This window comes from Citrobacter sp. Igbk 14, assembly GCF_028069825.1.
Lineage (GTDB): Bacteria > Pseudomonadota > Gammaproteobacteria > Enterobacterales > Enterobacteriaceae > Citrobacter.
Window position 1 is genome coordinate 1 of the sequence record NZ_JANEWM010000023.1, and the last position, 56,810, is coordinate 56,810.

At 53.1% G+C, this 56,810-nt stretch carries 57 protein-coding genes and 1 other annotated feature (1 of these 58 running past the window's edge); of the genes, 19 read left to right on the forward strand and 38 right to left on the reverse strand.

All coding sequences use genetic code 11. The features are described from left to right. The first annotated feature begins 317 nt into the window (after positions 1-317). The gene (locus NNN64_RS10975) at positions 318-998 is read left to right on the forward strand and encodes a hydrolase (RefSeq protein ID WP_202037376.1); all 681 of its coding nucleotides are present in this window, start codon (positions 318-320) and stop codon (positions 996-998) included. Positions 999-1,068: 70 nt separating this feature from the next. On the opposite strand, the gene NNN64_RS10980 is transcribed toward NNN64_RS10975, so the two are convergent. Then, complete coding sequence (locus NNN64_RS10980; protein ID WP_271441407.1) at positions 1,069-1,845, reverse strand: SDR family NAD(P)-dependent oxidoreductase; 777 nt, start codon at positions 1,843-1,845, stop codon at positions 1,069-1,071. A gap of 147 nt (positions 1,846-1,992) precedes the next feature. Here NNN64_RS10980 and NNN64_RS10985 point away from each other — a divergent pair, with 147 nt between their 5' ends. Next, positions 1,993-2,937: a LysR substrate-binding domain-containing protein gene (locus NNN64_RS10985; RefSeq protein WP_271441408.1), complete on the forward strand. Its 945-nt coding sequence runs from the start codon at positions 1,993-1,995 to the stop codon at positions 2,935-2,937. 25 nt (positions 2,938-2,962) lie between these two features. Further along, the gene (locus NNN64_RS10990; RefSeq protein ID WP_271441409.1) at positions 2,963-3,865 is read left to right on the forward strand and encodes a carboxylate/amino acid/amine transporter; all 903 of its coding nucleotides are present in this window, start codon (positions 2,963-2,965) and stop codon (positions 3,863-3,865) included. Positions 3,866-3,893: 28 nt separating this feature from the next. Here the strand turns inward: NNN64_RS10990 and nlpA are convergent, their stop codons facing one another. The 10 genes from nlpA to NNN64_RS11040 form a co-directional block, all read right to left on the reverse strand. Beyond that, complete coding sequence (gene nlpA, locus NNN64_RS10995) at positions 3,894-4,712, reverse strand: lipoprotein NlpA (RefSeq protein ID WP_271441410.1); 819 nt, start codon at positions 4,710-4,712, stop codon at positions 3,894-3,896. A 124-nt stretch (positions 4,713-4,836) separates the two neighbouring features. Further along, positions 4,837-5,763, reverse strand: coding sequence for an Rpn family recombination-promoting nuclease/putative transposase (locus NNN64_RS11000; protein ID WP_271441411.1), 927 nt, complete (start codon positions 5,761-5,763; stop codon positions 4,837-4,839). Positions 5,764-5,973: 210 nt separating this feature from the next. Continuing rightward, positions 5,974-6,717 (reverse strand): 2-dehydro-3-deoxy-phosphogluconate aldolase, encoded by a 744-nt coding sequence (gene dagF, locus NNN64_RS11005; RefSeq protein ID WP_271441412.1) that lies wholly within the window; start codon positions 6,715-6,717, stop codon positions 5,974-5,976. After that, on the reverse strand, positions 6,704-7,813 hold the full coding sequence (gene dgaE / locus NNN64_RS11010; protein WP_271441413.1) for a D-glucosaminate-6-phosphate ammonia lyase: 1,110 nt from the start codon (positions 7,811-7,813) through the stop codon (positions 6,704-6,706). The genes dagF and dgaE overlap by 14 nt, the downstream gene beginning before the upstream one ends. A gap of 3 nt (positions 7,814-7,816) precedes the next feature. Continuing rightward, positions 7,817-8,677, reverse strand: coding sequence for a PTS system mannose/fructose/sorbose family transporter subunit IID (locus NNN64_RS11015; protein ID WP_005121522.1), 861 nt, complete (start codon positions 8,675-8,677; stop codon positions 7,817-7,819). Further along, positions 8,674-9,423, reverse strand: coding sequence for a PTS mannose/fructose/sorbose/N-acetylgalactosamine transporter subunit IIC (locus NNN64_RS11020; protein ID WP_003023960.1), 750 nt, complete (start codon positions 9,421-9,423; stop codon positions 8,674-8,676). Before NNN64_RS11020 ends, NNN64_RS11015 begins: the two co-directional genes overlap by 4 nt. A gap of 25 nt (positions 9,424-9,448) precedes the next feature. After that, complete coding sequence (locus NNN64_RS11025; RefSeq protein WP_003023959.1) at positions 9,449-9,934, reverse strand: PTS system mannose/fructose/N-acetylgalactosamine-transporter subunit IIB; 486 nt, start codon at positions 9,932-9,934, stop codon at positions 9,449-9,451. Positions 9,935-9,946: 12 nt separating this feature from the next. Continuing rightward, the gene (locus NNN64_RS11030; RefSeq protein ID WP_271441414.1) at positions 9,947-10,372 is read right to left on the reverse strand and encodes a PTS sugar transporter subunit IIA; all 426 of its coding nucleotides are present in this window, start codon (positions 10,370-10,372) and stop codon (positions 9,947-9,949) included. Positions 10,373-10,492: 120 nt separating this feature from the next. Then, positions 10,493-13,291, reverse strand: a complete 2,799-nt coding sequence (dagR, locus tag NNN64_RS11035) for a transcriptional regulator DagR (protein ID WP_271441415.1) — start codon at positions 13,289-13,291, stop codon at positions 10,493-10,495. 90 nt (positions 13,292-13,381) lie between these two features. Beyond that, a complete protein-coding gene (locus NNN64_RS11040; protein ID WP_271441416.1) occupies positions 13,382-13,798 on the reverse strand; it encodes a GNAT family N-acetyltransferase in 417 nt (138 codons plus the stop codon). Positions 13,799-13,927: 129 nt separating this feature from the next. On the opposite strand from NNN64_RS11040, the gene NNN64_RS11045 reads away from it, so the two are divergent. Both NNN64_RS11045 and NNN64_RS11050 read left to right on the forward strand, forming a co-directional pair. Continuing rightward, the gene (locus tag NNN64_RS11045) at positions 13,928-14,221 is read left to right on the forward strand and encodes a YicS family protein (protein WP_202037365.1); all 294 of its coding nucleotides are present in this window, start codon (positions 13,928-13,930) and stop codon (positions 14,219-14,221) included. Positions 14,222-14,315: 94 nt separating this feature from the next. Next, entirely contained in the window at positions 14,316-15,698 is a 1,383-nt protein-coding gene (locus NNN64_RS11050; protein ID WP_271441417.1) for a glycoside hydrolase family 1 protein, read from the forward strand. Positions 15,699-15,744: 46 nt separating this feature from the next. On the opposite strand, the gene nepI is transcribed toward NNN64_RS11050, so the two are convergent. The 3 genes from nepI to NNN64_RS11065 all read right to left on the reverse strand — a co-directional run bounded on the left by nepI (position 15,745) and on the right by NNN64_RS11065 (position 18,159). Continuing rightward, positions 15,745-16,938 (reverse strand): purine ribonucleoside efflux pump NepI, encoded by a 1,194-nt coding sequence (gene nepI, locus NNN64_RS11055; RefSeq protein ID WP_271441418.1) that lies wholly within the window; start codon positions 16,936-16,938, stop codon positions 15,745-15,747. 144 nt (positions 16,939-17,082) lie between these two features. Continuing rightward, complete coding sequence (locus tag NNN64_RS11060) at positions 17,083-17,607, reverse strand: SRPBCC domain-containing protein (RefSeq protein WP_271441419.1); 525 nt, start codon at positions 17,605-17,607, stop codon at positions 17,083-17,085. Positions 17,608-17,706: 99 nt separating this feature from the next. Next, the gene (locus tag NNN64_RS11065; protein WP_271441420.1) at positions 17,707-18,159 is read right to left on the reverse strand and encodes a DUF1198 family protein; all 453 of its coding nucleotides are present in this window, start codon (positions 18,157-18,159) and stop codon (positions 17,707-17,709) included. A gap of 105 nt (positions 18,160-18,264) precedes the next feature. Between NNN64_RS11065 and NNN64_RS11070 the strand changes: the two genes are divergently transcribed. Then, on the forward strand, positions 18,265-19,170 hold the full coding sequence (locus NNN64_RS11070; RefSeq protein ID WP_271441421.1) for a LysR family transcriptional regulator: 906 nt from the start codon (positions 18,265-18,267) through the stop codon (positions 19,168-19,170). A gap of 42 nt (positions 19,171-19,212) precedes the next feature. On the opposite strand, the gene uhpT is transcribed toward NNN64_RS11070, so the two are convergent. From uhpT to ivbL, 7 genes are all read right to left on the reverse strand, one after another. After that, positions 19,213-20,604: a hexose-6-phosphate:phosphate antiporter gene (gene uhpT / locus NNN64_RS11075; RefSeq protein WP_271441422.1), complete on the reverse strand. Its 1,392-nt coding sequence runs from the start codon at positions 20,602-20,604 to the stop codon at positions 19,213-19,215. Between the two features lie 141 nt (positions 20,605-20,745). Continuing rightward, positions 20,746-22,074: an MFS transporter gene (locus NNN64_RS11080; protein ID WP_271441423.1), complete on the reverse strand. Its 1,329-nt coding sequence runs from the start codon at positions 22,072-22,074 to the stop codon at positions 20,746-20,748. A gap of 9 nt (positions 22,075-22,083) precedes the next feature. Beyond that, positions 22,084-23,586: a signal transduction histidine-protein kinase/phosphatase UhpB gene (uhpB, locus tag NNN64_RS11085; RefSeq protein WP_271441424.1), complete on the reverse strand. Its 1,503-nt coding sequence runs from the start codon at positions 23,584-23,586 to the stop codon at positions 22,084-22,086. Continuing rightward, on the reverse strand, positions 23,583-24,176 hold the full coding sequence (gene uhpA, locus NNN64_RS11090) for a transcriptional regulator UhpA (RefSeq protein ID WP_005121502.1): 594 nt from the start codon (positions 24,174-24,176) through the stop codon (positions 23,583-23,585). The genes uhpB and uhpA overlap by 4 nt, the downstream gene beginning before the upstream one ends. A gap of 156 nt (positions 24,177-24,332) precedes the next feature. Beyond that, the gene (gene ilvN, locus NNN64_RS11095) at positions 24,333-24,623 is read right to left on the reverse strand and encodes an acetolactate synthase small subunit (protein WP_003023914.1); all 291 of its coding nucleotides are present in this window, start codon (positions 24,621-24,623) and stop codon (positions 24,333-24,335) included. Positions 24,624-24,626: 3 nt separating this feature from the next. Further along, entirely contained in the window at positions 24,627-26,315 is a 1,689-nt protein-coding gene (gene ilvB / locus NNN64_RS11100; RefSeq protein WP_271441425.1) for an acetolactate synthase large subunit, read from the reverse strand. A 107-nt stretch (positions 26,316-26,422) separates the two neighbouring features. Continuing rightward, entirely contained in the window at positions 26,423-26,521 is a 99-nt protein-coding gene (gene ivbL, locus NNN64_RS11105) for an ilvB operon leader peptide IvbL (RefSeq protein ID WP_003827118.1), read from the reverse strand. A 520-nt stretch (positions 26,522-27,041) separates the two neighbouring features. Between ivbL and tisB the strand changes: the two genes are divergently transcribed. The 3 genes from tisB (at position 27,042) to emrD (ending at position 29,466) form a co-directional block, all read left to right on the forward strand. Next, the gene (gene tisB / locus NNN64_RS11110) at positions 27,042-27,131 is read left to right on the forward strand and encodes a type I toxin-antitoxin system toxin TisB (RefSeq protein ID WP_003840643.1); all 90 of its coding nucleotides are present in this window, start codon (positions 27,042-27,044) and stop codon (positions 27,129-27,131) included. A 123-nt stretch (positions 27,132-27,254) separates the two neighbouring features. After that, entirely contained in the window at positions 27,255-28,088 is an 834-nt protein-coding gene (locus NNN64_RS11115; RefSeq protein ID WP_271441426.1) for a DMT family transporter, read from the forward strand. 193 nt (positions 28,089-28,281) lie between these two features. Then, entirely contained in the window at positions 28,282-29,466 is a 1,185-nt protein-coding gene (emrD, locus tag NNN64_RS11120; RefSeq protein ID WP_271441427.1) for a multidrug efflux MFS transporter EmrD, read from the forward strand. Here emrD and NNN64_RS11125 read toward each other — a convergent pair. Together NNN64_RS11125 and dsdC are read right to left on the reverse strand one after the other, a co-directional pair. Continuing rightward, entirely contained in the window at positions 29,393-30,475 is a 1,083-nt protein-coding gene (locus tag NNN64_RS11125) for a cellulase family glycosylhydrolase (protein ID WP_271441428.1), read from the reverse strand. The two genes, emrD and NNN64_RS11125, sit on opposite strands and share 74 nt — an antisense overlap. 78 nt (positions 30,476-30,553) lie before the next feature. Beyond that, positions 30,554-31,480: a DNA-binding transcriptional regulator DsdC gene (gene dsdC / locus NNN64_RS11130; protein ID WP_271441450.1), complete on the reverse strand. Its 927-nt coding sequence runs from the start codon at positions 31,478-31,480 to the stop codon at positions 30,554-30,556. 228 nt (positions 31,481-31,708) lie between these two features. Between dsdC and dsdX the strand changes: the two genes are divergently transcribed. Both dsdX and dsdA read left to right on the forward strand, forming a co-directional pair. After that, positions 31,709-33,046, forward strand: coding sequence for a D-serine transporter DsdX (gene dsdX, locus NNN64_RS11135; protein ID WP_271441429.1), 1,338 nt, complete (start codon positions 31,709-31,711; stop codon positions 33,044-33,046). Between the two features lie 17 nt (positions 33,047-33,063). Beyond that, a complete protein-coding gene (gene dsdA / locus NNN64_RS11140) occupies positions 33,064-34,386 on the forward strand; it encodes a D-serine ammonia-lyase (RefSeq protein WP_271441430.1) in 1,323 nt (440 codons plus the stop codon). Positions 34,387-34,398: 12 nt separating this feature from the next. Here the strand turns inward: dsdA and NNN64_RS11145 are convergent, their stop codons facing one another. From NNN64_RS11145 to ibpA, 6 genes are all read right to left on the reverse strand, one after another. Beyond that, on the reverse strand, positions 34,399-34,929 hold the full coding sequence (locus NNN64_RS11145; RefSeq protein WP_271441431.1) for a radical SAM protein: 531 nt from the start codon (positions 34,927-34,929) through the stop codon (positions 34,399-34,401). Further along, a complete protein-coding gene (locus NNN64_RS11150; RefSeq protein ID WP_137382181.1) occupies positions 34,926-35,288 on the reverse strand; it encodes a DUF202 domain-containing protein in 363 nt (120 codons plus the stop codon). The genes NNN64_RS11145 and NNN64_RS11150 overlap by 4 nt, the downstream gene beginning before the upstream one ends. Then, positions 35,278-35,625: a YidH family protein gene (locus tag NNN64_RS11155; protein ID WP_005121491.1), complete on the reverse strand. Its 348-nt coding sequence runs from the start codon at positions 35,623-35,625 to the stop codon at positions 35,278-35,280. The genes NNN64_RS11150 and NNN64_RS11155 overlap by 11 nt, the downstream gene beginning before the upstream one ends. A gap of 235 nt (positions 35,626-35,860) precedes the next feature. Beyond that, complete coding sequence (locus tag NNN64_RS11160) at positions 35,861-37,522, reverse strand: putative transporter (protein ID WP_271441432.1); 1,662 nt, start codon at positions 37,520-37,522, stop codon at positions 35,861-35,863. 124 nt (positions 37,523-37,646) lie between these two features. Next, positions 37,647-38,075, reverse strand: coding sequence for a small heat shock chaperone IbpB (gene ibpB, locus NNN64_RS11165; RefSeq protein ID WP_005121488.1), 429 nt, complete (start codon positions 38,073-38,075; stop codon positions 37,647-37,649). A gap of 94 nt (positions 38,076-38,169) precedes the next feature. Next, on the reverse strand, positions 38,170-38,583 hold the full coding sequence (ibpA, locus tag NNN64_RS11170; protein WP_040231504.1) for a small heat shock chaperone IbpA: 414 nt from the start codon (positions 38,581-38,583) through the stop codon (positions 38,170-38,172). After that, positions 38,577-38,649: a sequence feature (ROSE (Repression Of Heat Shock gene Expression) occurs in the 5'-region of heat shock genes and acts as an RNA thermometer to modulate expression.), on the reverse strand. Its footprint overlaps the gene before it by 7 nt. Before the next feature lie 239 nt (positions 38,650-38,888). On the opposite strand from ibpA, the gene NNN64_RS11175 reads away from it, so the two are divergent. After that, the gene (locus tag NNN64_RS11175; RefSeq protein WP_170974358.1) at positions 38,889-39,221 is read left to right on the forward strand and encodes a YceK/YidQ family lipoprotein; all 333 of its coding nucleotides are present in this window, start codon (positions 38,889-38,891) and stop codon (positions 39,219-39,221) included. 1 nt (position 39,222) lies between these two features. Here NNN64_RS11175 and NNN64_RS11180 read toward each other — a convergent pair whose 3' ends face one another. The 9 genes from NNN64_RS11180 to dnaA form a co-directional block, all read right to left on the reverse strand. Next, positions 39,223-40,449, reverse strand: coding sequence for a DUF3748 domain-containing protein (locus NNN64_RS11180; RefSeq protein ID WP_271441433.1), 1,227 nt, complete (start codon positions 40,447-40,449; stop codon positions 39,223-39,225). Between the two features lie 64 nt (positions 40,450-40,513). Beyond that, positions 40,514-41,638, reverse strand: a complete 1,125-nt coding sequence (locus tag NNN64_RS11185; protein WP_271441434.1) for a DUF4056 domain-containing protein — start codon at positions 41,636-41,638, stop codon at positions 40,514-40,516. Continuing rightward, a complete protein-coding gene (locus NNN64_RS11190) occupies positions 41,635-42,756 on the reverse strand; it encodes a BamA/TamA family outer membrane protein (RefSeq protein ID WP_271441451.1) in 1,122 nt (373 codons plus the stop codon). Before NNN64_RS11190 ends, NNN64_RS11185 begins: the two co-directional genes overlap by 4 nt. 5 nt (positions 42,757-42,761) lie before the next feature. Beyond that, complete coding sequence (locus NNN64_RS11195) at positions 42,762-43,772, reverse strand: hypothetical protein (protein ID WP_271441435.1); 1,011 nt, start codon at positions 43,770-43,772, stop codon at positions 42,762-42,764. Positions 43,773-43,945: 173 nt separating this feature from the next. Next, positions 43,946-44,758: a sugar-phosphatase gene (yidA, locus tag NNN64_RS11200; RefSeq protein ID WP_271441436.1), complete on the reverse strand. Its 813-nt coding sequence runs from the start codon at positions 44,756-44,758 to the stop codon at positions 43,946-43,948. Positions 44,759-44,968: 210 nt separating this feature from the next. Next, the gene (gene gyrB / locus NNN64_RS11205) at positions 44,969-47,383 is read right to left on the reverse strand and encodes a DNA topoisomerase (ATP-hydrolyzing) subunit B (protein ID WP_271441437.1); all 2,415 of its coding nucleotides are present in this window, start codon (positions 47,381-47,383) and stop codon (positions 44,969-44,971) included. A gap of 28 nt (positions 47,384-47,411) precedes the next feature. Next, positions 47,412-48,485, reverse strand: a complete 1,074-nt coding sequence (gene recF / locus NNN64_RS11210) for a DNA replication/repair protein RecF (RefSeq protein ID WP_271441438.1) — start codon at positions 48,483-48,485, stop codon at positions 47,412-47,414. 138 nt (positions 48,486-48,623) lie between these two features. Next, positions 48,624-49,724: a DNA polymerase III subunit beta gene (gene dnaN / locus NNN64_RS11215; protein ID WP_137382192.1), complete on the reverse strand. Its 1,101-nt coding sequence runs from the start codon at positions 49,722-49,724 to the stop codon at positions 48,624-48,626. A 4-nt stretch (positions 49,725-49,728) separates the two neighbouring features. Further along, positions 49,729-51,132, reverse strand: coding sequence for a chromosomal replication initiator protein DnaA (gene dnaA, locus NNN64_RS11220; protein ID WP_005121475.1), 1,404 nt, complete (start codon positions 51,130-51,132; stop codon positions 49,729-49,731). Between the two features lie 297 nt (positions 51,133-51,429). On the opposite strand from dnaA, the gene NNN64_RS23340 reads away from it, so the two are divergent. From NNN64_RS23340 to NNN64_RS11250, 7 genes are all read left to right on the forward strand, one after another. After that, the gene (locus NNN64_RS23340; RefSeq protein WP_418222139.1) at positions 51,430-51,510 is read left to right on the forward strand and encodes a hypothetical protein; all 81 of its coding nucleotides are present in this window, start codon (positions 51,430-51,432) and stop codon (positions 51,508-51,510) included. Positions 51,511-51,738: 228 nt separating this feature from the next. Beyond that, positions 51,739-51,879 (forward strand): 50S ribosomal protein L34, encoded by a 141-nt coding sequence (gene rpmH / locus NNN64_RS11225; protein ID WP_003023858.1) that lies wholly within the window; start codon positions 51,739-51,741, stop codon positions 51,877-51,879. Between the two features lie 17 nt (positions 51,880-51,896). Beyond that, a complete protein-coding gene (rnpA, locus tag NNN64_RS11230; protein WP_003844432.1) occupies positions 51,897-52,256 on the forward strand; it encodes a ribonuclease P protein component in 360 nt (119 codons plus the stop codon). Further along, positions 52,220-52,477: a membrane protein insertion efficiency factor YidD gene (gene yidD / locus NNN64_RS11235; RefSeq protein ID WP_003023846.1), complete on the forward strand. Its 258-nt coding sequence runs from the start codon at positions 52,220-52,222 to the stop codon at positions 52,475-52,477. The genes rnpA and yidD overlap by 37 nt, the downstream gene beginning before the upstream one ends. Positions 52,478-52,479: 2 nt before the next feature. Then, complete coding sequence (gene yidC, locus NNN64_RS11240) at positions 52,480-54,126, forward strand: membrane protein insertase YidC (RefSeq protein WP_048213774.1); 1,647 nt, start codon at positions 52,480-52,482, stop codon at positions 54,124-54,126. A gap of 105 nt (positions 54,127-54,231) precedes the next feature. Continuing rightward, a complete protein-coding gene (gene mnmE, locus NNN64_RS11245) occupies positions 54,232-55,596 on the forward strand; it encodes a tRNA uridine-5-carboxymethylaminomethyl(34) synthesis GTPase MnmE (RefSeq protein ID WP_271441439.1) in 1,365 nt (454 codons plus the stop codon). A gap of 163 nt (positions 55,597-55,759) precedes the next feature. Beyond that, positions 55,760-56,810, forward strand: partial view of an MFS transporter gene (locus tag NNN64_RS11250; RefSeq protein ID WP_271441440.1) — the 5' portion only. Its footprint extends 131 nt past the window's final position; the window shows 1,051 of its 1,182 coding nt (coding positions 1-1,051); it begins with the start codon at positions 55,760-55,762; its stop codon lies off the right edge, out of view.

The window sequence follows — 56,810 nt, forward strand, 5'->3', positions numbered from 1 at the left end:
ATAATAATGATCATATAAAGATATATCAATCAGAAACATCCGCCAAATTCTCGCCCTTTACTTCCGGTGCATACCATAAAAAAAGATGAATACAGAAATATTATTTCATAATAACAAGCATTGTTATTTTAATGGGGTGGGAGGAAATTAAGTTCACTAAGGAAATTCTGATAAAGATAACTTTAGCCCCCTGAAATTAACCATGATGATGTCAATAATGGTTAATTAGCTGTAGAGCAAAATGGATATCGCCCAGGCGATTATAGACTTTACTGCGGGTTAGATAACCCGCAAAAAGCAACAACAAGGAATGGATCATGTCTACACCCGCGAATTTTAATGGCCAACGCCCAGTGATTGATGTCAATGACGCAGTTATGTTGCTTATCGATCATCAAAGCGGCCTGTTCCAGACCGTTGGCGATATGCCAATGACTGAACTGCGTGCAAGAGCAACGGCTCTGGCAAAAATCGCCACCTTATGCAAAATGCCGGTGATCACCACCGCGTCTGTGCCGCAGGGGCCAAATGGTCCGCTTATCCCGGAAATTCATGAAAACGCACCTCATGCTCATTATGTCGCGCGCAAAGGTGAAATTAACGCCTGGGATAACAAAGAGTTTGTTGCGGCGGTAAAAGCGACAGGTCGTAAAACACTGATTATTGCCGGTACCATCACCAGTGTATGCATGGCATTCCCGGCCATTAGTGCGGTAGCTGAAGGTTTTAAAGTCTTTGCAGTCATCGATGCTTCCGGCACTTACAGCAAAATGGCGCAGGAGATCACCATGGCCCGCGTCGTACAGGCTGGCGTTGTGCCGATGGATACTGCCGCAGTTGCGTCCGAACTGCAGAAAACCTGGAATCGGGAAGATGCAGCGGAATGGGCTGAAGTCTATACCAAAATCTTCCCGGCTTATCAGTTGCTGATTGAAAGCTATACCAAAGCCCAGGATGTCGTGAAAAATAACGAACTGCTGGACTCTCAGCGCGCTTAACTTTTTCCTTCTTTCACAAACGCCTGTTTAGTATAAGCAGGCGTTTTGTCATACGCGGCATCAGCCCCTGTCAGCCATTACGTCCAGCCATAACACCCCCATCGACATCCCAGATGGCGCCAGTCACCCATTGCGTTTTGTCTGACAACAGGAACGCGACGGATTCAGCCACATCACGCGGCGTACCGACCCGACCAATCGGATGGAAGCTGTCAAAGCTACTCATCACACCTTGTACGTCTTCTTTCGGGATAAATCCTTCGTAGATAGGTGTATGCACGACGGCTGGCGAAACGGCGTTGACGCGAATACCGTGAGAGCCCAGTTCGATAGCCAGATTTTTGGTCAGAGTATGCAGGCCCGCTTTTGCCATTGAGTACGCTGAAGAAGGCGTTGCGCCAATCGCCAGTTGTGCCCACATCGAACCAATATTCACGATGGCCCCCTGGATGTTAGCCGCCACCATATTTCGCACGACATCGCGGGTGATAAAAAATGTCGCACGGTTGAGGCTCATGTACAGTTCATAATCTTCAATGTCATGCTCAGTAAACGGTTTGGGGAAGAAGACCCCGGCCGCATTCACCAGCAGGTTAATGTCTTTGTGCTCGGCGTTCACCGTTGCCATTACCTGCTTCATTCCGGCGTCTGACATCAGATCCGCCACAATGACCGCCACATCACCCAGCGCCGCCAGTGCCTGACGGGCCCGCTCCGCTTTCTCGGCACGATTGCCAACCAGTACCACGCGGCCACCCCCCTGAAGGATCAGCTTCGCGGTTTCAAATCCGATACCACTGGTGCCACCCACCACTAACAGTTTTTTTCCGGCAAATAATGCGTTCATCGCTAACCTCATTTAAAGAGTGTGTTGATGCACTAAAGATGCCAGCTGGCGGCGGTACTGACGAATGAGAAGAAATAGCGTATCAAGAAAGAAAATCTATCTTGCTGGCGTATACTCAGAACACTCAACGAGAAGGGAAAATGGCAAATGCGTTCACTCAACCGGCTAAAATGGTTACATGCTTTTGAAGCCACCGCCCGTCATGGCAGCTTTACCGGCGCAGCGCAGGAATTGGGTGTGACGCCTGCGGCCGTTGGTCAATTGGTTCGCGCGCTGGAAGATTGGGTAGGCCATCCGCTGCTGCATCGTACCCGTTCAGGCAAAGAACGTCTTACGTTGGTCAGCGAAGCACAGGAGGCGTTGCGCGAGATAACACAGGGACTGGATAACCTGGAATCCGGATTAAATAAACTTCGCGGTCGGCGGTCGCGTTCTGTGGTGATCATCACAGCCTCTCAGGTACTGGTGATGAACTGGCTGATGAGCCGTCTCAACCGTTTTTCACAGGCACATGAAAATATTGAGCTACGCCTGAACGTGACGGAAAAGCTGATGGATGTCGCCCACGGCGAAGCCGATCTGGGGGTACGCTGCGGAAAGGGTGACTGGCCGGGGGTGAACAAAACCTGGCTCATGGATGAAGAAGCCGTTCTGGTCTGCAGTCCACGAATGGTTCCGGCAGATAAAATATCCTGTGGTGAATGGCTGGCGGCACAGAAGCTGATCCATGATGATACTCCCCATCCCGGTGCCAATTTCCCCGCCTGGAGCGATGTCCTGTCTGCCACCCATGCACCAGCCGTTCGCGATAACGGGCTGTATATCAACTCTACCTCAGCAGTTATTCTGGCAGCGCTCAGCGGCCAGGGTGTGGCTATCGTGCGCCGTGCTCTGGTGCAACAACTGCTCACTGACGGGCAACTGGTTCAGCTTCATCCCAACACCCGCTGGCCCCTGGCGTGGTCTTACTACATCGTCACTCCACAGCACACAACCATGCGCCCGGAGGTGAAAGTATTTAATGACTGGCTGATTGCGGATGTGCTGGCGGAGATCAATCCCTTCTCTGCTATGATACCTGCACACAAATAAGACAAAACAACATGCAGAGGAAAAGATGAGCTCCACCAGAAGAGGGATGATGAACGTCCTGATTGCCGCCGTATTGTGGGGAAGTTCAGGCGTTTGTGCACAGTACATCATGGAGCAAAGCCAGATGTCGTCACAGTTTCTGACCATGACGCGCCTGATTTTTGCCGGACTCATTCTACTGATGCTCTCTTTTGTGCACGGCGACAAAGTCTTCTCCATTATCAAAAACCGCAAAGATGCCATCAGCCTGCTGATTTTTTCCGTGGTTGGCGCACTCACTGTACAGCTAACCTTCCTGCTGACCATTGAAAAATCCAACGCCGCGACCGCGACAGTGCTGCAGTTTTTGTCACCAACCATTATCGTGGCGTGGTTTTCTGTGGTGCGAAAAGCGCGACCGGGGATCTTAGTGCTCACAGCAATATTCACCTCGCTGGTTGGCACATTCCTGCTGGTCACCCACGGTAACCCGACGTCGCTGTCCATTTCACCTGCCGCACTGTTCTGGGGTATCGCTTCTGCATTCGCCGCGGCTTTTTATACCACCTATCCTTCAACGCTTATCGCACGCTACGGAACGTTGCCGGTCGTCGGCTGGAGTATGTTGATCGGCGGCATGATCCTGCTGCCGTTCTATGCCGGGCAGGGAACAAACTTTGTGGTAAATGGCAGTTTGATTCTGGCGTTTTTCTATCTGGTGGTTATCGGCACGTCGCTGACGTTTAGCCTGTACCTGAAAGGTGCGCAGATGATTGGCGGCCCGAAAGCAAGCATTTTGAGCTGTGCAGAACCGCTGAGTAGCGCGTTGCTGTCTCTGTTGCTGCTGGGCATTACATTCACCCTACCTGACTGGCTGGGCACACTGCTGATCCTCTCTTCCGTGGTGCTGATCTCAATGGACTCCCGCCGCCGCGCCAAAGCGGTTTAATACCCACCGGCGCGGCAACGGGCTACGATTACCAGCCTGGAACCGCGCCGCCGTTAAAGATGGTTTCCGCCGCCCTGGCCACTTCCGGTGACTGATAAGATTGCAGGAATTCTTTTACATTCTCTGCATCTTTATTGTCTTCTCGCGCCACCAGGATATTCACGTACGGTGAATTTTTGTCTTCTATAAACACGCAGTCATGCACCGGAGAAAGCCCGGTTTGCTGAATATAAGTGGTACTGATAATCGCCACATCCACTTTCTGATCGTCCAGCACACGCGGTAACTGCGCACCTTCCAGCTCCATAATTTTCAGATGCCGTGGATTATCGGTGATATCCAGCGCCGTTGGCAGCAGGCCAGTATCCGCTTTCAGAGTGATTAATTTCTCTTTTTGCAGCAGTAACAGCGCCCGCCCGAGGTTAGTCGGATCATTAGGAATGGCAATCGTCGCACCGTCTTTCAGCTCAGCAATGGTTTTGATTTTTTTCGAATAGCCGGCCATTGGGAAAACGAAGGTATTGCCTACCGCCACCAGCTTATAGCCATGCGCTTTATTATCTTGTTCAAGGAACGGACGGTGCTGGAAGACGTTGGCATCCAGTTCGCCATGATTGGTTGCATCGTTGGGGAGCAGTGAACCACTAAATCCAACCAGTTCGACATCCAGGCCGTACTTCTCTTTAGCCACTTTCTTCGCAACTTCCGCGACATCCTGCTCTGCCCCGTTAATTACGCCGACTTTGATATGCTTTGCATCACTGCTCTGCTGATCGCAACCAGCCAGCAGTAATCCCGCCAGCAATATTGCCGCCCCGGCCCCGAAATGAGGTATCTTCAGCTTCACGTTTTTATCCTTTTGAAATAACCGCCTGATGGGTAATGAAATGACTATAACGGGAAGGCCGCTGCGGTTTAAAAAACGAAAAAGCATCAGCAAGAAGAAAAAAGCATAACGGGAAAAAGATAAGTTAGTCGGAAGATGCCGTTAGTTCATCACTTGAAAGCCCGGTGATAATTAGCACCAGTTCACGATCGATTCCCTTCTCAATCATGGCATGGGCTATCCGCAACGCTTCGTCCTTTTTACCTTCGCGTTTGCCTTCGAGTTTGCCTTCTAGCACCCCTGTCCTTCGCCCCGACTCACGTAAGCATTCTGCAATTGTCATTAATCTCTCCTTATGTTGGGGAACGCGCAGGGCAACTTCTCGAATAAACGCCTCAAAGCGCGGTGCACTGCCAGACTGCACCAGGTAATTAAATAGCGTTTCTACCTGACTGTCATTAGCGTGTCCCTTAATCAGCAGAGCAATCAGTTTATCGACCAGCACCATCAAATCGCGTTCGCGTATATGCTTCTGGACAAGTTCCAGTAGCGCCACCCGCCGATGCTGCATAATCTCATCATCAGACACCATCGTGATGTCAACCAGTGGGAAGGTCGCGCCATAAAGCTTCCGCGCAGTTTCTGGATCGTCAAATTCATCCAGCCAACACAGTGAAAAAGGGTACGGGCTGGCGACACCATGATAAAAAAGTATCGGAACCACCAGCGGCAGCGTTTTGTGGCCGGCATCAAGGTGGTTCTGCATCGCGGCAATGGCGTAACGCATCATCCGGAATGCCATATGAGCATCCGGTGAACTCTGGTGTTCAATCAACGCGTAGATATAGCCTTTTCCGGTCCTCGTTTTTAGCGACCACAGAACATCGGAATAACTGGCATGCAGGTCTTCCTCAATAAAACTCCCTGGCTCCAGTTTCAGTGTGTTCAGATCGCAACGTTCACGTAATGGTGCTGGGAGATAAATATCAAGAAAATCCCGTGCCGTTTCTGGATGGCTTAAGAATTTTTTAAATACGGCATCATGCGGCGTAGAAGTTGTTGGTTTTTTCATGACGGTCCGTCACCAGAAGAACAAGATGACGGAACCTTACTCGCCAGTCGCACACACAACATCTGGGAACTTTTCTATCTGCGAGGCAGCTTGGCGGATAAATACATGCTTTTGCAATGTATTCATTTTCAGGGAATAGCGTTCGCAAAAATGCCCAGTAAGCGTGATCACTTCGGGGCATTTTTTATAGGCCATCCGGCGATAGCAACATCACACCAGAACTTTCACTATTTCCATTAACCTGACGACATCTTCAGGTCGGGTATTACCGCTATGTGGATCAATAATCGAGCTGTAAACATGCGGCATCACGCGGGGTACTCCCGCCTGCAGACAGGTTTGCAGGATAACGCCGAAGTTATCAAGATCGATTCCACCGGTCGGTTCAATCAATGTCATGCCGTTTCGCGCCGCGGTCGTCGCCAGTGCGTACAGCTCAGGGAGCGACTGTTCACCGCCCATCGGGAAGAACTTCGCCGCGTGAGCCCCTGAATCGAGCATCATACGTACTGCTGCATCGCAGGAAACGCGGGCTGGCGTGCCCTGGCTGCTACTGACGCCGGTCGAGATCAACACCTCCCCCGGCGTGCCCGTCGGGCTGACCAACGCGTTGATATGGGTCTGTTCACCGCCCGTTGCCGCCAGCGCTCCGGCAGCAAAACCACAGCCGGTAAAAGTTTGGTTGACGTGTGCCGGATGGACCTGTGAGGCAATCATCGCTGCTTTGTAATACTGCGCCGGGTCGCCCGCCCCCAACCCTACAGAAATTGACGGCACATCGTTCATCCAGCGTTTTACTTCCCGAACCCCTTCCTCAACCGAAGCAAATTGTGCGGAAAGTATGCCGATCACCGCATGGCCTTCGGCAGCCTCATAGATCTCCCGGGCATTAGCGATATCCTTCGCCAGCACGTTAATCGCCACTTTATTACGATAAAAATTAATGTGCTGCATGCTCTGCAATCTCCTTTAATCGTGCCACAATCAGTGCCATTTCCCCTTCGGCAAGCGTACGCGGGTCAAGGCTAAAAACCCCCTGATGAAGGTTGTAACGGCGAGCGTAAATGGCGATATCGCCACCGCGCAACTGCGCTTCCACGGCATATGCATCAAGCCCCAGCGCTTGCGCGTTCACCCGAATACGAATCCGCCAGATAGCGCGACCGGCCTCGTCCTGCTCGATATCCGCATTCAATCCGCGAATGTCTGAAATCGCCTGTGCCACGGGTTGAAGTTCCTCGGCAGTCACCACAGTCTGTCCCTGATGGTAGTTTTCCAGCGCATAGACCAGCCCGACCATATTCTCCTTGCCGATTTTCATCGCTCTGGCAATTCCGTGATGCTGGGCTTTACAAGCCGCAATCCACTGTTTCTTCCCAGTGATAAACCCAGACGTCGGCGCGTTAAAAGCTTTTGCGCCGCTGTAGACCACCATATCCGCCCCGCTTGCCACCCAGGCGTGCAAATCTTCCTCTGCGGCGGCATCGACAATCAGCGGCAGGTTATAGACCTGCGCCACCTGCACAAAATCGGCAATACTCAACATACCTTTCTGCACGCAGTGGTGCGATTTCACGTACAGCAGCGCGGCAGTATTGTCGTTAATCGCGCTCTCCAGCTGCCAGCGGGCCACCAGATTACTTGAACCGACTTCCACCACACGTCCGCCGCCTAAGCGGATCGCGCTGGTGATGGGCGCCCCGTAGTCAACGTTATGCCCGCGTAGCATGACAACTTCATTCGCCATACCAGAGCTGTCCGGCATCAGCGTGACTCGCGCCCGGTCGCCGCGGGTAATGGCCGCAGCAACGGCGATAGCAATACCCGCCGACGCGCAGGAGGTGATATAGCTGTCCTCCGCGCCGGTAAAGCGGGAAACCAGCTCGCCGGTGCGATCCACCAGCCGATCAATTTCAACAAAGGCCGACGCTGCTCGTGCGGTGGCTTGCATCACTTCCGGCGCAACGCTGGAAACCCCCAAAATGGTCATCTTGCCGCAGGCGTTAATGACCTGTTTTAGGCCGAGTTGTTGATAGATATTCTGTGTCATGGCTTACAGCACTCCTAACAGCGAACAGACCACACTGAGCGCGACAATTGACAGCAAAATGGTGGTGTAACGCGGCCCTTTCTTTACCAAATAGAAGTAGATGGCGAACACCGCCGCCAGCGGTAACAGGCCGGGTGCAATAGAGTCGAGGATCTGCTGAACCACCACTTCAGAGCCTTTCAGGGCACTGAGTTTTAGCGGTGTGGTGATCTTAACGTAGCTTGCAGAAAGCGCCCCCATCATGATCAGACCCAGCACATTCGCACCGTAGATCAGTTCTTTAATTCGCCCCCCTTGCAGCAGGCCGATAATCGAATCACGTCCCAGCGTATAGCCTTTGTGAACCATGCCGTAGCTGATTGCCAACGTGATAGCTGGGTAGAGAATGAGCGGCACAATACCGCCCATCGCGCTGCCATTCGCGGCGAACGGGATGAAAATAGCAATTAACAGCGGCATGACGGCGGCCCAGATTATGGAGTCGCCCATCCCGGCCAGCGGTCCCATTAATCCCGTTTTAATGCCGGTAATTGAGGCATCACTAATTGGCTCGCCGCGCGTTTTCTGCTCCTCCATCGCAATGGAGATCCCCTGAATCACCGCACCAAACGTCTGCTCAGAGTTGAAGAAGTTCAGATGGCGTTTCAGCGCCTCTACCTGCTCTTCTTTTTGCGGGTAGAGTTTTTTGATGATCGGCGTCATCGAGGCGCAGAAAATCAGGCTTTGCAAACGTTCATAAGAGCTGGAAACTTCCGCGCCCAACCAGTAGATAAACCAGGCTTTGGTGATATCTGCTTTGGTCAACGTGCCACTTTCACGCGCACGTTCAACCAGTTCATGCTGCATTACGTCGCTGCTCATCATGCTGCTCCTTCATTTTTCGCCAGACCTTTAATCAGGAAGGCCACGCAGGTACCAAAGATTGCCATCGCCATGATGTCCACCTTCAGGTACAGCACTGCAAAGAAACCGCCGATAAACCACGGCAGCAGGCTCTTTTTACCGATCACCATAATGGTGATGGCGAAGCCCAGCGCAGGCAAAATGCCGCCCATTATTTCAAAGGAGTGCGTCAGCCAATGCGGCATCAGCTTAAGGAAGCTTTCCACGACATCCTGACCAAAATAGTTTGCGGCGAAGACCACCGGGAAACGCAGGACCAGGCCAAGTAATGCCGGATAAAGAAACGCACAGCGCATAATGCCCGCCATGTTTGCCGTTTCCGCATGCTTGTCGGCCATATGTACCCACGCCGCGTTTAACGTGCGGCGCAACTGGTCGAGGAATACGCCGATGACGCCAAACGGGATCGCCAGCGCGATAGCCAGGTTCGGGTCCATACCGGCCTTCACGGCGATAGGAATTGAAATGCAGGCAGCCAGCGCTGGATCAGAGGGCACGTTGCCGCCCGGTGTAGACGTCACGCCGAGGTAGACCAGTTGCATACCCGCGCCAATGATCATTGCCGTTTCCATGTTGCCCAACAGCAGGCCAACAAATACGGCAATCACTACCGGCTGTAGCAACATAGCGGAGAAGGTGTAGCCAAGGCGTAATCGGGCAAACCAGTAATACAACCCCATCAGGCTTGCGAAGACTAAAGTATCCATAGTTAAGTACCCTGTTATCAAAGAATTAGAATTTTTTCAGGATATCGTCCAGCGACTGCGGCTTATCTTCCGGGATGGTCTGGAAGAACACCTGAATCCCACGATTTTTCAGGTCGCTCAGAATGCCGACGTCTTTTTCATCCAGCGTAATGTTCTGGAATACCGCTTTGCGGTTTGGCCCACCGCCTAGTCCCCCCACCTGAATAGTGGTGACATCAAAGCCCAACTGAACCGCTTCCTGAACCGCCGCCAGGGAGGGGAACAGCACCAGAACCTTTCCGTCACCCAGTTGATTCTCTTTCCAGGCAGCGGCAAAACTTTGGTTACCGAAGCAATCCACTTTGATGTTCGGCGGCGCGGCCATCAGGTAGATGTTTTTCATAAACGGATCGGCATCAAGCTCATCGCTGACCACCGCAATCCGATTTGCCTGAGATTGCCCGACCCACTTGGTGACGACCTGCCCATGAATCAGACGGCTATCAATACGACATAAGACGATGTTTGCCATGGTGTTTCTTCCTTATTGTGATTGTTGTAATTGACGTACGTGAGCCACAACGTCCAGGCAACTGCTACGCCCGGCCTCAACCAGATCCGCCACACAAGCAGTCAGTTGGCCATGCTCACGCTTGTCCAGCGCCTCCAATAGCAAAGAGGCATTTAGCCCGGAAATCACTGCCACCGGGTAATCAGCGCTTAGCCGCGCCGCGACATTAGAGGTAGTACCGCCAATAAAATCAGTGAGGATCAGTGAGCCTTCTGGCATGATTTTCACTACGGCTTCGACGCGCTGATAAAACTCGCCAAGCGTATCAACAGGCATCAGCGCAATTTCCGTTACGCCTTTAATTTCGCCCATTACCATACGCAAGCTGTTGCAAAGCTGTTGCCCCCAGCCGCCATGGGTCAGCAGCAGGATCTGGGGCAAGGATTCAGTGGTAGTCAAAATGGCCTCCTGGCTCGATTACATAGACATAGGTAAACAGAGCAAAGGCTGTGCCAGAATTTGTGTCACGCGGGGGAGGTGTGGGTGCCGACGGGGCGCAAAGCCCCATCAGGCAAGGGATTAGCTATATAACAGTTCGTAGATATAAATATATTCCGCATCCGATAAGCGAATGGCATAGGCCTCTTCAATCGGCAGGAAAGCAGATTTAATGACACTAAACGCGCGAACATCCAGATCCGGCTTGTTCTCCAGCGCCATCTGTAACGGTTTGCGGTTAATCACGATACGCTCGACCATACAGCAGCAGTGGATCAGGAAGCGCAGTGTCACCTGGCGGCTCGGTTTCAGCGAAAGCGCGGTGGTCAGATGATTCAGCACGCCTTCCATTTCTTTCAGAATCCGCTGTGGGTTAAGCACTGAAATATGGTTAATGATACTTTCCATGGTCAACGCACTGATAAAACGCATCGCGCTGCGCTCCATCTCCAGACGACGTTCACTGCTTGAAAGATCCGGCGTCAACAGACTGAGCACCAGTTCAGGCCCCTGCTCGGAGAACAACTCTTCAAGCGAGATAAACGGGATATCCGGCAGTCCCGGCTGGAAGGTACCGACAATGCCTGCCAGACGTTCACTGGCGTTAATCGCCTGTTGAACGCGCTCCAGGCTGCGGACTTCGTTGTAATCGAGGATCACCATCCGCGTATCCTGCGACATTAACTCACCAAAACTCTCTTCCAGCACCTTTTTGATTTTTTCCGCCGTGCCCATTCCGGTGATGCAGGAGATAACCAGCACTTTGCCGTTATTTTCTTGCTGTGGCGTACAGAGCTGGCAGGGTATATTTTTACTCTGCATCAACGCCGCCAGCTGCGGTAACTCACTGGTTTCATAGCTTAAATCCAGCCCTATCTCCAGCAGGCTGGTGAGAGTAATGTTGGGCATCAGCAGAACGTCTATCTGGAATAATTTGCTGATCGTACTGCCAAAATGGACCAGCGAGCCAATATCCACCATCAGGATCAATCGGCGATATTGCCGGGTCTGGATCATCTGCGTCAGGGCTTCCAGCGTGTCATGCACCGACTGCTCAAAAGGCATATCGATAGCGCTGAACACCTCGCGTTCCAGCACACGATTCACGTACTGCGCCTGGCTTGTGGCGGTCGTCGCGCCGTGGGCAATCAAAATCACCCCGCAGTCCGGACTGGCGTCAATCCGTTGGCGGTAATGACGGCACTCTTTGAGGAACAGGCACAGCCAGACCACTTCCGTCGCCGGACACTGAATATGCAGCAGTTCATTGATTTTTCGGCATAACAGCGTGGCGTTTTCATATTCATCTTTGCAGCGATCGAGGATCAGGCTGGAAGAATAAAGTTGCGGAATAAGGCCGCGCTGCACGTAGCCAATCAGCGCCAGAAAGTGTTTACGCAGCGGGTTAACCAGATTTTCCGGCAGCGTAAAACCAAGCACCTGCTCAACGCAGCCAATCAGCAGCGTGACCCGCTCTTCAATCTGATCGCCATAGCGCGGGGGATGCGCCACGCTGTCGCGGCTGTAGAGACCATATTCAAAAATCGAGCTGAGCTTGTTTTTGAGGATTGCCAGCGTTTCGGCTGGCGGTACGTTGCTGTTACGCAGGTTGATGTATTCCCGGGTCAGGAAGCTGTAAAAGAGATCACTCTCCTCAATTTCAGCTCCGGTGGCCAGCGAATTTTTCAGTGCCGGCAACGTGCGGGCATCAATGCTCAGGTGTTCTTTGCCTTCGAACAGCGCCCCAACCAGCAGACGTTGTTCCGGCGTGGCGTTAAAGGGGATCTCGGTCAGACGTTTATCCAGCTGTAGCGTATCGCTGTGCTCCGTCATCCCCGAGGCCCAGGCCTGGGCGCAGAGAAACTGAATATCGCTCTTGAGTTGACCAATATTGCCTTCCAGCGGCTTGTTCAGCAGCCAGAGCAGCAGGGTACGGTCGATGCTTACCGTACGCTCGATTTTGCGGCTCTCACGCTGTAAGAAACCAACAATCAGTTCAACCTGCTCTTCCACCGAACGCTGGCGGATACCGGGGAGATCGATACATACCTGAATACGTCGCTGAAAGGTGCGTAGCAACGCCGAGCTTACCGGTTCGGTGGTCGCACATATCAGGCGAACTGAAATAGACCGCGCCACAGCGCTTGAACCCAGCGGCCGGTATTCACCTTTGTCGAGAATAGAAAACAGTTTTTCCTGACCTTCATACGGCAGGCGATGCACTTCATCAAGCAGCAGATAGCCGCCATCAGCCTGTTCGACCAAACCGGGTTTATTCTCGTTTGCGCCGGTAAACGCCCCCTGTCGATGACCAAACAGGTGCGAAGAGAGCAGTTCCGGGTTATGCGCGTATTCCGCGCAGTTAAAATAGACCAACGGTGGAGGCGTTCCCGCTGCACGTTCACAGGCGAAACGGTGCATCAGTTCGGCAAAAAAGGTTTTACCAACGCCGGAGGGACCGGTCAGCAGAACATGCAGTCCGTGGGGATACAGCACCGCCGCGCGGCCTTTTTCCACCGCATCACGCAGGCTGCGATCGTAACCAATCAGGCCGGAAAAGGGATCGTCTGTTGCCTGGTTTTCCTGAACAGGCAACAGGTCAGCAACGGTTTGCACTTCACGCTCGGACTCATCCAGTTTGCGCCCCAGCAGCGTTTCAATTGCCTGACGATGCAGAAAGAATACCGGACGCCCGCGGCTTTTAATCGCCAGGCCGTCGTTCCAGAGCTGATTGAGATCTTTACTGACTGAGTTGCGCGCCAGCCCGAGGTTAAAGCCGATGGCCTCCGCTGTGAACGCCGTTTCCTGCGCCAGATGGGCAAGATTCAGTCCTCGCGTCAGCCGTTCCAGCTCTCCCAGTATTATCTCAATCCGTCTCATCTCTTTACCGCTTAAGAAATAAATGATTGTTCAGAACATACACTATTCTGCTACGCAAGAAAGTGAGGCGGCATCCAGACCTTCCGGTCATCAAAACGTTTTCGACAAATAATGGCGTGCGGAACCGGTTTCCGGGAAGTTATCGAGGGTCATTTGCAGCTGATAGCCGTTTTTCTGATAAAACGGCAGCGCCTGGAAACTCATGGTATCAACCAGCGCATGCAGACATCCTCGCTCACGTGCCGTCTGTTCTGCTACCTGCATCAGCTTTGTGCCATAACCGCCTTTGCGCAGGGCGTCATCCATCCATAAGAACTCAATGCACAACCATTCGCCTTTGATTTTGCCGATCAGCCCACCCCGAATCTTATGGTGTTCATCACGCCAGTAGACCGCCAAATCGCCAAAATTGGTCGTTTTCAGGAACTGGAAATTGTAAGCACGCAGCCCGGTAAGCAGCGCGTTTTGATCATCTTCTGTAACGGTATCAGTAATTTGTATCTGCATCCTATCCTCCTGAAACACTACAACTTCTGGCTGATTTATTTTTAAACGTTAACACAGGCTGATGAGTGAGCCGTATGCCGTCTACACTTACCCTTGAGATGATGCGCATCAACAACAAGGATTATTATCATGAAATTAGCCGTTTTTCCGATTATTGCCGTCCTTTTCACGCTACCGGGCCTGGCGCAGGCTGACTCGGCTTACGGCGGGTTACAGTCGGTTCACGAAAAGAACACCGTACTCAAGGATTTGCGCAAACTTTGCACCCCACAGGGGTCGCCATCGGATGAAGTGTGGGAAAAAACAATTATGTCTGATACGCGCAATCAGCAGCATATTCGCGAAGCCATTGTGGCAATAGAAAGAAATAATCAGAACAACTACTGGGAAGCGCTTGGCAAAGTTGAGTGCCCTGATTTATAGCCATTATGTTGGAAAATGAGCACTGTAACCGGTTTCTGTATCGCAAAAACACGTATTGTTGCCACAACGAATAAAGAGTAAGGGAGCAACAATAATGCGATACCGTTTTCCTGCGAACTTCTGGTGGGGCAGTGCCTGCTCCGCGCTGCAAACGGAAGGTGATAGCCTCAACGGCGGCAAAAGCCAGACCACATGGGATGTGTGGTTCGACCGCCAACCGGGTCGGTTCCATCAGGGAATTGGTCCGGCGAACACATCCACGTTTTATCAGCATTGGAAACAGGACATCGCCCTACTCAACCAGCTGAAACATAACAGCTTTCGTACATCGCTGAGCTGGTCACGCCTGATCCCAAACGGCACGGGTGAGGTGAATCCAGAGGCTGTTGATTTTTATAACAACGTTATCGACGAGCTGCTGGCTCAAGGTATTACGCCCTTTATCACCCTGTTCCATTTTGACATGCCGATGGTGATGCAGGAGAAAGGCGGCTGGGAAAACCGTGAAGTGGTCGAGGCATTTGGCCACTATGCACAGACCTGCTTTAACTTGTTCGGCAATCGGGTGAAGCACTGGTTCACCTTTAACGAACCGATTGTCCCGGTAGAAGGCGGTTATCTGTATGATTTCCACTACCCTAACGTGGTGGATTTCAAACGCGCCGCGACGGTGGCGTACCACACCATTCTGGCACATTCAATGGCGGTTCGGGCCTGGCGCGTCGGAGGTTATGACGGCGAAATCGGTGTAGTGTTGAATTTAACGCCTTCTTATCCACGCTCGCAAAACCCGGCAGATGTAAAAGCCGCACACCATGCAGACCTGCTCTTTAACCGTAGTTTCCTCGATCCAGTGCTGAAGGGTGAATACCCGGCGGACCTGGTGGCATTGCTGAAAGAATACGATCAGCTTCCGACCTGCCAGCCCGACGACGCGCAGTTGATCGCCGACGGCAAAATCGACCTGTTGGGGATTAACTATTACCAACCGCGTCGCGTGAAATGTCGTGATAGCGCAGTCAATCCGAACGCGCCGTTTATGCCGGAATGGTTATTTGATTACTACGAAATGCCGGGACGTAAAATGAACCCTTACCGTGGCTGGGAAATATATGAGCCGGGTATTTACGATATTATTACCAACCTGCGTGATAATTACGGCAATCCACGCTGTTTTATTTCTGAAAACGGTATGGGTGTCGAAAATGAGCAGCGTTTCATCCAGCAGGATCAGATAAACGACAGCTATCGTATTGAATTTGTATCTGAACATCTGAAATGGCTACATAAAGGCATTAGCGAAGGCTGCAATTGTCTTGGCTACCATATGTGGACCTTTATTGATAACTGGTCATGGCTGAACGGATACAAAAACCGCTACGGTTTTGTCCAACTCGATCTGGAAACGCAAAAACGCACGGTGAAAAAGAGTGGCGAATGGTTTGCTCATACCGCCGAAAACAATGGTTTTGATTAAAACCAACCTGGATGCCGGATAGCGATCCGGCATACCGAGCTTTAGTTTATTGCATACCTTTTATGCGAACTTTCGCCGCCACCAGAAGCGCCGTCAGCAGCATCAGAGCACCTGAGAGCATCAAGGGAGACAGCAAACCAAGGTTATCGAGCGCATACCCGCCAATCGCAGCGCCACAGGTGTTAGCCAGCTGGATCACGGCGACCTGAACAGACCCGGCTTTCTCTGCCTGATCGGCCAAAGAACGGGTGATCCACGTCGACCAGCCGACCGGTACCAGCGCAAACGACAGCCCCCAGATAATCGCAATGGCGGCCGCCACCACTTTGTCACTCCCCCACAGAATCAGCACCAGCGCGCTGAGCGCCAGCACCAGCGGTGCACCGGCTAATGCCAGTTTGACCGAACGTTTCAGGATCAGCGACGAGAGCGACGTCCCGACAAAGCTGGCAATACCAAAGCTCAGCAGCACCAGCGTCAAACCATCCACATCAAATCCCGCCAAATTCATGTACACCGGGCGGATGTAGGTAAAGAAGGCAAACTGCCCGGCAAAGGACATGAAGATAGCCATCATGCCAGCCATTACCCCCGGTCGTTGCAGCAGGCTAAACATGTTTTGTTTCTGATGTGATGGCTCACCGGGCAGCGAAGGCAGCGATCTCACCACCCAGATGGTGCACAGCACGCCCATCACCGCCGCGGCATTAAAGACGTTGCGCCAGCCAATGATGCCGCCTAAGAAACTCCCCAGCGGGGCGGCAATGACCAGTGCGATAGAGACTGCGCCAAAGATCACTGATAACGCTTTCGGCACCGTCCGTGCAGGAACCAGACGCATGGTCAGCGATGCCGACATCGCCCAGAACCCTCCGAGCGCCAGACCGAGGCAGGCACGACCAATCAACAACAGGGTAAAAGAGTTGGCAAAGGAAACCAGCAGGCAGGAGATTGTCAGCAGTACCGAAAAGAGGATCACGACGTAGCGACGATCGGTTGCCTGAATAATTTGCGTCACGAACAGGCTGGCAAACATGGCGACAAACGCCGTTACGGTCACCGATTGCCCGGCAACACCTTCCGAAATACCGAGGTCCTGCGCCATTGGCGTCAACAAACTGACGGGCAGAAATTCAACGGTTATCAGGCAGGCAACACAGAACGCCACGGCGAAAACCGCCGACCAGTTCGGTCGGGTATTTGCCTCAGCGCGGGATTTTTGTTCAATAGCGTCACTCATTTTGTTACCTGCGTGGGGTTATTGTAGAAAAGTTACGCAGTGTAACATTAAATTTGTGACGTATTTAACGTTTCAGCAACTGTTTATCGCCGGATGGCGACGTCGTCTTATCCGGCCTACAACAGAGGGTCCTTGCTGACCCAATTAAGCGTCACGTGCAGCCCTTGCCAGCCCGACTATCCACTCCTGATGACCGTTAATCATCGGATTAGGCAGCGTGCGTGCCAGCTCCTGTGCCGGAACACCACGCTGCGACTCCTGGGTCAGAATACGTACGCGCCCGCCGGGTAAATCTTCAAACAGCCAGGCATGGACAACATCCAGACGCGAATCAGCATCCCCTTCCGCCCAACCGTGCCAGGCAATACGCGCAGCCTGACCATCGACCGGTGGCGCATATTCGATGACTTGCGCTTCAATTGGGAAGCCAAAGGTTGTGAAACGGAAACGGGCGTTCACGCTCAGTAACGGTCCGGAGCCATCGTGAAACCGGATATCCGCCACATTGCTGTAATACGTCGGCCAGCGCGTTGTGTCGTTGAGCTGAGCCCAGACAGCGCGGGTGCTCAGTCCGGCAACAATGATTTCATTGGAGGCAAAGTTATCGGTCTTCCCTGGCAAATACGCCTGCGGCCAGATAATTGCGCTTTGTTGAGTCGCTTGTTTCATGATGAACCTCGTCGTGTAAGTTAACGAGGTTCATCATGCGCGGGAGAGAGATATAAATATAATGACGATTAAAAATATCCGTCATCATATATTTTGATATCAGTGCAACCAGTGCACTCCATCTTCAGGTTGAAAAAAGGCGTTATAGCGCATCTGAAACGCATTTATCTCCTGCATATCCGGCTCCATTTCGCGCAGAAAACCCAGCGCCAGGCGTACCTGTGCGTCGGTAATCGGCGCGGCCAGCCGGGCTTTTTGCAACACCCGGTGCCACTGCAGCAGATTCTGTTCACTACCGTCTACAATGACGATTTGCCAGATTAGCAGCACCTGGGCAGCATTTTGCAGATGCGATTCGTCAGGTCGATGGAGGTACTGTAAAAACGCCTCTCCCTGCACTTTCCCCATCTGATCGATCATCGATTCTACCGGCACGACATCAATACTCAGACGTTCGCTCAGACGGCGAATCGCGCGCCGTGACCCGGACGTCAGCACCCGAAAACCCACAACAAAAACAACAACCAGCGTGGCCAGCATTATCCAAATCATGCGCACATCCATTACCCGACAGGACGCCCATCATAGCGGCAAATTCACCTGTGTCGACGACTGAACGTGTCATAATGTGACTTATCGAACCCATGAGCAGACATCATGAAATCTGATATCAGAACCCTCGATCTTAATCTGTTGAAAACGCTGGATGCCCTGCTGGATGAACGCAACGTCACCCGGGCGGCGCAGCGGCTGTCGCTCACCCAACCAGCGGTCAGCGGCATGCTAAACCGTCTGCGTGATTATTTTGACGATCCGCTGTTTGTCCGCACGCCGCACGGTATTGTCCCGACGCTCCGGGCTCGCACGATGGCAGCGCCCATCAAACAGATCCTCAGCGACATTGATATCCTGCTTAAGCCCGCACAGTTCGACCCACTCACCGCGGTACTCACCTTTACCGTCGCCGCGACCGATTACGCCCTTAAAGCGGTGATCGTGCCGTTTATCGCCGCGCTTCGCGCACGTGCGCCAGGTATTCGTGTGCGGGTCGTTCCCGTTGAGCAGGAGCTGCTAACAACACAGTTTGAGCAGGGTAAAATTGACCTGGCGCTGCTGACGCCGGATTCAACACCGGATAATCTGCACAACCGCCCGTTATATAACGAAGAGTATGTTTGTCTCATGCGTCATGATCATCCCGATGCCCATCAGGCGTTAACACTCGATCGCTTCTGCGCGCTGGAGCATGTGCTGGTTTCTTATAAGGGGGAAAGTTTCTGGGGGGTCACCGATGATGCGCTGGCAGATGTTGGACGAAAACGACAGATTGGTTTGTCAGTCAGCAGTTTTCTGGTTCTGCCGGATATCCTCGCGATTAGCGAGATGATTGCCGTCGTCCCTGCCCGGCTGGCCTATACCGATCCCCGGATGCACGTTGTGCCACCGCCGCTGCCCATTGCTGGTTTTACTAAAAGTATGGCCTGGCACGAACGCACGCACCGCGATGCGGCGCATCAGTGGCTACGCAATCTGGTGCATGAAACCAGTCAGTCTAAACCATAAAAAAACCCGCCATGAAGGCGGGTAAAAGTTACCACTACACACTTAAGCGACTTTCAATTGCTGGATCTTTTTCTCGCGACGAATTTTACGTTCTTCAAACACGGCCACGATAGCCATCAGGCAGATACAACCGATAGCGGCGGTATCCAGCGCGGCGAAGGTACCTGCCCAGCCAGTCAGACCGAAAACCGGTGTACCATCAGCAATCATCCCCAGACCCAGCTTGGCGAAGCTGTCACCGATCAGATAGGCAAATGTCCCTTTAATCCCATCGGCAGCGCCGATCGCTTTTTTCGGTACGAAACCAACGGCTGCGACACCGATTAACAGCTGCGGACCAAACACCAGGAAGCCGAGGGCAAACAGCGAAGCCAGATAGACATACTGGTTGCTGGCATGCTGGTAAACACCCAGTGTCGCAATGATTAATGCCAGTGCCACACAGGCCACCAGCGCCCGGCGACCATTTGCCAGGTCAGAGAGCCAGCCCCACAGCAACGTACCGACCAGCGCACCCACTTCAAACAGGGTAAAGCCCTGAATCGCCACTTCTTTGGAAAGCTTCAGTTCCTGGAACGCGTACACGGTAGACCACTGGTCGATACCAATACGGACCACGTACAGGAAGATGTTGGAGAAACACAGCAGCCAGATCACTTTGTTTTTCAGCACGTACTCAACAAAGATCTGCCACTTGGTCATGTCATTTTCTTCGGTCTCTTTGTCTTCTTCGCTGATCTCTTCACCGAACAGCTCTTCAGCTTTCCCCAGACCATAAGATTCCGGGGAGTCGCTGCCATAGCGCAGGCCGATAAAGCCAACAATCAGGGCGATAATCGACGGGAAGATAAACATACCAATGACGTGACCGTCGAACAGGTAGTTGGCACCAAACAACGCCACACCAGCCGCACCGGCACCACCGAGGTTGTGGGAAATGTTCCACATACCGAGGTAAGAACCACGTTTACGGCGAGGTGTCCATTTGGTGATGGTGGAATAACTACACGAACCGCCAGTACTCTGGAAGAAACCGCTCAGCGCGTAGAAGGTAATCATCAGGAACAGGCTGGTTGAACCTGCGCCCATGCTGGCACTGAAGCCGAGCATACAGATAGCAGAGAGGATCAACATAAACGGCAGGAACTGCTTGGTGTTTTTGCCATCCGCGTAATAAGAAACCAGCGTTTTACCCACGCCGTAGGTGATGGAGAAGCCCAGGCCAATCATCCCCAACTGCGTCATGCTCAGCCCGTAGGTGGAGATCATGTCGTTCTGCGCGATGTTGAAGTTTTTGCGGATCAGGTACATGGTCAGGTAGCCAATAAAGACCACCAGATAGGACTGCATGAACGGTTTGAACCACATTTTACGCCGCACATCGAGCGGCAGATCCAGGGTTGGCTTGCGCACCTGGTTTAAGAAGGCCAGCATAGGACTCTCCGAGCTAATTTTTATACCTGCGAATAGCAGGCATTGTAAAAATCAGCCCGGGATCACGCCTGAGACAGCGTCCAGGTGAAACCGGGAAAATTTCTTAGTTTTACCCCACTCGGGGCAAAAAGGTGAGGTGCATCACGCTTCGTTGAGATCACGCGGGGCCTGGGCGTTTAAAAACGGCAGCAGCAGCAGCGCGGAAATTCCCGCCGCAATAGCGATCACCACAAAGAAACCGGTCCAGTGCCAAACCTCCATCACCTTCGCCAGCGGCCAGCCGGAGAGTGAAGCGCCCAGATAGGCAAACAGCCCGACAAACCCGGTTGCTGCGCCCGCCGCCTCTTTATGCGAGCACTCTGCCGCCGCCATACCAATCAGCATTTGCGGGCCAAAGACGAAGAATCCGGTGGTGAAAAAGCACGCCGCCTGCATCACGTAGCTGGCGAACGGCATCAGCCACAGCGAACCGACTGAGAGCAAAATCCCGGCGGCAAAAATCAGGTTCATTGGCCCACGATTGCCGTTGAACAGCTTATCTGACCCCCAACCCGCCACCAGAGCCCCGATAAACCCGCCCAGTTCAAACATGGTCACCGCGGTGTTGGCGGTCACCAGATCGACCCCCAGCGTTTCTGACATGTACAGATTACCCCAGTCGTTGATCGCTGCACGTACCACGTACACCAGCACATAACACAACGACAGCAGCCAGATGTAGGGATTCAGCAATACATAGCGGGTGAGAATTTCTTTGCGGGTTAAGCCTGCGCCCTCCTGCTGCTGGGCAATTTCTAACTCATCGTGCCGCCAGTCGCCAACCGGAGGTAAGCCAATCGCCTGCGGCCTGTCGCGCAATCGCCAGCACAGGAAAAATCCCACCACAATCGCCAGTATTCCGGCAATCATCATTCCTGCACGCCAGCCATAATGCAGCGCCGTCGCCGCCATCACCATCGGGATCAGCGCCCCGCCGACGTTATGCGCGGTGTTCCATAGCGCCCACCAGCCACCGCGCTCGGTACGCGAATACCAGGCAGTCAGCAAACGGGCGCATACCGGCGATCCCCAGCCCTGGAAGAACGCATTCAATGCCCACAGTAACGCAAAGGCCCAAAGCGAGGTCGAGAAACCGAACAGGATGTTTACCACGCCGGTTGCAATCAAACCAATGCCCATAAAATAGCGGGCGTTGGAGCGATCGCTGACGATACCAGAGACAAACTTCGACAGGCCGTAGGTGATGTAAAACAACGTCGCCAACAGGCCAATATCGCTGCGGGTCAGTACACCGCTAATCAGGATATCCGGCACCGCCGCGTTGAAGCTTTTGCGCGTGAAATAAAACAGCGCGTAGCCAAGCCAGATGGTGGTCAGAATATGCCGCCGCCAGTAGCGATAACGGGCATCTACCTCACTTTTATTGGTAATGAGTGGCGCATTCGCCGGGGCTTTTAGAAACTGAAACATTGCCATTCCTTACACATAACGCTGAGGCAAAGAGACGCTGACCCGCGTACCGTGCGTACAGGATATCGAAAGCTTACCGCCGAGGGCCGTAATGCGCTCGCGCATCCCGGTGAGGCCAAATCCTTGCTGATTCGAACCCGGCGGCAGGCCGCTGCCATCGTCCTCAATCACCAGCATCAACCGCTCATCCTGTAGCCAGCCCTGCAACGTCACCGCGCTGGCATTGGCATGCTTAACAATATTGTTCAGTCCTTCCTGGCAGACGCGAAACAGCGTCACCCGCTGACTCTCGCTGAGTTCTGATTCATCAATATGCCAGTCGAGGTGGCTGACGATACCGCGACTTTCCAGCTCCATTTCCCGCATCAACGAACGGATAGCCTGCTCCAGGGTTAAATCATCTAACTGGCGCGGGCGTAAACGCCCCAACAGGCGACGTACCGAATCGTATACCCCGAGTGAAAGCTGCTCAATATGCGCCCCACTGCGCTTCACGCCCACGTTTTCCGGAGCCAGCCGCTGAACGATACCGGCCTGAGTACGAATCGCGGTAATGGTCTGCCCAATGTCATCATGCAGTTCACGTGCCACGTCGCGGCGCACGCTTTCTTCGGTTTCCAACAAACGCTCCGCCAAACGATGATTACGTGCCAGCTCGTTTTGCAGCGACTGGTTGAGTTCACGCAGGCGCTGAATACCCGCGCCGAGCAGCAGACCGGTCAGGCTCTGCGCCAGCAAGGAGAGCAGCAAGTCGACGGGATGGTCGTGCCAGGTCTGGCTGGCAATCAGCGCGATGGCATTCATTAGCGTAGCGATCAGCGCCCCCTGCCAGCCATAGTGCCAGGCAAGTGCAATGATCGGCAGCGCGAGGCAAAACGGCGTAAAGCGTGACAGTTCATTCGGCAGACCCAACTGCAACCACAGGCTGACACTGAACAACAGCAGATACCAGACCAGATGCCGTCCGCGCCAGTTTACGGGTTGAGAAACCACCGCAGGTCCCAGCGGCAGCCAGGTGGTGCTGGTCAGATAGTGCCAGAATACCAGGCAGATCGGCGCCAGCGTTAACCCGCCGGTGAGCGTCAGCAGCAGCACGGTCCAGGCCTCTTCACCTTGCCCAAGCCATGGTAGCGATTGCAGCAATGCCGCCGCGGTCAGTGCTGCCCCCTGTAATAACAATGTGCGCCAGTCACGCTGATGGCGGAAACGTGAGGTCAGTGCGACGGGAAGTAAGGTGAGAAAGCTACCGATCACCAAAAGTGGCAGATGGGACAGTGCCACTTCCAGTGCCAGCCAAAACAGAAGCAGCCATTCCGCACCCAACAGTACCGGCCAGTAGCCGCGCGGACATTGCAGCATCAACCCCAGGCGCAGGCCAAATGGAAACAGCAGCACTGCCAGCTCCGGGCGTTCAACCAGATGCAGGCTGATGCTCCACAGGCAAAACCATGCGGCAGAGAAGATAAAAAAACAGGCGACAACGGTGATACACCGCGAAAAGACGCTATTCATTGCCAGCCGTCAAACATCCGCCGCGCCAGTTCAACGTCGTTACTGACGCCCAGCTTTTCCATCAGATTGGCGCGATGGACGTGCACCGTTTTTGGTGACAAGCCCAGTTCGGCGGCAATCTCTTTGACTGCCATCCCTTGCGCCAGTTTTTCCGCCACCTGACGTTCGCGTTTGGTTAGCGGGTCCTGACGCCCGGCCGCCAGTTTGACGGCGATGTCCGGCGTTAAATAGCAGCCGCCAGTCGCCACGGTACGCACCGCGGCAATCAGCTCATCGGGGCTACAGCGTTTTGAGAGGAAGCCTCGCGCCCCTGCGTTCAACGCCTGCTCCACCAGCGCCGGGCTGTCGTGGACGGAGAGCATGATAATCGCCATGCCTTTTGGCAACTGGCTTAACAGTTCGAGGCCGGAAATGTCAGGCATGGAGATATCGCAGATACAGACCTGCACGCCGCGCCCTGGCAATCCTGCCAGCGCCTCGCTACCTGAGCCAAACTCAGCCACAACCTGCAAATCGGGTTCCAGCCCCAACAGTTGGGCAAACCCGGAACGGACGATAAGGTGGTCGTCGATAAGGGCAACGGTAATCATGGGTTATGTCCTGGTGCTGGAAAACGCCTGATGGCGCTGCGCTTATCTGGCCTACAAGAAGGTAGGCCGGACAAGGCATGAATGCCGCCATCCAGCAAAGGCGATTACCTTAACGATATACACGTCATCCTTCAAGCGGCCTCTGCCTTGAGCGGATTACTCGAAGAAGACGGTAATTTTGTTAAACATTGAGGGATCAGACTGGTTGCGCGCCACTTTCACCACATCTTCCAGTTTGTCGATCTGGCTTATCATCTGCTCCAGACGTTGGTCGTCATTCACCAATAGCCAGATACGGCTCTTATCACTGTCCTGAATCGGTAGACAGAGGATACCTTCCACGTTGAACGCACGGCGGGCAAACAGTCCACAAACGTGGGTCATTACACCCGGGTGATTGCGTACGGTGAGTTCCAGGATTACGTTGTCATGAGTCTGCTGTTGCATGGCTTATTCCCCCACCATTTCAGTGTTTGCCGCACCCGGCGGTACCATCGGGTACACTTTTTCTTCTGCATCAATACGTACGTGGATCAGCGCAGGTCCTGGACGATTGATTATCTCCTGCAGCGCCGCCTGTGGATCCGCTTCATGATTTAAATCGCAGGTTTCGAGACCAAAACCGGCGGCAATCTGCATAAAGTTAATCATCCCCGGATAGGTCGCAGCAAACACGCCTTGTTTATAGAACAGGCTCTGCTGCTGATACACCAGACCCAGCGCTTCGTTATTCATCAGGATGATTTTAATATCCAGCTGATTTTCACTGGCAGTCGCCATTTCCTGAATATTCATCATCAGGCTGCCGTCACCGGAGAAGCACAGCACTTTCTTGTCCGGGTTCGCCAGCGCCGCACCAATCGCTGCGGGCAGACCGAAGCCCATGGTCCCCAGACCACCAGACGTCAGCCACTGACGTGGGCGATTCAGCGGGTAGGCCTGCGCTGCCCACATCTGATGCTGACCCACGTCAGTAGTGATGATGGCGCTATCGTCTACGCAAGCCGCAACGGCGTTAATCAGCCCATAATGGCTGAGCGGATCGCTTTCCTGTGGAATGGTACATGGAAATTCACGCTGCAAATCCGCCACCATGTGATGCCACGCGTCGCGCGACTGCGCCTCAATCAATGGGATCAGCTGTTCCAGCACCTCATTCACATCCGCCTGAATGGCCACATGCGGCTGTTTGATTTTACCCAGCTCGGCACGATCGATATCCACGTGGATAATCTTTGCATTCGGGCAGAACTGCTCGGTTTTACCAATCGCCCGGTCATCAAAACGTGCGCCAAGAACAATTAATAAATCAGCTTCTTGCAGAATAAAGTTAGTGCTGCGTGCGCCGTGCATGCCCAGCATACCTAACGACAGCGGATGCGCTTTTGGCAACATGCCCAGCGCCATTAAGGTCATGGTGGTGGGCAGCATCGCTTTTTCCGCCAGCTCACGTACGCGCTCAGGTACGTTAATCACGCCGCCGCCGAGATACAACACCGGACGTTGTGCCGCATTGATCATGGCGGCAGCATCGCGAACGCTGTCCGCGCTAAAGGTTGGCGCAGGGGCTTTTTTTGCAGGCTCCGGCATCTCTTCAATGTCAAATACGGCTGTTTGAATGTCCTTAGGTATGTCTATCCACACCGGGCCTGGGCGTCCTGACTGCGCAATGCGGAAGGCATCGCTCATGACCTGCGGTAATTCATTGATATGGCGAACCAGATAATTGTGTTTGGTGATGGGGATAGAGATGCCGTAGGTGTCAACTTCCTGGAAGGCGTCAGTGCCGATCATAGAGGCCGGAACCTGCCCGGTGATACACACCAACGGAATAGAGTCCAGGCGCGCATCGGCGATAGCAGTAACCAGGTTAGTTGCCCCCGGCCCGCTACAGGCCATACACACCGCAGGTTTACCCTCGGTTCGTGCCATCCCCTGGGCGATAAACCCCGCACCCTGCTCGTGGCGCGCCAGGATATGACGGATTTGCGTGCTTTGGCTTAAGGCGTCGTAGACGGGGAGAATTGAGCCGCCAGGAATACCGGTGACGACTTTAATTCCCTGACGTTCCAGGAAATGAACGATGAATTCTGCGCCCGTAAAGCGCGTACGCTTGGATGTGATGCCCGAACTTGCCATGCTCCAGTCCTTTTATTCTGGGCCTTTGCTCCGGGCAGGTCTCTTATACGAAAAACCCCGCCCGGTTTGCGCCGGCGGGGTTTTGGAATCGTGTGTTGTTCCGGACCCTACGGCGCATTGCCGACGACCACCACCACACGCACGACGACCGCTGCGCGAGATGGCGCAGTTTTTAGTAGGGTCGCAGTCAGCATGGAAGGGTTCATTAGGGACCTTGTCTGTTTGTTGGTTAACAGGATTTATACAAACACAGGTTTTTCAGCGTGACAATGGAAAATTTTTCATCTGCGCAAAAATGCGTCAAAGATCACGTTTAGCTGTACGCAATGTAAAAACAAAAAACCTCGCCGGGGCGAGGTTTTTTTCAGGGTTTGCGGCTGGTAACCGCAGAACACACTGTGTTACGTCAACGCAAGAAGTATACGCGATCGGGAACGAACGCGCAATTTAAGGTACGGATTTTGACGTTTCTGAGTATGGATCGCTTTGCGGATTTTGTCCATAAAATACTGTTCATACATACAGTATTTATCTATACTGTGAATGTTCGCAGTGCGCGAGGGGGCCGCTGTTTTACCGGTGCAACAAAGTCCTGGCTGAAACGGGTGGTGCCGTCAGCGCCTTAACCCCCGAAGTGAGCACACTGTGTTACGTCAACAAAGGTGCTGGCAACAGGCAGCGGCGAGGTACGCCAGCACCGTGCTCCTTGTACCAAAAGGAGAGCGTATGAGCCTCGTGGATATCGCTATTCTTATCCTCAAACTCATCGTTGCAGCACTGCAACTGCTTGATGCTGTTCTGAAGTATATAAAATAGTTCAGATTCAAGTCGCACTTAAGGGGAGCGGGTTGTCACCTGCTCCCCTTTCACCTTCTCCCAGGTGCTTGTGTCGCGCCAATATGTTACGTTTTTATGACATTCTCAGGGAAGAATACCGCTATGACTCTTTCTGTTTTCTGCATTTTACTGTTCGCCGCGCTGCTTCATGCCAGCTGGAACGCCATTGTTAAAGCAGGAAATGACAAGCTGTACTCGGCTATCAGCGTGAGCGGCTCGGCTGCGATTATGGCTCTGATTCTCTTGCCCTTCGCCCCCCAACCCTCTGCCGCCAGCCTGCCATTTTTGGCGATTTCAACCGCATTACAGGTGGTGTACACCGTCCTGGTTGCCAAAACCTATCAGGTTTCGGACATGAGCCAGACCTATCCCATCATGCGCGGCACCGCCCCATTGTTGGTCGCTATCATCAGCGTCCTGTTTCTCGGCGATAGTCTGTCAATGCTGGCCTGGGTGGGGATTGCCACAATCTGCCTGGCGATCCTCGGCATGGCATTTAACGGACGCAGCAGTTCACAACGAGGGATCGTTCTGGCGCTCATCAATGCCTGTTTTATTGCCGGCTATACGCTGGTTGATGGCACCGGTGTTCGGCTTTCAGAGACTGCTCTGGGCTACACGCTCTGGACCTTCTTCCTGAACGGCTCCTGCTTGTTGAGCTGGGCGATGATTGCCAGACGCCGCGAAGCCTCCCGCTATCTGGCACACCAGTGGAAGAAAGGTATTCTTGGCGGTATTGGCACCATGGGCTCTTACGGGCTGGCACTGTGGGCGATGACTCAGGCCCCGCTGGCGGTGGTAGCCGCACTGCGTGAAACATCCATTCTGTTTGGCGCACTGCTCGCCTGGTTGCTGCTAAAAGAGAAAGTCGCCGGAGTACGCCTTATCGCGGCCGCAGGTATTGCCGCCGGCGCAGTATTGCTACGTTTGTCATAATCGCGCTGTCGACCTGATGCAATCCGGCAACATTTGTTGCCGCTATTTGTTTACATTTCCTGCCGTTCATCGTTGAAACATTCCAGCCCACTATCTGGCCTTCTTTTTCTGTTGTGGTAGATTCCACGCGCATTTATGGGAAAGTGCAGCACCTTATTCTTATTTTTTCTTCATTTGAAAAGTAATCAGCGAAATGAAAAGGCATAGAAGCGTCAATTTGTTGTTGATGTTGGTATTACTGGTGGCGGTGGGTCAGATGGCGCAAACCATTTATATCCCTGCGATTGCTGATATGGCGCGTGAACTGAACGTTCGCGAAGGCGCGGTGCAAAGCGTAATGGCTGCCTACCTCCTGACCTACGGCGTGTCACAACTGTTTTACGGCCCGCTTTCCGACCGCGTAGGTCGTCGCCCGGTGATCCTCGCCGGGATGTCTATTTTTATGCTGGCTACGCTGGTCGCCATTACTACCCATAGTCTGACGGTATTGATCATCGCCAGTGCCATCCAGGGGATGGGCACGGGCGTTGGCGGTGTGATGGCGCGAACCCTACCGCGAGACCTGTATGAAGGTACTCAGCTTCGTCACGCGAATAGTTTGTTAAATATGGGTATCCTGGTCAGTCCACTGCTGGCACCGCTGATTGGCGGCATGCTGGATACGCTGTGGAACTGGCGCGCTTGCTATATTTTTCTGCTGATTCTGTGTGCAGGCGTCACATTTAGCATGGCGCGCTGGATGCCGGAAACACGGCCTGCTGGCGCGCCACGTCCACGGCTGATTGCCAGCTACAAAACCCTGTTTGGCAACGGCGCATTCACTTGTTATGTGCTGATGTTGATCGGCGGACTGGCAGGCGTTGCCGTCTTCGAAGCCTGCTCTGGGGTATTGATGGGCGCGGTGCTGGGTTTAAGCAGCATGGCGGTCAGTATCCTGTTTATTCTGCCTATTCCGGCGGCGTTTTTCGGCGCATGGTTCGCCGGTCGCCCTAACAAGCGATTTTCAACGCTAATGTGGCAGTCGGTTACCTGCTGTCTGGTTGCCGGGTTGATGATGTGGATCCCAGGTTTGTTTGATGTGATGAACGTCTGGACACTGCTGGTTCCTGCCGCGTTGTTCTTCTTCGGTGCGGGGATGTTGTTCCCACTGGCAACCAGCGGCGCAATGGAACCTTTCCCGTTCCTGGCAGGTACTGCCGGCGCGCTGGTTGGAGGCTTACAGAACATTGGCTCTGGCGTGCTGGCGTGGCTCTCCGCGATGCTACCGCAGACCGGACAAGCCAGCCTCGGGCTGCTGATGACCCTTATGGGGCTGCTGATTTTTGTGTGCTGGCTGCCGCTGGCGTCACGCGTGTCGCATCAGGGACAGGCGGTTTAAGCGCATGATGGCCCGGCTTATCGCCGGGCTTTTCACATTCAGGCGCAATCATCGTATTAATCAACGGCTCCAGTGCGGGACGCCAGGCACCTTCTTCACCATCATAAAACTGCGTATCAGCATTGATTGCATAGGGGATTTTTGCCTTGCGCAGTTCACATGCCATAAACCGTGCAAATGCAGTTTGCGCGGCAGAAGGCGTATTTTTGATGGTTTCTCCCGGTGACCAGCCCCCCACCCAACTGACGTGCCCCGTTTTCTGTTGCCAGTGAATAGCCGTATTAATACGGGCGCGAATGGCGGCTTTTTCTGCCGCAGTCCCCGACGTCCAGGGGTACTTACCGTTATTTTTTAGCGGCCCCCACGGGAAGATATGCCATTCAGCCAGAACGGTATTCTGGCTTTGCGGCGGTAATTTCAGATTAGGCAAATCTTCCGGTGCCGCGCGCAGGCGCGGCGCAATGAAAATCATCCGCTGCGGGTCGATGGCATGGATAGTACGAATGGTTTTGTCATACACCCGATTGAGCGAAGTCTGATTGTGATTAAGCTTATCGGCAGGCTCATAAATCAGGTCAAAGCCCAGCAACGGCGAACTTTGACCAAAGTAATGCGCCACCGCTACCCACCAGTTAACCACCTCTTTTTCATTGCCGCTATTGGGGTCTTTTTTATATTCATCAGCCTGATAAGCAATAATCGGGATCACGCCGTATTGCTCGCAAGCCTCTACCAGCTTGCGCAAATGGATGAGTCTGGCTTCTGTTGGCTCACCCGCCACACGAATACGCACATGAGAGATCCCCTTCGCCTTGAAATCCCGTACCACCAGCGGATCGAACTCGCGGATACCGCGATCGGTGCGAGCCCAATCGACGTCCATTCCAACCCCAAGCTGCTGTGCATACAACGCCGCCGTCAGCGCAGGGGGTGCGGCATACACGGCGGCACTGGCTAACAGTAAGAGGGAAACAATCGGCTTTAACACGGTCGTCCTTACGCAAATCATCAGGTGTGATATCACGTATTTAGCATGATTTTTGATACCTGGTGTAGAGAGAAAGCGTAAAAAATATTCGCGGCCCGTTTATTTAACCTGCTCCTGCAGCCAGCCAATAAATGCCTCGATTTTTGGCCACTGCCTGCCGGGTAACGTGGTGACGTAATAGTGTTGATGGCATTTCAGCGCCATATCACCGAAAGGCGCGACCAGTTCCCCGCTGTCGAGGCGCTTTTGTACCAGTCTCTTTCGTCCCATCGCTACGCCGATATGGTTCATCGCCGCAATGACCGCTAAATCAGAACGATCGAAGCCGATACCTGATGATGTCGGCAAATTCACGGCAAAATGCTGCGCCCAACTGTGCCATTCATCGGTCCCGGAGTCGTTACTCCATGCCTGTCTATCGTGCAACAACGTGCAGTGCGGCAGATTCACTAACGACCCCGTAAGGTCATAACGACGGGCATAGTCCGGGCTGCATACCGGCAGGATCTCTTCATCCATCAGGAAATGGTGCGTGAGCTGTGCAGAGGGGGCATCGTCAAAATAAATGGCCAGATCAACCCCGGCACGTTGCAAATTGACGTTGTCATTCCCAGTCAGCATGGTCAGAGATATCGACGGATAGCGACGGGTAAAATCACCGAGCGCCGGAACCAGCCAGCACTGTGCGATGGAGGGGCGTGAGTACACAGTGAGCGTCCCGGAAAGTTCCTGGTTTTTGATATCGAGGATTTCCTGATTCAGCGTATCCAGCGACGATTTCAACGCCCAGAACACCCGTTTACCTTCGTGAGTGAGCTCCACTTTGCGGTGAGAGCGAACAAACAGCTGAATCCCCAACTCTTCTTCAAGCTGATTAATTCGGTGGCTGACGGCGCTGGGGCTTAAGGAAAGTTCGTCTGCCGCCAGCGCAAACGACTGATGTCTGGCCGCCACTTCAAAGGTATACAGTTTTGAGAGTTGCCAACCATTGAGCAGCCGATTTCTGACTTCACGAAGGGGGTCCATATTCACCTCTTTCATCCTGAATTATTCGCCGGAGTGTAAAAAAAACCGCTGTAAAAATCAGCATAAAGGTGAATCAAGGTGAACCATATCGCATAAATAATGCGTAATTAGATGTAAATCACTCATTTGATTCAATCTGGCTCATGTGAAAGGGGATTTTTATCGTTTGTCAGACTGTGCCTTATTTTTGTCCAATACCCCTATATTAATCACAGGGCAAGGTGAGTTATGCACTCTCAAATCTGGGTTGTGAGTACGCTGCTGATAAGCATCGTATTAATCGTTTTGACCATCGTGAAGTTCAAATTCCACCCGTTTCTGGCACTGCTGTTAGCCAGCTTCTTCGTGGGTACGATGATGGGCATGGGACCGCTGGATATGGTCAACGCCATTGAGAGTGGCATAGGCGGTACGCTGGGCTTTCTCGCTGCCGTTATCGGTCTTGGTACCATTCTCGGCAAAATGATGGAAGTATCCGGCGCGGCGGAACGCATCGGTCTGACGTTGCAGCGTTGTCGCTGGCTTTCGGCTGACGTCATTATGGTACTGGTCGGGTTGATTTGCGGCATCACACTGTTTGTCGAAGTCGGCGTGGTGTTGTTGATCCCACTGGCTTTTTCTATTGCTAAAAAAACCAACACCTCACTGCTGAAACTGGCGATCCCGCTGTGTACTGCGCTGATGGCTGTACATTGCGTGGTACCGCCACATCCGGCCGCCCTGTTTGTGGCGAACAAGCTGGGCGCGGATATTGGCACCGTAATTGTTTATGGTTTACTGGTTGGCTTGATGGCTTCGCTTATCGGCGGGCCGCTATACCTGAAATTTCTCGGCAACCGTCTGCCGTTTAAACCGGTTCCGGCTGAGTTTTCCGACCTGAAGGTTCGCGACGAAAGTACACTGCCATCGCTCGGTGCTACGCTGTTTACCGTGCTGCTGCCGATTGGCCTGATGCTGATGAAGACCGTCGCTGAGCTGAATATGGCGAAAGGCAGCGCGGTTTATACGCTGCTGGAGTTTATTGGTAACCCAATCACCGCGATGTTTATCGCCGTTTTCGTGGCCTATTACATCCTCGGTTTGCGTCAGCATATCGGCATGGGCGCGCTACTGACGCATACCGAAAATGGTTTTGGCTCCATAGCCAATATTCTGTTGATTATCGGCGCAGGCGGCGCATTCAACGCTATCCTGAAAAGCAGTGGGCTGGCGGATACCCTCGCGCTGATCCTCTCGAATATGCACATGCACCCGATTCTGCTGGCATGGCTGGTAGCACTGATCCTGCATGCTGCAGTGGGTTCAGCCACCGTTGCCATGATGGGTGCGACAGCGATTGTGGCCCCTATGCTACCGCTTTACCCAAACGTCAGCCCGGAAATCATCGCTATTGCCATCGGTTCCGGTGCAATTGGCTGCACAATCGTTACAGATTCCCTCTTCTGGCTGGTGAAGCAGTACTGCGGAGCCACTCTGAATGAGACGTTCAAATACTATACGACCGCGACATTTATCGCGTCCGTTATTGCACTGGCGTGCACATTCCTGCTTTCCTTTATTATCTAAGCGCAACGAGACTGACTATGGAAAACATTCAAACACTTATCGCCCAGTATCCTTTAGTGGAAGATCTGGTCGCTCTCAAGGAAACGACCTGGTTTAACCCTGGCACCACCTCTCTTGCGGAAGGTTTACCGTATGTTGGCCTGACTGAGCACGACGTTCAGGACGCCCACGCCCGTCTGACGCGCTTCGCGCCGTACCTGGCAAAAGCCTTCCCGGAAACGGCGGCGACCGGCGGCATTATCGAGTCTGAGCTGACCGCCATTCCCGCCATGCAGAAGCGGCTGGAAAAAGAGTACGGACAGCCTATCAACGGCGAAATTCTGCTGAAGAAAGACAGCCACCTGCCAATTTCTGGCTCAATCAAAGCCCGTGGCGGTATTTATGAAGTGCTGACACACGCCGAAAAACTGGCACTGCAAGCAGGTCTGCTGACGACAAATGATGATTACAGCATGCTGCTTTCGCCCGAGTTCAAACAGTTCTTTAGCCAGTACAGCATCGCGGTAGGTTCAACCGGCAACCTGGGGATGTCTATCGGCATCATGAGCGCCCGCATCGGCTTTAAGGTGACGGTACACATGTCTGCCGACGCGCGCGCATGGAAAAAGGCTAAGCTGCGCAGCCACGGCGTTACCGTTGTGGAGTACGAAGAAGATTACGGTGTGGCAGTTGAACAAGGGCGTAAGGCGGCAGAGTCCGATCCGAACTGTTTCTTTATCGACGATGAAAACTCTCGCACGCTGTTTTTAGGTTATGCGGTTGCCGGACAGCGCCTGAAGGCCCAGTTTGCCCAGCAGGGACGTGTGGTAGATGCTGACCATCCACTGTTTGTTTACTTGCCGTGCGGTGTGGGTGGTGGCCCTGGCGGGGTGGCATTTGGTCTGAAGCTGGCATTCGGTGACAACGTTCATTGCTTCTTCGCAGAGCCGACTCATTCACCGTGCATGCTGTTGGGGATTTACACCGGACTGCACGACACGATTTCCGTGCAGGATATCGGCATCGACAACCTGACGGCGGCAGATGGGCTGGCAGTCGGTCGCGCATCGGGCTTTGTAGGCCGGGCGATGGAACGTCTGCTCGACGGTCTGTACACGCTGGAAGACCAGACCATGTATGACATGCTGGGCTGGCTGGCACAGGAGGAAGGTATTCGTCTTGAGCCGTCAGCACTGGCTGGCATGGCTGGTCCGCAACACGTTTGTGCCTCCACGGATTACCAGCAGATGCATGGATTCAGTGCAGAACAGCTCAAAAACGCCACTCATCTGGTATGGGCGACCGGCGGCGGTATGGTTCCTGAGGCCGAAATGGCGCAATACCTGGCAAAAGGACGCTAACCCCCGCTGATCTCAACGCAGCATCGCCATCAGCTCCATCGGTGAGCGATGCTGTTTAATCAGATCGCGCATGACGCGCATATGGGGTGATGAGTGTTCAAAGAAGGCCTGATATCCCGCACACAGCACGTTTTCCCCGTGAATATCCCCATGCACCGGGCAATCACCACGGTAAAATTGCGATAAGGAACATGACCGGCAACGCGCGCTCTGCGGTAAGGTCGATTGCCGTTCCATTTGTACCGCCAGTCCACACCATCGACGCAGCGTTTTATCAAAAAGCTGAATAGATACCCGATTAATATCTTCACGAACCCAGATATCAAATATCGTATTTAAAAACTGCCCCCACCCTTCTGGTGTGACAGATTCAGCCGTCAGGTTGCCTGCTTCATCGCGCTTAATCAGCGGGATAAACTGTACGAGGCGAACATCTCCTTGTCGTAAATCACGGTACAGTTCAATAGGTTGTAAACTCTTCTGGTGATCAATCACCACCTTTAAAATACCCTCACTAACATCCATGTCCTCACATACTGTCATGCAAAATTCCCGATATATACGATAAGTTGGCGAACGTGTGTTACAGCAAACAGTATTGCAAGGGATAACACCGCGAGGGAGATCATAAATTTGTCACGCACCGCGCGAGATTCAGAAAAATCGCTATGCGTAACATCCATCAGGTTACGGCTGCGGGTGTAGCGCCAGAGAATAATCGCCACAATTGCCAGCACAGCTATCGAAACCCAGAATAACGCTCCCGCCTGATGCCAGTTATGCTTAATCGCCAGCGCCATCAGTGCACCATAGCCTAGCAACGTACGAAACCAGGCCAGCGATGTCCGTTCCGGTTGTAGACCAGGATCGGACTGGCGACGAGCCTTACGACTATCCGGCATACAGCACCAGCGCCATAACAATCACCGCCACAAGCGTCAACATAACGCTGATAATCAGCAGGCTGTTGGTGTACGGCATATCCTCTTTCAGACGCATCGCCTTTTCATTTCGCAACCAGCGCAGATAACCGTAGATCGCCAGCCCCCCTGCAAACAGACACAGCAACAAAGCAAGTGCCTCACGGATGACCGGCGTAGCAAAGTCCGGGGCCAGTTGATCAAGACCAACGCCCGCCGCCAGAAAACCCAGCGCAGTGCGGATCCACGCCAGAAACGTACGCTCATTTGCCAGTGAGAAGCGGTAATCCGGCGCTTCCCCAAGGCGGGAAATCTTCATGACGACTCCTTCAATATTATTGTCTGGTCGTTATACCGGAACAGGGAAGGAGTATGAACCTGATTCGCAAACGAAAGGGAGCGTAATGTGATGAGACAATGGAAAAGAGAGATGTGCTTGGTGATGCCGGATGGCGACTGACGTCTTATCCGGCCTACAGTGAACGATGCAGATGTAGGCCTGATAAGCGCAGCGCATCAGGCATTCCTGGATATGCTGGCTGGATAGGTCAGTTTTAACCTAATCCCCAGAAGAGCACCGCCAGCAGTTGCGGAGTAATAATGCGCAGGAACATCACCAACGGGTAAACGGTGGCGTAGGAGAGAGCGGCTGCGCCACTGGTGGCGTGCAGGTTGTTAGCGAATGCCAGCGCAGGAGGGTCCGTCATCGACCCTGCCAGCATGCCGCACAGCGTCAGATAGTTCATTTTGGCAAAGATACGTGCCAGTAAACCGACAGTAATCAGCGGAATGGCGGTAATGAAAATACCGTAGCCCACCCAGCTCAGACCGTCGCCCTGCGTCAGCGTATTCACAAAATCGCCGCCGGATTTCAGCCCAACCACCGCGAGAAAGAGCACAATACCTAGCTCACGCAACGCCAGGTTCGCGCTGGGAGGCATAAACCAGTACAGCTTACCGATACTGCCAATACGCCCCAAAATCAGCGCCATAATCAGTGGTCCACCGGCCAACCCTAGTTTTAATGCCACCGGGAAACCGGGGATAAACAGCGGGATTGAACCCAACAAAACCCCAAGCCCGATCCCGATAAACACCGGCAACATCTGCACCTGCTGCAGTTTTTGCTGTGCGTTACCCACAACATTGGCAACGGCATCAATCGACGAAGGTCGCCCCACCAGATTCAGGATATCGCCAAATTGCAGGCTGGCATCGCTGCTGGCGACCAGTTCAACGCCCGCGCGGTTCAGACGGGAAATCACCACGTCGTAACGTTCTTTAAAGTGCAGGTCGCGGATCCGCTTGCCAAGCACCTTTTCGTTGGTCACAACGACACGTTCAACGCGCAAATCCGTGCCCCGCGTTGACAGTGAAGTGTCCACTTCCTGCCCAATCACCACCTTCGCATTATGCAGATCGCCTGGCTGTCCGACCAGGTGGAGCAGATCGCCCATCTGGATAATCGTCCCCGGCGACGGCACCATTAACGTTTCATCTCGCTTCAGGCGTGAACAGATGATTTTGTCGCTGTTCAGAATGGGGACATCCTGAATCGCCATATTATTGAGGTTCGGGTTTTCAACACGAATGTTCATCGTCTGAATCAGCGTATGACCGTTGGTCAGGGTTGATTCATGCTGCTGAGCCTCGGACTCCACGTTCACGCGGAAAATGAGGCGCATCAGCCACATCGTGAGCAAAATACCGCAAATACCGAAAGGATAAGCCATGGCATAGCTCATCCCCATCTGATCGACCACATCCCCCGGCGTACCCAGATCGCGCAGAATTTGCTGCCCGGCACCCAGTGCGGGCGTATTAGTGACCGCGCCGGAGAAGATCCCCAGCACCACGGGCAGCGGAATAGCGAAGATCTTATGCAGAAGCGCGGTGACCAGTCCCCCGATAATTACGATCAGCACTGCAAACAGGTTCAGACGCAGTCCCGAAACACGCAGTGAAGCAAAGAAACCCGGCCCGACCTGGATGCCGATGGTATAGACGAAGAGTATCAGGCCAAATTCCTGAATAAAATGCAGCATATCGCCGCTCAGGGTCATCCCTGCCTGATCGACAAAGTGTCCGACGATGATACCGCCAAACAGCACGCCTCCGATGCCAAAACCAACGCCCCGTACTTTAATGTTGCCGATCCATAACCCGACAACCGCCACCAATGCCAGAACGCTGACCGTCAATGCTATATCACTCATTCTTCTGTTCCCTGTGAATAACATCATTAAGTAAATGGATTCTCGCAGAGTACAGGCGCAATGTATGGGTGGTAAAGCACAAAAAAGCCCCGTCATTTCTGGCGGGGCAAAGGCTTGGAGCTATTTAGCTATTTAATGCGGGACGTTCGCTGATGGCGATACGTTGTGGAGCAATGGTTTCAGGCTCATTACGGGTCAAATCAATATGCAGCAAGCCATTGGTGAAGCTTGCACCGGAGACTTCCATATTTTCAGCCAGCGTAAAGCTCAGGCTGAATGATTGAGTGACCAGCCCCTGATGCAACCATTTGGTCTCTTTTTCCGGCTGCTGCGGCGTACCTTTTACGGTCAGACGTGTGCCTTCCAGTTGAATATCCAAATCTTCCTGGCGGAAACCGGCTAACGCAAGGGTAATGCGGTAGTGGTTATCATCGCTCTTTTCGATGTTATAGGGTGGGAAGCTTTGGCTTTCACCGGCGTTTTGTAATGCATTGGCCAGTTTGTCAAAACCGATCCATTGACGCAGCAGTGGGGATAAATCGTAGTTACGCATAATATTCTCCTTCTAAGAAGCGAGTAAGTACCTTTCGGCTCCCTGACGGCAAGCCTGTGCTTCGCGGGGCCGCGCAAGCGGCCCGACAGATAAATTAGTTGATTTCGATGCGGCGCGGTTTATTCGCTTCAGGAATCACGCGCTCAAGCTCGATATACAGCAGACCGTTTACCAGGTTTGCGCCGCGAACGTGGATGTTCTCCGCTAACTGGAACTTGCGTTCGAAATTGCGTTCGGCAATACCCTGGTACAGGTAAGTACGTTCTTTTTGCTCGTCCGCATGCGCGCCTTTCACCACCAGCAAATTATCCTGAGCGGTAATTTCCAGCTCGCTTTCAGCAAAGCCCGCAACGGCAATTGCAATGCGGTAATGGTTTTCGTCTACCAGCTCAACGTTGTACGGAGGGTAGCCACCATTGCTTTGGCCCTGGTTGTTTTCCAACAGGTTAAACAGACGATCAAATCCAATAGCAGAACGGTATAGCGGGGATAAATCAAAGTTACGCATAATCAATAGCTCCTGAAATCAGCGAGAATGTTGGACCTTCCATCTTGGACAGGTCAGGTAGCCAGGACACCCATCAGGCATGCCCTTCATTTGTCTACACCCTAAAAATGGGTCTTAATACAAACTTTTCAAGCGTACTCCTCTGACTTTTTTTGCAGTTTGTTGTCTATTGCATACACTGGGGGGAGCAGTCGTTATCGTTAAATCGCGATTGCCGCCACATTGCGACAAGATGGTGATGTTATTTTCGCAACGGATCGCTTTAACTCACCATGCAAACACGATGATTAGCAGATGAAATAATGATGATAAAAAAAATGGTGTTAACACTGATGATGTGCAGCGGGATGGTTTTTATAAGCGGCTGCTCCAGCGTGATGTCACATACCGGAGGGAAAGAAGGGACCTATCCAGGCACCCGTGCCAGCGCCACAATGATTGGCGATAGCGATACGAACTGGGGAACAAAGTCGTTAGCTATTCTGGATATGCCTTTTACTGCGGTTCTGGATACGGTACTGCTCCCGTGGGATCTCTTTCGCAAAGATAACTCGGTCCGATCTCGCGTAGAAAAGAGCGAGGAGAAAACGCAAGCCACCAACGCCGTTATCCCCCCAGCTCAAATGCCTGCGCCTTAAGTTAACGTCCGGTTTCTGTCACCCATAGCTGGCGGAAACCGTCGACGTCTTCCATCCAGGCAACCTGTCGGCCATCAGGAGAGAAGACAATCGCATCTGCTGAAGGTGGGTTGCCATGGCTGGTCGTTAAAAATTCAATCTCTCCCGTCTGCGCATCGCAGCAGGCAATTCGGTTTTCCAGCACAAATCCCAACCATCGCCCCGACGGATGCCAGTTGAATGCCGACTGAATATCCGTGGCGCTACGGGTTAGTTGACGCGGCTCCCCCCCTTGCACGGTAATGAGCCATAACTGCACGATACCGTTGTCATCGCGCATCAGAAACGCAATTTCGGATGCCTTTGGATTGCTGCGTACCCAATGGCGCGGTTGATTCACCAGCCCCGGGAAGGCGCGATCGTGAGTAAACGTCAGGCGTCGCTGAACGATGCCGGCTGGTGGCGCAGGCATTGTTGCTTCCGTTCCCTCCAGAGGTGCATCGCCAGGCTGTTTCCAGCCGCTTTCATGGCGTGGCAAATCAACGATAAACAGTTCCGGTACTTTTTCGCCACTGACAGACAACGTATCGCCGATAAAGGCCAGCGTATGATTTCCTACCCAACCCTCTTCATAAGCACGGTTAATCTCATCACTGCCCGGTTTGGGCTTCGGCGTTGTCTGACTGACCAGCACACACCAGCGGCTACCGCTGTACTCACGCGGGTGATCTGCTGACACAGTCACCGGGCCACAGGGAACAGCCACGCCAACGTTACGTAAATCCAGTGTCGGAGAACGCTCATGCAGCACATGGTCGTTGTAGGTGAAGCTAACAAACTCACCGTTCGGACTAAAGACATGCACATGACTACCGCCACGCAGCGCGCCTGGGGTATATGGCGCGGTAATATCCATCGCATCCAGATTCGCCACTGCGGTCTGGGTTGCAATCACACCACGGCGATGATGAAAGTCGTAATGCCATGTTTCATCTGGGTTTTCTGGTCCATGAATAAAGACATACTGCTCAGACTTAGGATGAACGGTCACCACGCCGACATGTGCGCCTTGTGTAGCACGGTAAATGACGTCAACCTCACCATCCTGCACATTCACTCGCTCAATGGTTTCACCCGTAAATGACGCACCGGAAGGACGCACATCATAGACCAGCCACTGGCTGTCCGGTGTCCAGGTGTTGATATTGGTAAGCTGATGATTACGCGCTGCAAAGGTGATTTGTTTCATGGCGGTGTCCCGGACAAAAAATACCGCTCCTTTTTACCACGCACAGCGCGTATCCCATAAGCCTTTAGCGGGCCGCAAGCGCATCAGCTTGCTGAGCGTTCACTGCCAAAGCGGGGAAGTCCTCGAAGGTGTAGTAACGAATGGGCGGCGGTAACCGCTCCATTGCTGTACCCGGCCACAGTTGCAGCTCTCCGACAGCATTAAGATCAACGCCCTGCCAGTGGTGCGGCAGCGCCAGTCGCTGCAGAACAGCTTGCTCGCCGGGCACGCGTGTCGGCAAACGATTATCCCCCATCTGATAGTTACGCCGCAGTACCAGATATTTTTCCGGCACCCGACGCCGACTGTTCCACCAGCGACCGTCCAGCATATCGAAATGGAAACGGGTGAGTTCCGGCGACTGAGCGCCAAGATGGACAAGTGCCTGCCGAAGCGCCGTTCCCATCGCCACCTCGTAAACCCCCTGAGAAACCGTTTGCCCCTCCAGAATCAGTGACACCGCCAGGCGGGCACCAAGCAGGTTGGAGTAAAGATCTTCTGGCGAAAAAGCAGAAACACCTTCAGAAAATCCGGGAACAGACTCAAAACCGTACCATTGCGCAATTTCATGCCACTCCGCGACCTGAAAAGCCAGATGAGCGGCCAGCCAGGCTGCCAGCGTATATCGCGCGACTGGATCGGTTGGTGGTGTAAAGGCATTAAACACCAACCGGCGCTGGGCCAGTTCGGTATCCAGATCGAGCGTAAAAGCCTGCCCCAGTTTCGGCAGGATCTGACTAAAGATATAGACCGTCATATCAGCGGTATCACGAACGTGGGCGGTATCAATAAAACCGCCACGGGCGGTATAGAGAATACCGTTATTCTCACGGCTTAAACCGCTCAGGTTTTCCAGCCCGGCCAGCATGCTATCGTTGTACTGATGCAATCCAAGGTGGCCTGCCGGGACCACGTTATCCAGCTGATAAAACGGTACCGGCATGCCCAGAAATTCCGCATGCAAGTTGTAGCCAAATGCACAGCAAGGACGTAACCCTTTAGGCAGTGGCTGTGGCGGCATAGCAGGCCACGCGGTGGTTGCCCTCGCTGTTGCCTGCGGAGCCAGATCTAATGCCACCGGTAATACCGCCCCAGCACTGCCTGCGAGAAGTAATGCCAGTAACGACGTGGTTTTCAGCAATCTGCTCAAAATGCCTCTCCAACCTGAAAATAGAAACCGCTGCTGCCTTTGCCGATGCCATAATCCAGGCGTACGTTGACGCGCGGCTTGAATTCAAAGCGATAACCGACTCCTGCCGAGGGCAGCCAACGTCCGTCGTCCAGCGCACTAAATGATGGCCCCATAGTACCTGCGCCCAGCCAACCGACCACGCCGTGCCGCCAATCGAGCTTGCGGCGATACTCAAGTTGTCCGCTGACGACATTCTTATCCCGATAGCGCCCTTCGTAATAACCGCGCATGCGTTGATTGCTACCGAGCAGCGGCATCATGCTCCACGGCACCGATCCCCGGGTAAACGTGCCATCCGCCTCCCATGCCAGCACGTTTTTATCGTCCAGCGAGTGGTAACGACTGTAATGCAACTGGTATTCATCAAACCGGGTATCACTCCCCACCTCCGGATTAAAGCGGGTGTAGCGCACATCGGCATACTGTCCTTTACGCGGATTAGGGACGAAATCACGATCGTCCCAACTCAATTCCACGCTACTACCGGAACTGAGAACCGATGCCCCCTGCGGCGTGTTTTCAATTTTCGGAGGGTCGTTGTCGTCCATTTGCGCAGCATGCTGAGTATTCAGCGACCAGCCGAGTCCCAGATAGATGTTAGGTGCTATCCGCCGGTATAGCGTTGGACGCAAATCCAGGACCTGAGCGGTATATTGCTGTTTTTGGCTATCTTTATCTCCGGCGCTAAAACCCTGTCCCCAGTAGTAGGTTGGGGTATCTGTTAATGCGCCATTAAGAAAGAAACGCCAGCGATCGTCGGCGAAAAATGCATAATTCTGCATTGTGATGCCAAAAGCCCCCGTTGAGCTAAAGTAACCGCTCAGCGTCAGCGTCGAGTTTTGACTCACCGTATCGTTCGGATCGGGTCGATACATCCCCACCACCGCCGTACCGATCCCCAACCCCAGTTCCGGGGTATAAAACGGCCCAGGCATCACTCCCCAGTCGATACCTTTACTGGCGTTAAAGTTATCGCTGGCGCCCAGTTTATTCAGCCAGCCGTCAACCTCGTTACGGGTCGGCAGCGCCGACTGAACGTATCCGGCAAACAGGCAGAAAAACAGAAGCAGGCCGATGCGCGTCAAAAACGATACTCTCCCGCAGCAAAGAAGCTATTACGATCGGCAAAGCCAATTTCGGTGGTGATATTAAAGTTGCGGGTCAACTCATATTGCGCGCCTACCAGCACATTCCAGGGTGATTGCAGGTGCTGTTTAACATCGAAGCGACCATTGCCATCCTTGTTCGCAATATCCACCATTTTTTGCAGTGCGGCAGAAGGCATTGTGAGATCGTTCAGGCTGCCGCTAAATTCTTGCTGCACATCCTGATACATGCTGCCCACCCACAGATTTAACTTGCCGGATGGCATGTGCAGGGCCTCCACGCCGGGAGTGGTAAAGCGATAACCTACACGCGGAGAGACGGTAAAGGCATTAATACTGCCATCAAGGATATCGAACTGCGTTTGCGTATAGTTGGCATCAAAAGCCGTAAACCAGTTGCCCACTCCGCCAACCAGAGTCGCTCCTACACCGTAGGTTGTGCCTTTAAAGTCGAGCTGAAATGCCAGATTCTGCAAATTGGCTGGTGTGCGGTATTTACGTGGTCCTTTGATTCCTACACCTATCTGCGAAACAGAGTGCCCGTCGGTATAGCCAATCAGGCCATAGACGTTCATAAAAGGCAGTAGCCAGGCATCCAGTTTTAAGGTTTCGGTTTTACTTCTCTCTCGGGTATTGCCAACGTTGATTTTAAACGCGTTATCCAATGAGTGACCGCGCAGGGAGAGACCGTTGAAATTAATACTGTCTACATTAATATTTTGCCTGATATTCATGTAGTTAATATTCACGCCAAACGGCTCAGGCAGGTCGTAGCCACGTTTACGTGCCTCCTCACCTAAAAACGGCAAAACAGAGTGGCTTGCGGTTGGTTTAGCCGCGGGTTTTGTCGGCAAAGAAGTAGCCTGACCATCGTCCTGATAGTCATACAGCGGTGTCAATGTTGAGCCAGAATCCGTCGCAGCCCAGGCTTGAAAAGCCAAACAGGAAGACGTCATCAACACCAGGCGGATGCGTGTGTTAGTCATAAGGAAACATAGTTGCAGGCAGGAATCGCCCGAATATAAAAGAAGGGGGGAGAGTATAGAAGTTACGTGCTAAGTGGGGGGATTAATGTGCGATTTCACATCTGATAATACAAACATGATTTTTATAACATTCTTAATGTTCTATGCCTGGCCGAAGCCAGGCACAACGTGTATCAGGAGAGAACGTATTTCTCAATTGCCCAGGCAACGCCGTCTTCAAGATTGGATTTCGTCACGAAGTTAGCCACTTCTTTCACCGACGAAATAGCATTATCCATTGCAACACCTACGCCTGCGTATTCGATCATCGCGATATCATTTTCCTGATCGCCTATCGCCATAATCTCTTCAGCTTTAATTCCCAGCGCATCGGCCAGTGATTTTACGCCCGTCCCTTTATTGACGCGTTTATCCAGAATTTCGAGGAAGTACGGCGCACTTTTCAGCACGGTGTACTTCTCTTTTACCTCTGCTGGAATCCGCGAGATAGCTTTATCGAGGATCTCTGGTTCATCAATCATCATCACTTTCAGGAACTGGGTCGCCGGGTCCATTTTCTCTGCTTCACAGAACACCAGTGGGATGGTCGCGACGAAAGACTCATGTACCGTGTAGTAACTGATGTCACGGTTGGCGGTATACAGCGTATTGCGATCGAGTGCGTGGAAATGCGAGCCGACCTCCCTGGAGAGTTGCTCCAGGAAACGGTAATCATCATAGCTCAGCGCGGTTTGCGCGACGGTACTTCCGTCTCCGGCTTTCTGCACCAGTGCACCATTGTAGGTAATGCAATAATCACCGGGTTGTTCCATATGCAGTTCTTTCAGATAGCTGTGGACGCCTGCATATGGGCGCCCCGTGGTCAGCACCACATTCACACCGCGCGCGCGCGCCGCGGCAATGGCCGTTTTGACCGCAGGTGAAATGGTGTGATCGGGCAGCAGAAGTGTGCCATCCATGTCGATAGCAATAAGTTTGATAGCCATGAGTTCCCCGGATTAAATGAGTCCGTCCTCATGCTAACGCGATTCCACTCAAAAAACAGCTACGAAAAGGGGGATAGAAAGGGGAATCGGGATTCCCCTTTTTGTAGATGGGTTGTCGTTTGTAGGCCTGATAAGCAAGGCGCCATCAGGCACAATACAACGTCTTGCCGGATGGCGGCGTAAACCGCCTTATCCGGCCTACAGATTGGCTTAAATATCGATATTCGCCGCTTTCAGGGCGTTTTCTTCGATAAATGCACGACGCGGTTCAACAGCATCACCCATCAGGGTGGTGAAAAGTTGGTCAGCCGCAATCGCATCCTTCACAGTAACGCGCAGCATACGGCGGCTTTCCGGATCCATGGTGGTTTCCCACAGCTGTTCCGGGTTCATCTCACCCAGGCCTTTATAGCGCTGAATAGCGAGGCCGCGACGGGACTCTTTCACCAGCCAGTCCAGTGCCTGCTCGAAGCTGGCCACCGGCTGACGACGCTCGCCACGTTCGATAAACGCATCGTCTTCGATCAGGCCACGCAGTTTCTCACCCAGCGTGCAGATACGGCGATATTCGCCACCGGTCACAAACTCGTGGTCCAGTGCGTAATCGGTATCCACGCCGTGCGTACGCACGCGAATAATCGGTTCGAACAGCCCTTGTTCAGTGTTTTCCTGAATGTCGAACTTCCACAGGCTACCGTGCTGTTCATTTTCATTCAGTTCCGTCACCAGCGCATTAACCCAACGGGTAACGGTCTGCTCGCTCGCCAAGTCGGCTTCTGTCAACGTTGGCTGATAAACCAACTCTTTCAGCAGCGTTTTCGGGAAGCGGCGTTCCATACGGCCGATCATTTTCTGCGTCGCATTGTACTCAGAAACCAGTTTTTCTAACGACTCACCGGAAAGGGCCGGCGCATTAGCGTTGGTATGCAGCGTTGCGCCATCCAGAGCGATGGAGATCTGGTACTGATCCATTGCTTCATCGTCTTTAATATACTGTTCCTGCTTGCCTTTTTTCACTTTGTACAGCGGCGGCTGCGCAATATAGACGTGACCGCGCTCCACGATTTCTGGCATCTGGCGATAGAAGAAGGTCAACAGCAGCGTACGGATATGCGAGCCGTCGACATCCGCATCGGTCATGATAATGATGCTGTGATAACGCAGTTTATCCGGGTTGTACTCGTCACGGCCAATACCACAACCCAGCGCGGTGATCAGCGTCGCCACTTCCTGGGAAGAGAGCATCTTGTCGAAACGCGCTTTCTCAACGTTGAGGATTTTACCCTTCAGCGGGAGGATCGCCTGGTTCTTACGGTTACGGCCCTGCTTCGCAGAACCGCCCGCAGAGTCCCCTTCCACAAGGTACAGTTCAGACAGTGCCGGGTCACGTTCCTGACAGTCAGCCAGTTTGCCCGGCAGACCTGCTAAGTCCAGCGCGCCTTTACGACGGGTCATTTCACGGGCACGACGAGCCGCTTCACGCGCACGCGCAGCGTCAATAATTTTGCCGACAACGATTTTCGCGTCGGACGGGTTCTCAAGCAGGTATTCGCTCAGCAGTTCGTTCATCTGCTGTTCTACTGCCGATTTCACCTCTGAAGAAACCAGTTTGTCTTTGGTCTGAGAGGAGAATTTCGGATCCGGTACTTTTACCGATACGACGGCAATCAGGCCTTCACGGGCGTCGTCACCGGTGGCGCTAACTTTCGCTTTTTTGCTGTAACCTTCTTTGTCCATGTAGGCATTCAGAGTACGGGTCATCGCCGCACGGAAGCCTGCAAGGTGAGTACCGCCGTCACGCTGCGGAATATTGTTGGTAAAGCAGTAGATATTTTCCTGGAAGCCATCGTTCCACTGCAGCGCAACTTCAACGCCAATACCGTCTTTTTCGGTGGAGAAATAGAAGATATTTGGGTGGATCGGCGTTTTATTTTTGTTGAGATACTCAACAAATGCCTTAATACCACCTTCGTAATGGAAATGGTCTTCTTTGCCGTCGCGCTTGTCGCGCAGGCGGATGGATACGCCGGAGTTCAGGAAGGACAGCTCGCGCAGACGCTTCGCCAGAATGTCGTATTCGAACTCAACGACATTAGTGAAGGTTTCGTGGCTTGGCCAGAAACGAACCTGGGTACCCGTCAATTCTGTTTCACCGGTTACCGCCAGCGGTGCCTGCGGCACACCGTGCACGTAAGTTTGCTGATGCACTTTGCCTTCACGACGAATCACCAGCTCCAGTTTTTGCGACAGGGCGTTAACGACGGATACACCTACGCCGTGCAGACCACCAGACACTTTATAGGAGTTATCATCGAATTTACCGCCTGCGTGCAGAACGGTCATGATAACTTCCGCCGCCGAAACGCCCTCTTCCGGGTGGATACCGGTTGGGATACCACGGCCATCATCAGTAACGGACACGGAGTTATCAGCGTGAATCGTCACAACGATATCTTTACAGTGACCCGCGAGCGCTTCGTCGATAGCGTTATCTACCACCTCGAATACCATGTGGTGCAGACCGGTGCCGTCATCCGTGTCGCCGATATACATACCCGGGCGCTTACGCACCGCATCCAGCCCTTTCAGGACTTTGATACTGGAGGAGTCATAAGAATTCGACATCAACGTTTCTCGCTCATTTTATCTTGGGTTAATCCGTTATTTTACCCTTTTCCACGGTAAACATCTTCGAATTTTCATCGGACATGTCTATAACGTGTTCAGCGCTGATTGCGCTGACAAAGACCTGAGATTGCGTGGCTTTTAAGCGGCTGGCCAGCAGCCCGCGACGCGCATCATCCAGTTCAGAGGCAAAATCATCTATCAGGTACAGGCAGCGCCGTCCGCTTTCACGGGTCAGGAACTCCCCTTGCGCCAGTCGTAAGGCGCACATTAGCAGTTTTAACTGCCCACGCGACAACGTGTCTTCCACCGGCGCACCGTCGGCGCGAATGCGGAAATCCGCCTTGTGCGGGCCGTGCGCGGTGTAGGTCAACATGCGGTCGCGTTCAAAACTGCGTTCCAGCACCTCAGCATAATCTGTCTCCTTCTCCCAGCCACGCTGGAAAGAGAACGAGAGAGAGAATTCGGGAAGAAACTGCTGGCAGGTATCTGCCATATCCTGCGCGATACCCGCGCTGTACTCCGCGCGCCAGGTGCTGATTTGTTCCGCCAGCGGGATAAGTTCTCTATCCCACGGGCGCAGTTGCTCATAACGACTCACCTGGCGCAGTGCCGCATTGCGCTGCTTGAGCAGTCGCTTCAGGTTGCTCCAGGCGGTGAAAAATCCGGCTTCATTGTGAAAGCATCCCCAGTCAAGGAATGCTCTTCTGTATTTGGGGCCGCCGTTGAGTAAAGTAAACCCTTCAGGCGTTATCAGCTGCATCGGCATCAGGTGCGCCAGTTCTGCGACCTTATGCCCGTCAGTGCCATCAATGCGTACTTTACTGTCGCCCTGTTTGTCTTTCGTCAGACCAATCGAGGTCTCGCGTTCCTCACCCTGTAAACGCCCGTGGAGGACAAACGATTCCTGCTCGTGGCGAATCACACGGCCAATCTGCAAACTGCGAAACGCCCGGCCATGGCCGAGTGTATAGATGGCTTCCAGCACACTGGTTTTGCCGCTGCCGTTCGCGCCAACCAGGAAGTTAAAGCCAGGGGATAAAGCGAGATCCGCGTTTTCGATATTGCGGAAGTCTTTGATTAGCAGTCGGGATAGCGACATATCAACTCATAACCAGGGCGTTATCGTCGCAGTTAGTCTGGTTACGGCCAGCGCACAGCAACCGGAGCGTACTGAAGTACGTGAGGATTGCGAGCACTGCCCGGAGCCAGAATAACAAGTAAGATAGCCCGATATTCTTTACAAGCGCATAGGCATGACGACATAAGCTGCGGATTGTGACGCTGCATCTTCAATCTGTACGCTGGATACGGAATCGGTCAGCATAATGCGCACATTTTCGCACTTCAGCGCATTAAGTACGTCCAGAACGTAGCTGACGTTAAAACCGATTTCCAGTTCAGTGCCCGGATAGGTGACGTCGAGGATCTCTTCCGCCTCTTCCTGTTCCGGGTTGTTGGCCGTGATTTTGAGCTGATTTTCACTGACATACAGACGCACGCCACGGAATTTCTCGTTAGAAAGAATTGCCGCTCGGGCAAACGCCTGTTTGAGAATATCGCAGCCCGCCTCCAGATGTTTGTCCGGGTTCTTTGGCAGTACACGACGGTAATCCGGGAAGCGGCCATCCACCAGTTTGGAGGTAAAGATGAAATCGCCCACGTGTGCGCGAATGTTATTGCTGCCGATCTGCACACGCAGCGGATTGTCGCCGCCGTCGAGCATACGCATCAATTCAATCACACCTTTACGCGGTACGATCACCGAATGGTTAGGCAGGGACTGACCAACCGGCATAGAACAAACAGCCAGACGGTGACCATCGGTCGCCACGGTACGCAGCTCTTCGCCTTCAGTTTCAAACAACATACCGTTTAAGTAATAACGCACGTCCTGATGCGCCATTGAGAACTGCGTGGCTTCAATCAGACGCTTCATCGTTGCCTGCGGCAAGGTGAATTCGACTTCGCTCTGCCAGTCATCCAGATTCGGAAAGTCAGCAGCAGGTAATGTGGACAGCGAGAAACGGCTGCGGCCAGAACGCACCAGCATACGGTCGCCTTCCAGTTGAACGGCAATTTCCGCACCTTCCGGCAACCCACGACAAATGTCGAAGAATTTACGCGCCGGAACGGTGGTTGCACCAGGCTCATGAGCCTGGATCAGCGCCACGCGTGCCACCATCTCCATTTCGAGATCGGTACCGGTCAGAGAAAGCGTTCCATCCGCAACCTGTAGCAACAGGTTTCCGAGGATCGGCAGTGTAGGACGACCACCCAGCGGGCCGCTGACCTGCTGAAGCGGTTTTAATAAATGTTCACGTTCAACGGTAAATTTCATAGCGTCACGAAGATAATGTTCTGATTAAATTGGAGAAATCTTCTTTAATATCATGGCTTTCTTCACGCAACTGCTCAATCTTGCGACAGGCATGAAGCACGGTAGTATGGTCACGCCCACCAAACGCATCGCCAATTTCCGGCAGACTGTGGTTAGTGAGCTCTTTTGCCAGCGCCATCGCCATCTGGCGCGGACGAGCTACCGAGCGAGATCGGCGCTTAGAAAGCAGATCCGCAATTTTGATTTTGTAATACTCCGCCACCGTCTTTTGAATATTGTCGATGGTGACCAGTTTTTCCTGCAATGCCAGCAAATCGCGCAGCGCTTCACGCACGAAATCGATAGTAATCGCCCGGCCAGTAAAGTTAGCGTTGGCGATCACGCGGTTCAGTGCGCCTTCCAGTTCACGCACGTTAGAGCGTAGGCGCTTGGCAATAAAGAACGCCACCTCACCCGGCAGACGAATGTCGTTTTCATCTGCTTTTTTCATCAGGATCGCGACGCGCGTCTCCAGTTCAGGCGGTTCGATCGCGACGGTCAGCCCCCAGCCGAAGCGGGATTTCAGACGATCTTCAACGCCGTTGATCTCCTTCGGATAGCGATCCGATGTCAGGATGATCTGCTGATTACCTTCCAGCAGGGCATTAAAGGTGTGGAAAAATTCTTCCTGCGAACGTTCTTTATTGGCAAAGAATTGAATATCGTCAATCAGCAACGCATCAACGGAACGGTAATAGCGTTTAAACTCTTCGATCGCATTGTTTTGCAGGGCTTTAACCATGTCCTGCACAAAACGCTCGGAGTGCATATACACCACTTTTGCGTTCGGCTTACGCGCCATAATGCCGTTACCTACAGCGTGCAGCAGGTGGGTTTTACCCAGACCTGTACCACCATAAAGGAATAACGGATTGTAGGCGCCGCCAGGATTGTCCGCCACCTGACGTGCCGCCGCGCGCGCCAGTTGGTTAGATTTACCTTCAACGAAGTTATCAAACGTATGTTTGACGTTGACGTTAGAGCGATAGGTAGGTTCTGCCGGGGCTGGTACGTTATCCCAGCCGGGACGCGCCGCCGGAGCGACTCGTTGCGGTTGCACTTGTTGAGCCACATGCGCAGGTGTAACGATGTTATTCACCGGCGTCTTCAGCGTTTGCGTGACAGGTTTAGTACCAACCTCAAAACGCAGCTGTGGGGCATCTGCTCCGCAGAAATTATTCAGCAATCCATTAATATTATTGAGGTATTTATCCCTTACCCAATCGAGCACAAAACGGTTTGGCGCATACAAAGCCAGCGTGTTATCGCTCAGTTCCGCCTGCAACGGGCGTATCCACATACTGAATTCTGTGGCTGGTAACTCATCCTGCAATCGGGCAAGACACTGCTGCCAAAGCGAAAGTGACACGGCGGACTCCACTCGAACAAAAGTCGATAAATGACAAAGGCTGAAACATTCATGATTGTTGACGCACATCGACAAGACCCTATGCAAAGGGTGACGTGCGAATTGCTATCTGCAATTTTTACCCGATCAGGATCCAATGAAACGATCAGGACCGCGGATCATAGCGTAAACTGAGAAAGAGATCTTCTGTTTCTCACAGATTCTTCCCGATTTATCCACAGGATGATCCAGAATCGGCTAAGTGTAAACGATCCTGGAGAAGTGCTGCAGGTTTTCGCGCGCATATTGAAAAAATTAATGAGTAAAGATGCTTTACTGCTTAAACGATCTAATAAAGATCCCGAGCGATCCTTGCGCTTTATCCACCAGCCCGTATAATTCTTACCCCCAGCGAGTAACGGTCGCCTTACGGCGTCAACGCTGCCTGTTTTTTACACAAAACCACGTGAAAAAAAACGGGATATAAGGAAAGAGAATTGACTCCGGAGTGTACAATTATTACAATCCGGCCTCTTTAATCACCCACACTGTGGCGTAAGTCGTTCGAAATTCGTTCGGGTATACGCAAAAGTCAGTGAATTTATTCAAGTTTAGGTAGAAATCGCCATGAAACGCACTTTTCAACCGTCTGTACTGAAGCGCAACCGTTCTCACGGCTTCCGTGCTCGTATGGCAAATAAAAATGGTCGTCAGGTTCTGGCACGTCGTCGTGCTAAAGGCCGTTCTCGTCTGACCGTTTCTAAGTAATAAAAGCTAGCCCCTGAGTGGTTAAGCTCGCATTTCCCAGGGAGTTACGTTTGTTAACTCCCACTCATTTCACATTCGTCTTCCAGCAGCCACAACGGGCTGGCACGCCGCAAATCACCATCCTCGGCCGCCTGAATTCGCTGGGGCATCCCCGTATCGGTCTTACAGTCGCCAAGAAAAATGTTAAACGTGCGCATGAACGTAATCGGATTAAACGTCTGACGCGTGAAAGCTTTCGTTTACGTCAGCACGAGCTTCCAGCAATGGATTTCGTGGTGGTGGCGAAAAAAGGGGTTGCCGACCTCGATAACCGTGCTCTCTCGGAAGCGTTGGAAAAATTATGGCGTCGCCATTGTCGCCTGGCTCGCGGGTCCTGATAGCCCTCATTCGGGTCTATCAACGCCTTATCAGTCCGCTGCTTGGGCCGCATTGCCGTTTCACTCCAACCTGTTCGAGCTACGGAATTGAGGCATTGCGCAGGTTTGGAGTGATAAAAGGCAGTTGGTTGACGGTGAAACGCGTATTAAAATGCCACCCTTTACACCCTGGTGGTGACGATCCCGTCCCGCCCGGACCATTTGATACCAGAGAACACTAACGATGGATTCGCAACGCAATCTTTTAGTCATCGCTTTGCTGTTCGTGTCTTTCATGATCTGGCAAGCTTGGGAGCAGGATAAAAATCCGCAACCTCAGGCCCAACAGACCACGCAGACAACGACCACCGCAGCGGGTAGCGCCGCCGACCAGGGCGTACCGGCCAGTGGCCAGGGGAAACTGATTACGGTTAAAACTGACGTGCTTGATCTGACCATCAACACCCGTGGTGGTGATGTGGAACAGGCTTCACTGCCAGCGTACCCGAAAGAACTGGGTTCAACCGAACCGTTCCAGTTACTGGAAACCACGCCACAGTTCATCTACCAGGCACAAAGTGGCCTGACAGGTCGTGACGGCCCGGATAATCCGGCTAACGGCCCGCGTCCGCTGTACAACGTCGAAAAAGACGCCTTTGTACTGGCTGATGGTCAGAACGAACTGCAGATCCCGATGACCTATACTGACGCAGCGGGTAACACATTCACGAAGACGTTTGTCCTCAAACGTGGTGAATATGCTGTCAACGTTAACTACAGCGTGCAGAACGCCGGCGAGAAACCGCTGGAAGTCTCCACCTTTGGTCAGTTGAAGCAATCCATCAATCTGCCCTCTCATCGCGACACCGGTAGCAGCAACTTTGCACTGCATACCTTCCGTGGCGCAGCGTACTCCACGCCTGATGAGAAGTATGAGAAATACAAATTCGACACCATTGCTGATAACGAAAACCTGAACGTCAATGCTAAAGACGGCTGGGTTGCAATGCTGCAACAGTATTTCGCAACGGCATGGGTTCCGCGTAACGACGGCACCAATAATTTCTACACCGCTAATCTGGGTAATGGCATTGCCGCTATCGGTTATAAATCTCAGCCGGTACTGGTACAGCCAGGTCAGACTGGCGCGATGACCAGCACCCTATGGGTCGGCCCGGAAATTCAGGATAAAATGGCGGCCGTTGCACCGCACCTGGATCTGACAGTGGATTACGGCTGGTTGTGGTTTATCTCTCAGCCGCTGTTCAAACTGCTGAAATGGATCCATAGCTTCCTGGGTAACTGGGGCTTTTCCATCATCGTTATCACCTTTATCGTTCGTGGCATCATGTACCCGCTGACCAAAGCGCAGTACACCTCCATGGCGAAGATGCGTATGCTGCAGCCGAAGATTCAGGCAATGCGTGAGCGTCTGGGCGATGACAAACAGCGTCAGAGCCAGGAAATGATGGCCCTGTACAAAGCTGAGAAGGTTAACCCGCTGGGTGGCTGCTTCCCGCTGATCATCCAGATGCCAATCTTCCTGGCGTTGTACTACATGCTGATGGGCTCCATTGAACTGCGCCATGCGCCGTTCGCACTGTGGATCCATGACCTGTCTGCACAGGACCCGTACTACATCCTGCCGATCCTGATGGGCGTGACGATGTTCTTCATCCAGAAGATGTCTCCGACCACCGTGACCGACCCGATGCAGCAGAAGATCATGACCTTTATGCCGGTCATTTTCACCGTGTTCTTCCTGTGGTTCCCATCAGGTCTGGTGCTGTACTATATCGTCAGCAACCTGGTAACCATTATTCAGCAACAGCTGATTTACCGTGGTCTGGAGAAACGTGGCCTGCATAGCCGCGAGAAGAAAAACTCCTGATTCGGTGTAGGCCGGATTAGGCGAAACCGCCATCCGGCAAACGGAACATAAAGCAAAGGGCGGTCATTAGACCGCCTTTTTTATTGCATGACAAAGAGACATATCATGAGCCATAACGACACCATCGTCGCTCAGGCAACCCCACCGGGACGTGGTGGTGTGGGTATTCTGCGCATCTCCGGCCTGAAAGCCCGCGAGGTCGCCGAAACCGTACTGGGTAAACTGCCAAAACCGCGTTATGCCGACTACCTGCCATTTAAAGACGCGGATGGCAGCGTGCTGGATCAGGGGATTGCGCTGTGGTTCCCTGGCCCGAACTCCTTTACCGGTGAAGACGTCTTAGAGCTTCAGGGTCACGGCGGTCCGGTCATTCTCGATCTGCTGCTTAAACGTATTCTGACCATTCCCGGCCTGCGCATTGCCAGACCGGGTGAGTTCTCCGAGCGCGCATTTCTTAACGATAAGCTCGATTTAGCCCAGGCTGAAGCAATTGCCGATCTGATCGACGCCAGCTCTGAGCAGGCGGCACGCTCGGCGCTAAATTCCTTACAGGGTGCGTTTTCTGCACGAGTCAATCATCTTGTGGAAGCACTCACTCACCTGCGCATCTATGTGGAGGCTGCGATTGATTTTCCTGATGAGGAAATTGACTTCCTGTCTGACGGCAAGATTGAAGCCCAGCTCAATAGCGTAATAGCCGATCTTGATGCCGTGCGTGCCGAAGCACGTCAGGGCAGCCTGCTACGCGAAGGCATGAAAGTGGTGATTGCCGGGCGTCCTAACGCCGGTAAGTCAAGTCTGTTGAACGCCCTCGCTGGCCGTGAAGCAGCTATTGTCACCGATATCGCCGGCACCACCCGCGACGTGCTGCGTGAACATATCCATATCGACGGTATGCCGTTGCACATCATCGATACCGCCGGTCTGCGCGACGCCAGTGACGAAGTTGAACGCATTGGTATTGAACGCGCCTGGCAGGAGATCGAACAGGCTGACCGCGTACTGTTTATGGTTGATGGCACCACCACCGACGCGGTTGACCCGGCAGACATCTGGCCAGACTTTATTGCGCGTTTACCTGCAAAACTGCCGATTACCGTCGTGCGTAACAAAGCGGATATCACGGGTGAAACGCTGGGTCTCAGCGAAGTAAATGGCCACTCACTGGTTCGCCTCTCTGCGCGTACCGGCGAAGGTGTTGACGTATTGCGCAACCATCTCAAACAGAGCATGGGCTTTGAAACCAATATGGAAGGCGGCTTCCTGGCGCGTCGTCGTCATCTGCAGGCACTGGCAGAAGCAGCGGAACATCTTCAGCAGGGTAAAGCGCAGCTATTAGGAGCATGGGCCGGAGAGTTGTTAGCAGAGGAGTTGCGCCTTGCACAGCAAAACCTCAGTGAGATAACTGGAGAATTTACTTCCGACGATCTGCTGGGGCGGATTTTCTCCAGCTTCTGTATTGGTAAATAACGATGTGTTACCCGGTGGCACGATGCTTACCGGGCCTACAGGCCCCGTAGGCCGGATACGGCAACAGTGATTTCCCATAAGGAAATCACTGTTGTCCAAATGGCAACTCGCACAGACATTCCTCTCCCCGTATTCTTAGCGCCACTTTCCTCATGAGGTCGCTATGACACGCTTTCTAATCTGCAGTTTTGCCCTGGTTCTCCTTTATCCCGCCGGGATTGATATGTATCTGGTGGGATTGCCCCGTATTGCTGCCGATTTACAAGCCAGCGAGGCTCAGTTGCATATCGCGTTCTCGGTCTACCTGGCGGGGATGGCGACGGCAATGTTGTTCGCCGGTAAAATTGCTGACCAGTCGGGTCGTAAACCGGTCGCCATTGTCGGTGCGGTGATCTTTATTATCGCCTCGGCCTTATGTTCATTCGCCGAGAGCGGTACGCCGTTCCTGGTCGGCCGTTTTGTTCAGGGCATCGGGGCAGGTTGCTGCTACGTGGTGGCCTTCGCCATCCTGCGCGATACACTCGACGATCGCCGCCGTGCGAAGGTGCTGTCGCTGCTAAACGGTATCACTTGTATCGTGCCGGTACTGGCTCCGGTGATGGGGCATCTGATTATGCTCAAATACCCCTGGCAGAGCCTGTTCTACACGATGATGGGTATGGGTGTGGTCGTTTGCCTGCTATCAGTGTTTATCCTGCGAGAATCGCGCCCAACGACGCTCCCGGCATCTGTGCAAAAGAACCAAACCACCGAATCACTGGTAAACCGCTTTTTCCTTAGCCGCCTGGCAATTACCACCCTCAGCGTGTCGGTCATCCTGACCTTTGTGAATACCTCTCCGGTGCTGCTGATGGAAGTGATGGGTTTTGACCGCGGTGAGTACGCCACGACAATGGCGATGACCGCGGGTGTCAGTATGGCGGTCTCCTTCTCAACGCCATTCGCACTGAGCATTTTTAAACCCCGCATCCTGATGCTGACTTCACAGGTATTGTTCCTGGCTGCGGGCATCGTGTTAACTCTTGCCAGTACGCACGCTGTAACGTTGTTCGGGTTAACCTTAATCTGCGCCGGATTCTCAGTCGGTTTCGGCGTTGCCATGAGCCAGGCGCTGGGGCCATTCTCGCTGCGCGCAGGCGTCGCCAGCTCGGCATTAGGCATTGCCCAGGTTTGCGGTTCATCGTTATGGATTTGGTTGGCCGCCATCCTCGGTC

What these genes read in the sequence shown, in the direction of transcription:
- NNN64_RS11000 (WP_271441411.1), bottom strand. Translation starts at nt 5,763, where the DNA reads ATGAAAAAACCAACAACTTCTACGCCGCATGATGCCGTATTTAAAAAA.
- NNN64_RS11080 (WP_271441423.1), bottom strand. Translation starts at nt 22,074, where the DNA reads ATGTTTCAGTTTCTAAAAGCCCCGGCGAATGCGCCACTCATTACCAAT.
- dagR (WP_271441415.1), bottom strand. Translation starts at nt 13,291, where the DNA reads ATGAGACGGATTGAGATAATACTGGGAGAGCTGGAACGGCTGACGCGA.
- ivbL (WP_003827118.1), bottom strand. Translation starts at nt 26,521, where the DNA reads ATGAACCCTTCCATGCTGACTGCGACCCTACTAAAAACTGCGCCATCT.
- NNN64_RS10980 (WP_271441407.1), bottom strand. Translation starts at nt 1,845, where the DNA reads ATGAACGCATTATTTGCCGGAAAAAAACTGTTAGTGGTGGGTGGCACC.
- NNN64_RS11145 (WP_271441431.1), bottom strand. Translation starts at nt 34,929, where the DNA reads ATGACAGTATGTGAGGACATGGATGTTAGTGAGGGTATTTTAAAGGTG.
- ilvN (WP_003023914.1), bottom strand. Translation starts at nt 24,623, where the DNA reads ATGCAACAGCAGACTCATGACAACGTAATCCTGGAACTCACCGTACGC.
- uhpA (WP_005121502.1), bottom strand. Translation starts at nt 24,176, where the DNA reads ATGATTACCGTTGCCCTTATCGACGACCACCTTATCGTCCGTTCCGGG.
- dsdC (WP_271441450.1), bottom strand. Translation starts at nt 31,480, where the DNA reads ATGGACCCCCTTCGTGAAGTCAGAAATCGGCTGCTCAATGGTTGGCAA.
- yidA (WP_271441436.1), bottom strand. Translation starts at nt 44,758, where the DNA reads ATGGCTATCAAACTTATTGCTATCGACATGGATGGCACACTTCTGCTG.
- dagF (WP_271441412.1), bottom strand. Translation starts at nt 6,717, where the DNA reads ATGCAGCACATTAATTTTTATCGTAATAAAGTGGCGATTAACGTGCTG.
- dnaN (WP_137382192.1), bottom strand. Translation starts at nt 49,724, where the DNA reads ATGAAATTTACCGTTGAACGTGAACATTTATTAAAACCGCTTCAGCAG.
- uhpB (WP_271441424.1), bottom strand. Translation starts at nt 23,586, where the DNA reads ATGAATAGCGTCTTTTCGCGGTGTATCACCGTTGTCGCCTGTTTTTTT.
- mnmE (WP_271441439.1), top strand. Translation starts at nt 54,232, where the DNA reads ATGAGCCATAACGACACCATCGTCGCTCAGGCAACCCCACCGGGACGT.
- NNN64_RS11020 (WP_003023960.1), bottom strand. Translation starts at nt 9,423, where the DNA reads ATGGATACTTTAGTCTTCGCAAGCCTGATGGGGTTGTATTACTGGTTT.
- ibpA (WP_040231504.1), bottom strand. Translation starts at nt 38,583, where the DNA reads ATGCGTAACTTTGATTTATCCCCGCTATACCGTTCTGCTATTGGATTT.
- NNN64_RS11160 (WP_271441432.1), bottom strand. Translation starts at nt 37,522, where the DNA reads ATGAGTGATATAGCATTGACGGTCAGCGTTCTGGCATTGGTGGCGGTT.
- NNN64_RS11175 (WP_170974358.1), top strand. Translation starts at nt 38,889, where the DNA reads ATGATAAAAAAAATGGTGTTAACACTGATGATGTGCAGCGGGATGGTT.
- NNN64_RS10985 (WP_271441408.1), top strand. Translation starts at nt 1,993, where the DNA reads ATGCGTTCACTCAACCGGCTAAAATGGTTACATGCTTTTGAAGCCACC.
- yidC (WP_048213774.1), top strand. Translation starts at nt 52,480, where the DNA reads ATGGATTCGCAACGCAATCTTTTAGTCATCGCTTTGCTGTTCGTGTCT.
- ilvB (WP_271441425.1), bottom strand. Translation starts at nt 26,315, where the DNA reads ATGGCAAGTTCGGGCATCACATCCAAGCGTACGCGCTTTACGGGCGCA.
- NNN64_RS11180 (WP_271441433.1), bottom strand. Translation starts at nt 40,449, where the DNA reads ATGAAACAAATCACCTTTGCAGCGCGTAATCATCAGCTTACCAATATC.
- NNN64_RS11015 (WP_005121522.1), bottom strand. Translation starts at nt 8,677, where the DNA reads ATGATGAGCAGCGACGTAATGCAGCATGAACTGGTTGAACGTGCGCGT.
- nepI (WP_271441418.1), bottom strand. Translation starts at nt 16,938, where the DNA reads ATGAGTGACGCTATTGAACAAAAATCCCGCGCTGAGGCAAATACCCGA.
- NNN64_RS11155 (WP_005121491.1), bottom strand. Translation starts at nt 35,625, where the DNA reads ATGAAGATTTCCCGCCTTGGGGAAGCGCCGGATTACCGCTTCTCACTG.
- rpmH (WP_003023858.1), top strand. Translation starts at nt 51,739, where the DNA reads ATGAAACGCACTTTTCAACCGTCTGTACTGAAGCGCAACCGTTCTCAC.
- NNN64_RS11195 (WP_271441435.1), bottom strand. Translation starts at nt 43,772, where the DNA reads ATGACTAACACACGCATCCGCCTGGTGTTGATGACGTCTTCCTGTTTG.
- gyrB (WP_271441437.1), bottom strand. Translation starts at nt 47,383, where the DNA reads ATGTCGAATTCTTATGACTCCTCCAGTATCAAAGTCCTGAAAGGGCTG.
- emrD (WP_271441427.1), top strand. Translation starts at nt 28,282, where the DNA reads ATGAAAAGGCATAGAAGCGTCAATTTGTTGTTGATGTTGGTATTACTG.
- NNN64_RS11025 (WP_003023959.1), bottom strand. Translation starts at nt 9,934, where the DNA reads ATGGCAAACATCGTCTTATGTCGTATTGATAGCCGTCTGATTCATGGG.
- NNN64_RS11125 (WP_271441428.1), bottom strand. Translation starts at nt 30,475, where the DNA reads ATGATTTGCGTAAGGACGACCGTGTTAAAGCCGATTGTTTCCCTCTTA.
- NNN64_RS11050 (WP_271441417.1), top strand. Translation starts at nt 14,316, where the DNA reads ATGCGATACCGTTTTCCTGCGAACTTCTGGTGGGGCAGTGCCTGCTCC.
- uhpT (WP_271441422.1), bottom strand. Translation starts at nt 20,604, where the DNA reads ATGCTGGCCTTCTTAAACCAGGTGCGCAAGCCAACCCTGGATCTGCCG.
- NNN64_RS11150 (WP_137382181.1), bottom strand. Translation starts at nt 35,288, where the DNA reads ATGCCGGATAGTCGTAAGGCTCGTCGCCAGTCCGATCCTGGTCTACAA.
- NNN64_RS11065 (WP_271441420.1), bottom strand. Translation starts at nt 18,159, where the DNA reads ATGATTTGGATAATGCTGGCCACGCTGGTTGTTGTTTTTGTTGTGGGT.
- recF (WP_271441438.1), bottom strand. Translation starts at nt 48,485, where the DNA reads ATGTCGCTATCCCGACTGCTAATCAAAGACTTCCGCAATATCGAAAAC.
- yidD (WP_003023846.1), top strand. Translation starts at nt 52,220, where the DNA reads ATGGCGTCGCCATTGTCGCCTGGCTCGCGGGTCCTGATAGCCCTCATT.
- NNN64_RS10975 (WP_202037376.1), top strand. Translation starts at nt 318, where the DNA reads ATGTCTACACCCGCGAATTTTAATGGCCAACGCCCAGTGATTGATGTC.
- NNN64_RS11115 (WP_271441426.1), top strand. Translation starts at nt 27,255, where the DNA reads ATGACTCTTTCTGTTTTCTGCATTTTACTGTTCGCCGCGCTGCTTCAT.
- ibpB (WP_005121488.1), bottom strand. Translation starts at nt 38,075, where the DNA reads ATGCGTAACTACGATTTATCCCCACTGCTGCGTCAATGGATCGGTTTT.
- dsdX (WP_271441429.1), top strand. Translation starts at nt 31,709, where the DNA reads ATGCACTCTCAAATCTGGGTTGTGAGTACGCTGCTGATAAGCATCGTA.
- dsdA (WP_271441430.1), top strand. Translation starts at nt 33,064, where the DNA reads ATGGAAAACATTCAAACACTTATCGCCCAGTATCCTTTAGTGGAAGAT.
- NNN64_RS11040 (WP_271441416.1), bottom strand. Translation starts at nt 13,798, where the DNA reads ATGCAGATACAAATTACTGATACCGTTACAGAAGATGATCAAAACGCG.
- dgaE (WP_271441413.1), bottom strand. Translation starts at nt 7,813, where the DNA reads ATGACACAGAATATCTATCAACAACTCGGCCTAAAACAGGTCATTAAC.
- NNN64_RS11070 (WP_271441421.1), top strand. Translation starts at nt 18,265, where the DNA reads ATGAAATCTGATATCAGAACCCTCGATCTTAATCTGTTGAAAACGCTG.
- NNN64_RS23340 (WP_418222139.1), top strand. Translation starts at nt 51,430, where the DNA reads ATGAGTAAAGATGCTTTACTGCTTAAACGATCTAATAAAGATCCCGAG.
- NNN64_RS10990 (WP_271441409.1), top strand. Translation starts at nt 2,963, where the DNA reads ATGAGCTCCACCAGAAGAGGGATGATGAACGTCCTGATTGCCGCCGTA.
- NNN64_RS11045 (WP_202037365.1), top strand. Translation starts at nt 13,928, where the DNA reads ATGAAATTAGCCGTTTTTCCGATTATTGCCGTCCTTTTCACGCTACCG.
- tisB (WP_003840643.1), top strand. Translation starts at nt 27,042, where the DNA reads ATGAGCCTCGTGGATATCGCTATTCTTATCCTCAAACTCATCGTTGCA.
- NNN64_RS11060 (WP_271441419.1), bottom strand. Translation starts at nt 17,607, where the DNA reads ATGAAACAAGCGACTCAACAAAGCGCAATTATCTGGCCGCAGGCGTAT.